The organism is Ruegeria sp. YTSA168, from assembly GCF_059610045.1.
Genome location: NZ_JBXWMW010000004.1, coordinates 1 through 55,716 on the forward strand (window position 1 = coordinate 1; position 55,716 = coordinate 55,716).

59 protein-coding genes and 1 tRNA gene (1 of these 60 only partly in view) are annotated in these 55,716 nt (G+C 56.9%); 28 read left to right on the top strand and 32 right to left on the bottom strand.

Annotated elements, in window-relative coordinates:
* The first annotated feature begins 691 nt into the window (after positions 1-691).
* A complete protein-coding gene (locus AC2FFE_RS09265) occupies positions 692-1,156 on the top strand; it encodes a LysE family translocator (RefSeq protein WP_496821238.1) in 465 nt (154 codons plus the stop codon).
* A gap of 4 nt (positions 1,157-1,160) precedes the next feature.
* A complete protein-coding gene (locus tag AC2FFE_RS09270) occupies positions 1,161-1,460 on the top strand; it encodes a putative quinol monooxygenase (protein ID WP_496821239.1) in 300 nt (99 codons plus the stop codon).
* A gap of 615 nt (positions 1,461-2,075) precedes the next feature.
* Here the strand turns inward: AC2FFE_RS09270 and AC2FFE_RS09275 are convergent.
* Positions 2,076-3,392, bottom strand: coding sequence for an aminotransferase-like domain-containing protein (locus AC2FFE_RS09275; RefSeq protein WP_496820796.1), 1,317 nt, complete (start codon positions 3,390-3,392; stop codon positions 2,076-2,078).
* A gap of 102 nt (positions 3,393-3,494) precedes the next feature.
* Between AC2FFE_RS09275 and AC2FFE_RS09280 the strand changes: the two genes are divergently transcribed.
* The 8 genes from AC2FFE_RS09280 (at position 3,495) to dcsG (ending at position 11,346) form a co-directional block, all read left to right on the top strand.
* The gene (locus AC2FFE_RS09280) at positions 3,495-4,703 is read left to right on the top strand and encodes an MFS transporter (protein ID WP_496846474.1); all 1,209 of its coding nucleotides are present in this window, start codon (positions 3,495-3,497) and stop codon (positions 4,701-4,703) included.
* A 67-nt stretch (positions 4,704-4,770) separates the two neighbouring features.
* On the top strand, positions 4,771-5,640 hold the full coding sequence (locus AC2FFE_RS09285) for a YqcI/YcgG family protein (protein ID WP_496834454.1): 870 nt from the start codon (positions 4,771-4,773) through the stop codon (positions 5,638-5,640).
* 60 nt (positions 5,641-5,700) lie between these two features.
* Complete coding sequence (locus AC2FFE_RS09290) at positions 5,701-6,519, top strand: arginase family protein (protein ID WP_496820800.1); 819 nt, start codon at positions 5,701-5,703, stop codon at positions 6,517-6,519.
* A gap of 29 nt (positions 6,520-6,548) precedes the next feature.
* A complete protein-coding gene (dapF, locus tag AC2FFE_RS09295) occupies positions 6,549-7,373 on the top strand; it encodes a diaminopimelate epimerase (protein WP_496846672.1) in 825 nt (274 codons plus the stop codon).
* Positions 7,360-8,337 carry a cysteine synthase A gene (gene cysK, locus AC2FFE_RS09300; protein ID WP_496820801.1) on the top strand — a complete coding sequence of 326 codons (978 nt, stop codon included), beginning with the start codon at positions 7,360-7,362 and terminating at the stop codon, positions 8,335-8,337. Before dapF ends, cysK begins: the two co-directional genes overlap by 14 nt.
* A 51-nt stretch (positions 8,338-8,388) precedes the next feature.
* Positions 8,389-9,612, top strand: coding sequence for a homoserine O-acetyltransferase MetX (gene metX / locus AC2FFE_RS09305; RefSeq protein WP_496846475.1), 1,224 nt, complete (start codon positions 8,389-8,391; stop codon positions 9,610-9,612).
* A complete protein-coding gene (locus AC2FFE_RS09310; protein ID WP_496846476.1) occupies positions 9,609-10,355 on the top strand; it encodes an SDR family oxidoreductase in 747 nt (248 codons plus the stop codon). Before metX ends, AC2FFE_RS09310 begins: the two co-directional genes overlap by 4 nt.
* 37 nt (positions 10,356-10,392) lie before the next feature.
* Positions 10,393-11,346, top strand: coding sequence for a D-cycloserine synthetase (dcsG, locus tag AC2FFE_RS09315; protein WP_496846477.1), 954 nt, complete (start codon positions 10,393-10,395; stop codon positions 11,344-11,346).
* 379 nt (positions 11,347-11,725) lie between these two features.
* Here dcsG and AC2FFE_RS09320 read toward each other — a convergent pair whose 3' ends face one another.
* Positions 11,726-12,571: a LysR family transcriptional regulator gene (locus AC2FFE_RS09320; protein WP_496846478.1), complete on the bottom strand. Its 846-nt coding sequence runs from the start codon at positions 12,569-12,571 to the stop codon at positions 11,726-11,728.
* An 86-nt stretch (positions 12,572-12,657) separates the two neighbouring features.
* On the opposite strand from AC2FFE_RS09320, the gene AC2FFE_RS09325 reads away from it, so the two are divergent.
* Together AC2FFE_RS09325 and AC2FFE_RS09330 are read left to right on the top strand one after the other, a co-directional pair.
* Positions 12,658-13,125 (top strand): c-type cytochrome, encoded by a 468-nt coding sequence (locus tag AC2FFE_RS09325; RefSeq protein ID WP_496846479.1) that lies wholly within the window; start codon positions 12,658-12,660, stop codon positions 13,123-13,125.
* Between the two features lie 13 nt (positions 13,126-13,138).
* Positions 13,139-14,047 carry a c-type cytochrome gene (locus tag AC2FFE_RS09330; RefSeq protein WP_496846480.1) on the top strand — a complete coding sequence of 303 codons (909 nt, stop codon included), beginning with the start codon at positions 13,139-13,141 and terminating at the stop codon, positions 14,045-14,047.
* Here AC2FFE_RS09330 and AC2FFE_RS09335 read toward each other — a convergent pair.
* The 6 genes from AC2FFE_RS09335 to AC2FFE_RS09360 all read right to left on the bottom strand — a co-directional run bounded on the left by AC2FFE_RS09335 (position 14,024) and on the right by AC2FFE_RS09360 (position 19,483).
* Positions 14,024-14,365, bottom strand: coding sequence for a hypothetical protein (locus tag AC2FFE_RS09335; RefSeq protein ID WP_496846481.1), 342 nt, complete (start codon positions 14,363-14,365; stop codon positions 14,024-14,026). The two genes, AC2FFE_RS09330 and AC2FFE_RS09335, sit on opposite strands and share 24 nt — an antisense overlap.
* 85 nt (positions 14,366-14,450) lie before the next feature.
* On the bottom strand, positions 14,451-15,638 hold the full coding sequence (locus AC2FFE_RS09340) for a tyrosine-type recombinase/integrase (RefSeq protein ID WP_496846482.1): 1,188 nt from the start codon (positions 15,636-15,638) through the stop codon (positions 14,451-14,453).
* A 147-nt stretch (positions 15,639-15,785) separates the two neighbouring features.
* Positions 15,786-15,862: transfer RNA gene (locus AC2FFE_RS09345), tRNA-Arg, on the bottom strand.
* A 64-nt stretch (positions 15,863-15,926) separates the two neighbouring features.
* Positions 15,927-17,309, bottom strand: a complete 1,383-nt coding sequence (locus AC2FFE_RS09350; RefSeq protein ID WP_496846483.1) for a sensor histidine kinase — start codon at positions 17,307-17,309, stop codon at positions 15,927-15,929.
* A 19-nt stretch (positions 17,310-17,328) separates the two neighbouring features.
* The gene (locus tag AC2FFE_RS09355) at positions 17,329-18,747 is read right to left on the bottom strand and encodes a dihydrolipoyl dehydrogenase family protein (protein ID WP_496846484.1); all 1,419 of its coding nucleotides are present in this window, start codon (positions 18,745-18,747) and stop codon (positions 17,329-17,331) included.
* A gap of 4 nt (positions 18,748-18,751) precedes the next feature.
* On the bottom strand, positions 18,752-19,483 hold the full coding sequence (locus AC2FFE_RS09360) for a TVP38/TMEM64 family protein (protein ID WP_496846485.1): 732 nt from the start codon (positions 19,481-19,483) through the stop codon (positions 18,752-18,754).
* A 296-nt stretch (positions 19,484-19,779) separates the two neighbouring features.
* Here AC2FFE_RS09360 and rpmH point away from each other — a divergent pair, with 296 nt between their 5' ends.
* The 13 genes from rpmH (at position 19,780) to AC2FFE_RS09425 (ending at position 30,506) form a co-directional block, all read left to right on the top strand.
* Complete coding sequence (rpmH, locus tag AC2FFE_RS09365; RefSeq protein ID WP_005980833.1) at positions 19,780-19,914, top strand: 50S ribosomal protein L34; 135 nt, start codon at positions 19,780-19,782, stop codon at positions 19,912-19,914.
* A 26-nt stretch (positions 19,915-19,940) separates the two neighbouring features.
* Positions 19,941-20,366 carry a ribonuclease P protein component gene (rnpA, locus tag AC2FFE_RS09370; protein WP_496846486.1) on the top strand — a complete coding sequence of 142 codons (426 nt, stop codon included), beginning with the start codon at positions 19,941-19,943 and terminating at the stop codon, positions 20,364-20,366.
* Entirely contained in the window at positions 20,363-20,608 is a 246-nt protein-coding gene (yidD, locus tag AC2FFE_RS09375) for a membrane protein insertion efficiency factor YidD (protein ID WP_496846487.1), read from the top strand. Before rnpA ends, yidD begins: the two co-directional genes overlap by 4 nt.
* A 57-nt stretch (positions 20,609-20,665) precedes the next feature.
* Positions 20,666-21,559, top strand: a complete 894-nt coding sequence (ttcA, locus tag AC2FFE_RS09380) for a tRNA 2-thiocytidine(32) synthetase TtcA (protein WP_496846488.1) — start codon at positions 20,666-20,668, stop codon at positions 21,557-21,559.
* 64 nt (positions 21,560-21,623) lie between these two features.
* Entirely contained in the window at positions 21,624-23,177 is a 1,554-nt protein-coding gene (locus AC2FFE_RS09385) for a putative bifunctional diguanylate cyclase/phosphodiesterase (protein WP_496819185.1), read from the top strand.
* Between the two features lie 111 nt (positions 23,178-23,288).
* Positions 23,289-25,118: a membrane protein insertase YidC gene (gene yidC, locus AC2FFE_RS09390; protein ID WP_496819184.1), complete on the top strand. Its 1,830-nt coding sequence runs from the start codon at positions 23,289-23,291 to the stop codon at positions 25,116-25,118.
* Positions 25,115-25,852, top strand: coding sequence for an MOSC domain-containing protein (locus AC2FFE_RS09395; protein WP_496819183.1), 738 nt, complete (start codon positions 25,115-25,117; stop codon positions 25,850-25,852). Before yidC ends, AC2FFE_RS09395 begins: the two co-directional genes overlap by 4 nt.
* Positions 25,849-26,502, top strand: coding sequence for a ribosome biogenesis GTP-binding protein YihA/YsxC (yihA, locus tag AC2FFE_RS09400; protein WP_496819182.1), 654 nt, complete (start codon positions 25,849-25,851; stop codon positions 26,500-26,502). Before AC2FFE_RS09395 ends, yihA begins: the two co-directional genes overlap by 4 nt.
* Entirely contained in the window at positions 26,499-26,867 is a 369-nt protein-coding gene (locus AC2FFE_RS09405) for a DUF2946 domain-containing protein (RefSeq protein ID WP_496819181.1), read from the top strand. The genes yihA and AC2FFE_RS09405 overlap by 4 nt, the downstream gene beginning before the upstream one ends.
* A 67-nt stretch (positions 26,868-26,934) precedes the next feature.
* Positions 26,935-28,341 (top strand): PepSY-associated TM helix domain-containing protein, encoded by a 1,407-nt coding sequence (locus tag AC2FFE_RS09410; RefSeq protein ID WP_496819180.1) that lies wholly within the window; start codon positions 26,935-26,937, stop codon positions 28,339-28,341.
* 114 nt (positions 28,342-28,455) lie between these two features.
* Positions 28,456-29,319, top strand: a complete 864-nt coding sequence (gene argB, locus AC2FFE_RS09415) for an acetylglutamate kinase (RefSeq protein WP_496819179.1) — start codon at positions 28,456-28,458, stop codon at positions 29,317-29,319.
* An 18-nt stretch (positions 29,320-29,337) separates the two neighbouring features.
* Positions 29,338-30,012, top strand: a complete 675-nt coding sequence (locus AC2FFE_RS09420; RefSeq protein ID WP_496819178.1) for a ferredoxin — start codon at positions 29,338-29,340, stop codon at positions 30,010-30,012.
* Entirely contained in the window at positions 30,009-30,506 is a 498-nt protein-coding gene (locus AC2FFE_RS09425; protein ID WP_496819177.1) for a SixA phosphatase family protein, read from the top strand. Before AC2FFE_RS09420 ends, AC2FFE_RS09425 begins: the two co-directional genes overlap by 4 nt.
* 46 nt (positions 30,507-30,552) lie before the next feature.
* On the opposite strand, the gene AC2FFE_RS09430 is transcribed toward AC2FFE_RS09425, so the two are convergent.
* From AC2FFE_RS09430 to AC2FFE_RS09460, 7 genes are all read right to left on the bottom strand, one after another.
* Positions 30,553-31,344, bottom strand: coding sequence for an amino acid ABC transporter ATP-binding protein (locus AC2FFE_RS09430; protein ID WP_496819176.1), 792 nt, complete (start codon positions 31,342-31,344; stop codon positions 30,553-30,555).
* Positions 31,345-31,356: 12 nt separating this feature from the next.
* Entirely contained in the window at positions 31,357-32,655 is a 1,299-nt protein-coding gene (locus tag AC2FFE_RS09435; RefSeq protein WP_496819175.1) for an amino acid ABC transporter permease, read from the bottom strand.
* Positions 32,656-32,658: 3 nt separating this feature from the next.
* A complete protein-coding gene (locus AC2FFE_RS09440; protein WP_496846489.1) occupies positions 32,659-33,891 on the bottom strand; it encodes an amino acid ABC transporter permease in 1,233 nt (410 codons plus the stop codon).
* A gap of 122 nt (positions 33,892-34,013) precedes the next feature.
* Complete coding sequence (locus AC2FFE_RS09445; RefSeq protein ID WP_170531599.1) at positions 34,014-35,030, bottom strand: amino acid ABC transporter substrate-binding protein; 1,017 nt, start codon at positions 35,028-35,030, stop codon at positions 34,014-34,016.
* A gap of 207 nt (positions 35,031-35,237) precedes the next feature.
* Complete coding sequence (locus AC2FFE_RS09450; RefSeq protein ID WP_496846490.1) at positions 35,238-35,945, bottom strand: ATP12 family chaperone protein; 708 nt, start codon at positions 35,943-35,945, stop codon at positions 35,238-35,240.
* Positions 35,946-35,948: 3 nt separating this feature from the next.
* Positions 35,949-36,620: an HAD-IA family hydrolase gene (locus AC2FFE_RS09455; protein ID WP_496846491.1), complete on the bottom strand. Its 672-nt coding sequence runs from the start codon at positions 36,618-36,620 to the stop codon at positions 35,949-35,951.
* Entirely contained in the window at positions 36,617-37,660 is a 1,044-nt protein-coding gene (locus AC2FFE_RS09460; protein WP_496846492.1) for an RluA family pseudouridine synthase, read from the bottom strand. The genes AC2FFE_RS09455 and AC2FFE_RS09460 overlap by 4 nt, the downstream gene beginning before the upstream one ends.
* A gap of 199 nt (positions 37,661-37,859) precedes the next feature.
* Here AC2FFE_RS09460 and AC2FFE_RS09465 point away from each other — a divergent pair, with 199 nt between their 5' ends.
* On the top strand, positions 37,860-38,900 hold the full coding sequence (locus AC2FFE_RS09465; RefSeq protein ID WP_496846493.1) for a serine hydrolase domain-containing protein: 1,041 nt from the start codon (positions 37,860-37,862) through the stop codon (positions 38,898-38,900).
* Positions 38,901-38,908: 8 nt separating this feature from the next.
* On the opposite strand, the gene AC2FFE_RS09470 is transcribed toward AC2FFE_RS09465, so the two are convergent.
* The 11 genes from AC2FFE_RS09470 to AC2FFE_RS09520 all read right to left on the bottom strand — a co-directional run bounded on the left by AC2FFE_RS09470 (position 38,909) and on the right by AC2FFE_RS09520 (position 50,716).
* Complete coding sequence (locus tag AC2FFE_RS09470) at positions 38,909-40,222, bottom strand: replication-associated recombination protein A (protein WP_496846494.1); 1,314 nt, start codon at positions 40,220-40,222, stop codon at positions 38,909-38,911.
* A gap of 4 nt (positions 40,223-40,226) precedes the next feature.
* A complete protein-coding gene (locus AC2FFE_RS09475) occupies positions 40,227-41,612 on the bottom strand; it encodes a trypsin-like peptidase domain-containing protein (protein WP_496846495.1) in 1,386 nt (461 codons plus the stop codon).
* Positions 41,613-41,754: 142 nt separating this feature from the next.
* Positions 41,755-42,174, bottom strand: a complete 420-nt coding sequence (rplQ, locus tag AC2FFE_RS09480; RefSeq protein WP_496819167.1) for a 50S ribosomal protein L17 — start codon at positions 42,172-42,174, stop codon at positions 41,755-41,757.
* A gap of 130 nt (positions 42,175-42,304) precedes the next feature.
* Entirely contained in the window at positions 42,305-43,321 is a 1,017-nt protein-coding gene (locus tag AC2FFE_RS09485) for a DNA-directed RNA polymerase subunit alpha (RefSeq protein WP_010437127.1), read from the bottom strand.
* Between the two features lie 114 nt (positions 43,322-43,435).
* Positions 43,436-43,825: a 30S ribosomal protein S11 gene (gene rpsK, locus AC2FFE_RS09490; RefSeq protein WP_008757289.1), complete on the bottom strand. Its 390-nt coding sequence runs from the start codon at positions 43,823-43,825 to the stop codon at positions 43,436-43,438.
* A 15-nt stretch (positions 43,826-43,840) separates the two neighbouring features.
* The gene (gene rpsM, locus AC2FFE_RS09495; RefSeq protein ID WP_170377641.1) at positions 43,841-44,209 is read right to left on the bottom strand and encodes a 30S ribosomal protein S13; all 369 of its coding nucleotides are present in this window, start codon (positions 44,207-44,209) and stop codon (positions 43,841-43,843) included.
* Between the two features lie 569 nt (positions 44,210-44,778).
* Positions 44,779-45,354, bottom strand: coding sequence for an adenylate kinase (locus tag AC2FFE_RS09500; RefSeq protein WP_480545392.1), 576 nt, complete (start codon positions 45,352-45,354; stop codon positions 44,779-44,781).
* Complete coding sequence (gene secY, locus AC2FFE_RS09505) at positions 45,351-46,715, bottom strand: preprotein translocase subunit SecY (protein ID WP_496819166.1); 1,365 nt, start codon at positions 46,713-46,715, stop codon at positions 45,351-45,353. The genes AC2FFE_RS09500 and secY overlap by 4 nt, the downstream gene beginning before the upstream one ends.
* A 109-nt stretch (positions 46,716-46,824) precedes the next feature.
* Positions 46,825-47,298, bottom strand: coding sequence for a 50S ribosomal protein L15 (gene rplO / locus AC2FFE_RS09510; protein WP_496819165.1), 474 nt, complete (start codon positions 47,296-47,298; stop codon positions 46,825-46,827).
* Between the two features lie 202 nt (positions 47,299-47,500).
* On the bottom strand, positions 47,501-47,716 hold the full coding sequence (locus tag AC2FFE_RS09515; RefSeq protein WP_496819164.1) for a DUF1127 domain-containing protein: 216 nt from the start codon (positions 47,714-47,716) through the stop codon (positions 47,501-47,503).
* A gap of 717 nt (positions 47,717-48,433) precedes the next feature.
* Positions 48,434-50,716 carry an adenosylcobalamin-dependent ribonucleoside-diphosphate reductase gene (locus tag AC2FFE_RS09520; protein ID WP_496846496.1) on the bottom strand — a complete coding sequence of 761 codons (2,283 nt, stop codon included), beginning with the start codon at positions 50,714-50,716 and terminating at the stop codon, positions 48,434-48,436.
* A gap of 128 nt (positions 50,717-50,844) precedes the next feature.
* Here AC2FFE_RS09520 and AC2FFE_RS09525 point away from each other — a divergent pair, with 128 nt between their 5' ends.
* Positions 50,845-51,276, top strand: a complete 432-nt coding sequence (locus AC2FFE_RS09525; protein WP_496819161.1) for a DUF1489 family protein — start codon at positions 50,845-50,847, stop codon at positions 51,274-51,276.
* Here AC2FFE_RS09525 and hisG read toward each other — a convergent pair whose 3' ends face one another.
* The 3 genes from hisG to hisS are packed head-to-tail and all read right to left on the bottom strand — an operon-like array spanning position 51,277 to position 54,542.
* The gene (hisG, locus tag AC2FFE_RS09530; protein WP_496846497.1) at positions 51,277-51,966 is read right to left on the bottom strand and encodes an ATP phosphoribosyltransferase; all 690 of its coding nucleotides are present in this window, start codon (positions 51,964-51,966) and stop codon (positions 51,277-51,279) included.
* Positions 51,963-53,051 (bottom strand): ATP phosphoribosyltransferase regulatory subunit, encoded by a 1,089-nt coding sequence (locus AC2FFE_RS09535; protein WP_496846498.1) that lies wholly within the window; start codon positions 53,049-53,051, stop codon positions 51,963-51,965. Before AC2FFE_RS09535 ends, hisG begins: the two co-directional genes overlap by 4 nt.
* A gap of 3 nt (positions 53,052-53,054) precedes the next feature.
* Positions 53,055-54,542 (bottom strand): histidine--tRNA ligase, encoded by a 1,488-nt coding sequence (gene hisS / locus AC2FFE_RS09540; protein ID WP_496846499.1) that lies wholly within the window; start codon positions 54,540-54,542, stop codon positions 53,055-53,057.
* Between the two features lie 125 nt (positions 54,543-54,667).
* On the opposite strand from hisS, the gene AC2FFE_RS09545 reads away from it, so the two are divergent.
* The gene (locus AC2FFE_RS09545; RefSeq protein WP_496819157.1) at positions 54,668-54,862 is read left to right on the top strand and encodes a SlyX family protein; all 195 of its coding nucleotides are present in this window, start codon (positions 54,668-54,670) and stop codon (positions 54,860-54,862) included.
* A gap of 4 nt (positions 54,863-54,866) precedes the next feature.
* Here AC2FFE_RS09545 and AC2FFE_RS09550 read toward each other — a convergent pair whose 3' ends face one another.
* The 3 genes from AC2FFE_RS09550 to dnaE form a co-directional block, all read right to left on the bottom strand.
* Positions 54,867-55,235: a hypothetical protein gene (locus AC2FFE_RS09550; protein ID WP_496846500.1), complete on the bottom strand. Its 369-nt coding sequence runs from the start codon at positions 55,233-55,235 to the stop codon at positions 54,867-54,869.
* A gap of 5 nt (positions 55,236-55,240) precedes the next feature.
* Complete coding sequence (locus tag AC2FFE_RS09555; RefSeq protein WP_496819155.1) at positions 55,241-55,453, bottom strand: YMGG-like glycine zipper-containing protein; 213 nt, start codon at positions 55,451-55,453, stop codon at positions 55,241-55,243.
* Between the two features lie 83 nt (positions 55,454-55,536).
* Positions 55,537-55,716, bottom strand: partial view of a DNA polymerase III subunit alpha gene (dnaE, locus tag AC2FFE_RS09560; RefSeq protein WP_496846501.1) — the end only. 3,321 nt of this gene lie beyond the right edge of the window; 180 of the gene's 3,501 nt are visible here — the last part of the coding sequence; the start codon falls outside the window, past its right edge — the gene reads right to left on this strand; the stop codon is at positions 55,537-55,539.

The window sequence follows — 55,716 nt, forward strand, 5'->3', positions numbered from 1 at the left end:
TCCTTCCTAGCAGTGATAGACAACTGCATTATGGCGCATTGCGACGCCGGTGGAGCAGGAGCCATCCACCCCATCCGGTTTAGGATGCATTGCTGCCATTGAAGCCAAGCCCTTTGTCTGCACTGGGCAGTTTGCTCGACTAAGCAAAATCTGCTGTCTGCGCATTTCCGTCATTGAGGCATCGAGCAGCATCGATCAAAATGGGCTCACAACGGCCTAATACTCACGCGGCAAAGCCAGCGCGGCAGGCAGGTTCAGACCCGTCATCGGACCTTCACCCCAAGCCCTTGATATCGCGATCTGTCTTTGGATGAGCAACCGTTAGCAAATCAGGAGCTACAGTTCACACGCCTGGCGGCGAAATCTGACTGCGCGCCCAAATCACCGATGCTGCGCGGAGTATGAATGGCTGCTATCGCGATCTACCGTTATTGGCTGATCAACAAATGCTTGCGGAAAATCGTGGCGCAGAACATAGTGCGAACATTATTATTCTTCAGCGAGGCTACATTTAACGGAAAACATCTCCCCCTACCTGCCGGGCATCCTGCTTTCTTACGGCGCATTTTTGATGGCGATTGCAAGCCCCGGTCCAAACGTCCTCGCTGTGATCGGAACCTCTATGGCGGTGAACCGTCCTTCTGGCATGGCACTTGCCATGGGTGTTGCGACAGGCACTCTCACGTGAGCGGTGCTTACCGCAATCGGGCTATCAGCCCTGCTTGCTACCTACGCTTCGGCTATTCTCATCATCAAAGTATTTGGCGGTCTTTATTTGCTCTGGTTAGCGTACAAGGCGTTTCGGTCAGCGGCATTTGCCCACGATATTGACACCACAGAGCTTGCAGGCGGCCGACGCACCGCCTGGGGCTACGCAAGGCGTGGATATATCATCCAAATGACGAACCCGAAAGCTGCATTGGCGTGGATCGCGATTATCTCGCTCGGCCTTGCTCCCGGTGCATCGCTGTGGGTCGCTGGCGCGATTGTGGGCGGCACGTTTGTCTTGTCAGTGGTGATCCACCTTCTCTATGCGGTGGCTTTTTCAACCCCGATGATGGTGCGCGTTTACGGGCGCGCGCGCCGCTTCATCCAAGGTGCGCTTGGCGCATTCTTCGGCCTCGCAGGTCTTCGATTGCTGACGGATCGGGGTTGAACGGATGGGAGCCTACGACGACAATTCAGCGGCCCGAAACCTCAATACAGGTTTCGCGGTGATGGTGCGGATCACGGCCAAGGAAGCGGAAGCTGACGCCGTAGCTGAAATCCTCCAGAATTTGGCCGGACCATCAAACGCGGAACCGGGCATGAAGTTCTTCATGCCCTACAGATCACCTGATGATCCTTCGCAGTTCTTTGTTTATGAGCTTTACGAAGATGCCTCTGGGTGGGACGCGCACAACGCTTCGCCGCATTTTCTCGCAGCCGTTGATGATCTAGTCGCAAAGGCTGCACACTGAGAACGTATTCCTTTTGCACCCTTCGTGACATAAGGCCGTTCTTTCGAGAGGAAATCGGGCTGGTTTAGTTGCTCGCAACAGATAGCAGCCGTTCGAGCTGATGCAGCGAAATGGCGCTTCTTGCGCGTCTCGGTTATCCGAACGGCGTGCGGCGAAAGCACGGTCTCGGGGGCGGCCATAACAACCCCTATGAATGACCGAATCGACGACAGGCGCTGCGTTGCAACAACACATGTGCCGCGACTGCAAACAAATGCTGCGTCAGCAAAGCGCGAAAAATGAATGACGGAAAAGTCCGCAAAGCACTCATTCAAGCCTGTTGCAGCGAAAGACTGCGTTGAGCCCTCACTGTGAATTTGATTTTCTCGCTGCAAGTGCAAACAGCGCAGATTTTGCCGCGTGCGCTTCAATTTGAGCACGGTAATGCGGCGTAGCGAGCGGCCATTCGTGCCGGGCGCAGCGAATTTTCATCAGGCAATGAGTAAAGCGCGGTACTTAGTGAACTATTACCGCGGTCGCGCCAGCGTCCGATTATTGGGCTACCGAGCGACAGGCGGAAGGTTTGATGTTGTGATGTTCAATTGTTACCCGACTGAGCCAAAGTTCACTATGGAACTAAGCCATGTCTACAACTCTGCAGATACTCTCTAAACTTAGCGTTAGACCTTCCTCGCTGATTCCCCCAAAGGCCAGACGTAGTGCATTATCCGTGCCGGGTGGCACTGCATATGGCTCTGCCGAGGAAACTGCGACACCCCTTTCCGCCAGCATAGATACGATCGGATCAGCCCGCTTTCGTTTCGGTAAACGCACCCAAGTGAAGCTAGCGTTTCGATGTGAACAGATACCGTATCCGTTCAAATACTCATGGCAAAGCCGCTGCCCTCTGGCACCGGCCTCCCTACGCCTGTTCTCAAATTCCAAGATTGAGCCATCTTCGATCCAGTGCGTAACCAATGCGGTAATAACAGCCGGTGTGTTCCAAGTTGTTGCCCGGATCGCCATCGTCACAGCTCCAGCCAAGTCCGGAGGCACCACTATGTACCCGAGTCGCAGGCCCGTCGCCAAAACCTTGGACACACCGCCAATGTAAACGGACCGCTCCGGCGCAAGTTGAAGAAAACTTGGCGGCGGGTCAGTTTCAAGAAAATCGTAGGCTCCGTCTTCTATTACCAATAAGTCAAAGTGTCGGGCGACAGCGACAATTTCCCGGCGCGTTTTCTCGTCCATCACCGATCCTAGTGGATTGTGAACGGTAGGGGTGAGATAGACCGCGCGGACTGATTTGGTTTTGCAAAGACGAAGCAAGGATTCCGGATTCATGCTTCCTTCGCTCTCAGCAACTGAGTGTAGCGAAAGGTCCCGTAAACCGACTACTGCGCGAAACCCCGGATAAGTTAGCTGGTCAGTTGCAACGATGTCGCCTCGCTTTAGGAGACCCAGGGCGACAATCGAAAGTCCGTGTTGGGCGCCGGATGTGATGAACAAGTTCTCTGCATCGATCTCTCCAACTCTGTTTGAGAGATAAGCAGCGATGGTCCGCCGCTCACTCAACACCCCGCCATGTGGTTGATAGCGCAGAACAGAATTTAGGTCTCCGCGTCTGGCGAGCCAACGCAAACCGGACCGCAGGACGTCCCCGTCACCGGGATCGGCTGGCATGTTGAACACCAGGTCAATCGGCGGCGCATCCTCAAACTGTTCGATTCCAAGGGTGAGCGGTAATTCCGGGTTTCTGACGAACATGCCACGTCCGCCTTCCCCTACAATGAAGCCCCTTTGCTTCAGTGTTTTGTACGCACGCGTTGCTGTCGCTAAAGCCACTCCGTTTTGCTCTGCAAAGGCCCTGTGTGTTGGCAGGCGCGTTCCAGGGGGGATTTCACCGGATTTGATCTGCGCTACCAATTTTTCTGCTAGGTCCAGATAAACCATGTTTGGCCTCAGCACTTTTCCGCTGTCCTTAGTACAATGCAATAATTGTGATAACGGCGGTTCCGTGTCAACCTCAGGTTTAGTTTTCTGAAGGATGTCACCATGCGAGAGACCATTAGCCACGCGATTCTCGCGTTCGCGTTGTTTACCACAACCTATGCAGTAAATCTGCAAGCTCCGCTGTATTCTGTATATGCGGAGAACAGCGGTGTTGGGGCAACCGCGGTCACGATTGGCTTCGCCGCGTATGTAGCAGGTTTGATGCCCACGCTGATCTTGCTCGGCGGCATGTCAGACCGAATTGGTCGCAGGTCACCAGTGGCGATGGCGCTAGCCTTGGGCGTCGGCGGAACGGCACTGTTGGTTGTCGCTCCTACGTGGCCCTCCTTGGTATTTGCCCGTTTTGTTCTGGGGGTTTCCACAGGATTCGCTACCACAGCCGGGACGGCATACATGGCTGAGCTATTCAGTCAAGATCGTACGAGACAAGCCACATTGCTGGTAACGTCCGCCACCTCATTGGGTTTTGGGGGCGGCGCGCTGGCAACTGGTCTCAGCCTCGCCCAGTGGGGTCCAAGCATTATGCCTGTCAGCTTTGTCGCTCTATTCCTTGTTGCCCCAATTTTGGCGCTGGTAGTGCTTGCTCTACCCAAAGCAGACAACCCGCAAAAAGTGGCCATGCTGCGTTTGCCTGTCTTTCCTGAAAGAACATGGCAATACGGAATGGCGCTGGCGCTTGCCTGGTCTACCACCGGTATGACCATTGCAGTTGTTCCGCTGCAACTTCATACGCAGGGACTCGGGGCATATACTGGGTTGGTCATATTCCTGGCCATCTTCGTTGGGTTTCTGTCGCAGCCGCTGGCCCGTAGGTTGACGAACATAAGCGCATTGCGAGTTGGATTTATTCTCGTGCCGCTCGGCTTTCTCATGGTGTTGGTTGGCGTCGGGCTCCAGGAAATCTGGCTGGTTCTTGCAGGAACGGCGATCACAAGTTCGGCTAGCTATGGATTTACATATCTGTCGAGCCTATCGGAGTTTGCAATCCGCGCGCCGGAAAACCGCGCACGCGCCGCTGCCGGGTTGTTTGTCTATGCGTATGTTGGGTTTTCGCTGCCAACGATTGCAAGTGGCGCCATGGCCGATAAGTTTGGCCTTCTCACAGCAATGTCGGTTTTTGCCTCGCTGCTCGTCGCCGTAACAATTGCGGTTGGATGGTTAGGCAGATCGACCGGCCGTACCGAACCCGCAAACCTAACCGAAGAGCCAACATTCCGCGGCGAGTCGGCACCGGCGGTCAAATCAGGCTAAAGCCGCGAATACGTTGTCGCAGGTCAGGGTAAATCGCACCCATTTCATCAAGGGAAAATTTGAAGCCATGACAACAGATGTTAATGATTTATTGAGCACTGAACAGCGTGTCACAACGAGTGTCACAGTATTGCAATCGCAACCTTACGTTGCGGCAACTGCGCAGGGATGGCACAGGGAAGCCTACGACGACGTTTACGACCGCCTGGCCAACGAAAACGGATTTCCGTGTGTGTTTTCAAAGAACGCGATCCGTAAGGGCCTGCTGAAGTTTATCTTTGTCGAAGGAAATGGCCTGGAAGATATGAAACGTTTGGCAAAGGGGCTCATGGCCTTTGTCGAGGTGAGTTCAGATTGGAATGGCGAGTTAAACACGGCCTATCCACTGGTCGTTGCGTTTTCAGAAAACGCTATCTCGGCCCGCAGCGTCGAAGAATATCACGCCTTTGGATGGCGAACGCTCCTACGCCTTCATTCATTGGACAATCAACCTTGGCCCCAGGATGTACCGTCTGACCCCGGCTCGACGGCTTGGTCGATGTGCTTTAGCGGGATGCCAATTTTTTGCAATATGAGCAATCCAGCTCACCAAAGGCGGGCGAGCCGAAATTTAGGGAAACATTTCAAATTGGTCATTAATCCGCGCGAGCGGTTTGACAAAGTTGCAGGCGATACCCCTGCCGGTCGAAGAGCCCGGGCGAACATCCGCGAACGAATTCTTACTTACGATGGTCAGCCACACTGTCCTCAACTTGGGTCCTATGGGGAAGATAGCCTCGAGTGGTGGCAGTACAGCCTCACCGACAAAAACGAGATCCGTACAGATAGATGCCCCTTCAAATCGACCCGATCGCCCAGCATCACCCAGAAATGCCCACATACCGGTGAACATTTGGCCCCTGGACGAGCTGGAGAGAAAGGAACTGAAACAACCTAACGTCGATTGAACTCGCCTGATTCAGAAATTCCAACCTGATCCCAAAAGGACACACTAGATATGTTCGAACTCATAGTTTCCCAAGGAAGAATAGCAGATCGCAAAGAACGCACAATCGAGGGCGCATTGCAGACCGCGAGAATGCTGGAAGAAGCCCTTGGACTCAAAGGGAAGTATTTCGGAACGCCTGAGCCTGCGAAAACTGACGACTGGACGCTCAGCCTTCCAGAGGCAGAACAGACTTTGGTCTGCCTGCAGGCCGCCATCGCGGACAGCATCGAAGCAAGCCGAACACCTATCATGGTCGCCAATACTTGCTCGGCCAGTCTTGGCTCGCTGCCAACCCTTGCTGAGCGATATCCGGAAGCCATACTGCTTTGGGTCGATGCACACGGCGATTTCAACACGCCGGATACGACAGGCTCTGGATATTTGGGTGGTATGGTGCTGGCCGGGGCTTGTGGTCTTTGGGACAGTGGGCACGGAAAAGGGCTACGCCCTGATCAGGTGATTTTGGTCGGCGCACGCGACATCGACCCCGAAGAGCTCGCGCATCTGCGTAGGTCCGGTGTCCGAATTTTGCCGCCCGAAGAGGCGACGCCTGACGCCGTACGCGAGGCCGTGGGAAAAGCACCAGTCTGGATTCATGTTGATTGGGATGTAATGGAGCCCGGCCACATACCTGCCGATTACAGTGTACCGCACGGGTTTCTGCCGAAACAATTGCGCGAGATTTTCCAGGCGATTCCCTCTGGTCAACTTGTCGGCTTGGAACTTGCAGAGTTCCACGCACCGCTTTCGGAATCCGAGAGTCGCGCACCGTTGAAGCACATCCTGAGCATAATCGAGCCTTTGCTTGAGCCGGAGGTAGTCGTTTGACCGGGCTTGAGCACATCCCATTCACCAAGATGCACGGTGCCGGCAACGACTTTGTCGTTCTTGATCTGCGGGGACGTTCGGAGCCAACGCCCGAATTATGTGCGGCAATGTCCGATCGAAACACCGGGATCGGGTGCGACCTCGTGCTAGGGATTGAGCCGCCACGTTCACCTCGCGCATTGGTCTCGTTCCGTATCTGGACCTCTGACGGGCAAACTTCACGGCAATGCGGAAATGGTGCCAGATGCATCGCTGCATGGGCTCAAAGGACCGGGCTCACCGCTTCTGATGCTTTCGAACTTGATAGCCCGTCCGGGCCACTCGAAATCATGTCGCTCGGTCGCGATACATACTCTGTCAAGTTGGCACCGCCGTCTTTCGATCCGGACGTACTACCCCTTCACGGCTTTAAGAAACAAAGCCCTCCCTATTCACTCGAAACACCTGAGGGCAATGTCATTCGCTTTGGCACAGTGTCCATGGGCAATCCACATGCCGTGATCGAGGTTCAGGACATAAAGGGTGCACCCGTCAAAACAGTCGGACGGCTGCTTCAGAAGATACCTGAACTGCCAGAAACCATCTGTGTCGGTTTCGTAGAAATTGTTGATCCAGATCACTTGCGGTTGCGTGTCTTCGAATTTGGCGCAGGGGAAACCCTCGCATGTGGAAGCGGTGCCTGCGCTGCTGCGTCGTACCTGATGCAGCAAGGCCGGGTCGGTCGAGATGTCTCAGTTTCGATGCCTGGTGGGACGCTTCAGATATCTTGGCCTGACAATCATCAGGCACCAATCACAATGACAGGCCCTGCAGCCTTTGTTTTTGAAGGAGAATTCGCTTATGCCACTATTTGATAGCATTCTAGATACCATTGGCCGGACGCCGATTGTAAAGCTGCACCGAATCCCACCAGAGCATGTAGACATCTACGTCAAGGTGGAGTCTTTCAATCCAGGCGGTTCGGTGAAAGACCGGCTTGCGCTCGCCGTAGTCCTCGATGCTGAATCAAAAGGTCTACTGAAACCAGGCGACACAATCGTCGAATGCACGTCCGGCAACGTGGGCATAGCGCTGGCTATGGTGGCGGCAGCTCGTGGCTACAAATTCGTCGCTGTAATGTCGAATACCTATTCACTCGAAAGGCGCAAGCTGATCAGAGCATACGGCGGCAAGGTGCTGCTTTTTCCTGGTGAATTGGGCAGCAGTGGAGGCAACAAAATCGCTGATGACCTGGCGGACAAGCACGGGTGGTTCCGGGCACGGCAATTCGATAACCCTGCAAATCCAGCCTACCATCGTGAAACGACCGCAACCGAAATTCTGAGTGATTTCGCAGGAAAACGTCTCGATTATTTCGTAACCGGCTTTGGTACCAGCGGAACATTGACCGGTGTTGGTCAAATGATGAAACGTGCTCGACCAGATGTGCAAGTAGTTTGCGCGGAACCAGAGAACGCCGCGGTTCTGGCTGGAAAGTCGTGGAATCTGCATGAAATTCAAGGGTGGGCGCCAAACTTCGTACCAAGCGTCATGGACCAGACCGTCATCGACCACCTTCAACCCATAAACGAAACAGTCGGACGCGACACAGCTCGTCGGCTGGCTGCTGAAGAAGGCATCTTTGTTGGCATTTCAGCTGGGGCAACGCTCGCGACGGCTCTTGAGGTCGCCCATACCGCTCCGCGTGGTTCTGTTTTGTTGGCCATGCTGCCGGATACAGGTGAACGTTATCTATCCACATTCCTCATGGAAGATGTGAGCGAAGGGTCGGATGACGAGTGGCTCGATTCACTGGACCGCGAGTTGGAAACAGCCTGATCTATACACCTCACGCTCACGCGTTCTCGTCAGAGAAGGAGGACATATGCAATGCTGGAACAGCCATTGACCAAGCTACCCACCCATTCCAGTCGTGAATTTATCCCGCCTGGCAGTCGCTTCTTGTCGTTACCTGAGGAGTTTCCCATGAGACGCGGAGGGTGTCTCATGGGAGGTATCCTAGCCTATGAAACTTGGGGGACACTTTCGCGGGGGCGCGACAACGCAATTCTCATACTGACGGGATTGTCACCGGATGCGCACGCCGCCTCTTCGCCCACGAATCGGGAAGCCGGCTGGTGGGAACGTATGGTTGGTCCTGGCAAAGCCATCGACACCGACACATGGTTTGTAATCTGTGTCAACTCGTTGGGAAGTTGTAAGGGCTCTACCGGTCCAGCATCTCTTGTTCCCGACAATACTCGCACGTACAGACTTGATTTCCCTCAACTCAGCATCGAAGACATTGCAGATGCGGCAGCGTTTGCCGTGCGCGCCCTTGAAATCGAGACCTTGGCATGTGTGATTGGTTGTTCAATGGGCGGGATGAGTGCACTATCTCTGATTTCTCGTCATCCGGGTCTCGCTCGTACTCATATTAGTGTTTCGAGCGCCGCGCATGCATCTCCGTTCGCGTTAGCCGTGCGTTCGCTCCAGCGACAGGCTATCCAAGACGATCCAAACTGGCGGTCTGGACAGTACAGCAACGAGAGTTACCCGCTTGCGGGCATGTCGATTGCTCGAAAACTTGGGCTTATCACCTATCGGTCTGCGACTGAGTGGCAAGCGCGATTTGGCCGAAATGTGACCGCAAGTGGTTCGGCCAGCCAACGAGGTGGAATGCAATGTCGCCCAGAGTTCGCCGTCGAGAGTTATCTTGAATTCCATGCAAGGAGATTCCTGCGGGGGTTTGATCCGAATTCCTATCTGTACTTGAGCCAGTGCATTGATCTGTTTGATATTGCAGACCAAGCGAAAGGGTGTGCCGACAGAGCTTTGTCACAACTCACACTGGAACGCGCTTTGGTCCTGGGCACGGATACAGATATTCTATTTCCATTGTATCAACAACGCCAGATCGCCGATGGCTTACGCGCCGCTGACGCAAGAACCCAATTTACTGAATTGGATAGCCATCAGGGCCACGACGCCTTCCTCGTCGATATTCCGTCATTCGGGGCACCAATCGCTAGCTTCCTTTCCGATCTCGGGCGAAAGCCTCCGGTCGTTCGCGCAGCACCAATTGTGGCAGCAAGGGAGGAATTCGTCCTATGAAAAAAGATGCTGGAAAGATTGCTCTGGTGACCGGAGCCAACCGTGGAATAGGATTCGAAATTGCGCGTCAGATCGCACAATCAGGTGCTCACGTTCTGCTGTCCGGTAGAAGCTTTGAGCACGCCAATATTGCGGCTCATATGCTTTGCGGCGAAAAACTGATTGCCACTCCAATCCAGTTGGACGTGACCAACCCAGAATCGGTTAGTCACGCAGCGGAATGGATTGCCAGCACCTTTGGTCGGCTCGATATATTGGTCAACAACGCAGCCATAAGAATTGAGGACTATGGTATCGCGCCATCTGTACAACCCATGTGGAAGTGGCGGGAGACGTTCGAAACTAACCTCTTCGGCGTAGTTGAAGTTACACAAGCTCTGCTCTCACTGATCCGAAACAGCGAAGCAGGGCGCATTGTCAATGTGTCTAGCCTATTAGGTTCAGTTGGAACCCATAGCGATCGCAGCTCTTATGCCTATAGTGACATGTTCAAGTCATTGCCTGCTTACAGTGCGTCGAAATGCGGGGTCAATTCCTGGACCGCGCATCTTGCATACGAGCTGCGGGATACGCCGATCAAAGTGAATGCCGTTCACCCAGGTTACACCAAAACCGACATGAACGATGGGCTAGGTGATCTGGAGATACCCGAAGGAGCCCGTACTAGCGTCCAAATGGCGCTGCTTGGATCGGATGGACCTTCCGGATCATATGTCCATCTCGACCGGATTATTCCGTGGTGAACACCCCCCGCATTCTCAGTCAATAAGGTTTGAAAAAATGAAGCATGTTGCTCTCGTCACCGATTCAGAAAGTTTGCCAATCGACTTCGATATGGACTTGCTGATTGATGCCTGCGTTGCTCAAGGAGTACAGCCCGAAATAGTTGAATGGACTGATCCCAGCGTTCCCTGGGGAAAGTGTGATGCCGTTCTGCTACGCTCGCCTTGGAGCTACACCAAACATCTCAAGAGATTTCGAGATTGGTGCGCTCACGTAGATGCGCAGACTCATCTCATCAATCCTCTGGCAGTAATCAGTTGGGGTTTGGACAAAACGTACTTGAAAGACCTCGAAGCGCTCGATGTCCCTATAGTGCCGACAGAAATCTTGCCTCCAAATGCGAAGATCGGTGACCGCCTCCAATCCTTCCTGGAAGATCACCCGGAATGCAATGAACTTGTCATAAAGCCAACAGTTGGCGCTTATTCCCAGAACGTTGGTCGCTTCTCGCGCCAAAACATCGAAGCTGCCATACGGCATGCCGAAACGCTTTTTGCAACCGGCCACAGCGTCATCATTCAACCATACCTCACGTCGATTGATGAGCTCGGCGAAACGGACATGATCTTTTTCGACGGCCACTACAGTCATGCTATCCGAAAAGCGGCACTTTTAATGCCCGACGGCACAGTAAATGTTCCAAGCACTGACATGCGCTCAGCGCGGGCAGCTTCTCCAGATGAACGGGAAGTAGGAATTAGTGCGCTAAAGGCAGTGACCAAGATATTCGGATTGGATTCACCGCTACTTTATGCTCGCGTTGATTTAGTCGAGGACCAAAACGGTGCTCCTGTTGTTCTTGAACTGGAGATATCAGAACCCTCCCTTAGCTTACAGTTTGCACCTGGAAGCCCGGATCGTTTCGCAAAAGCAATTGCGAATAGACTAGTTTCTATCGATACTGCAGGTGCAGATATCCAACAGCTTAAACAAGGAGTCGGCTCCGGCTGATAACAATCCAGTACCCAATCGACCGTAACACCCTATTCTGCTTTTAGCCCGCCTAACGACGGGCGGGGTATGGCATCCCCGGGACCCCGCGGTTCCTCTCAGCAATGACAGCTATAGTGAGTTAGGCTGCAATGCAGCATATAGACTGCAGCGCATACCAATGAATGCTGCGTCAGCAAAGTGGCCAAACGTCAATGTCGGCAAAGTCCGCACACCTGCCATTGATCGATATTCCCCGAATGTCCGCAACGCGGACATTGCTGCCACCCGCATTTTTCTCCAAAGGACCGCAGTAACCCCAAAGCGGACATTTCCGACTGGGATTTGCAAATTTGGAAAGTCAAAAATGTAAGAACTCGAATGTTTCTGTTGCATGAAATCACTTAGCTAGCGCTTCTGAAATGCGTTCAACCAACGCCTTCTGAACAACGGCAAACCTTGGAGTTTGGGCGATTTCTTCTAGCGTCGCGACCCATAGTGGAACCTCGATCTTAGGATTCACGTCCTTCGACCGTTTAAGGCGGGTATCCACGTCGCCAAAAAATGACGGCAGAAAGGTTTTGCCCACTCCTGAGGCGGCCATCTGCTGTAGCACCAGAAAACTGTCTGCTCCGTTGGTCATTTCGTCTGAGTCCACATTCTCCGCTAGCCATTTAGCTGGGAGTGAACGGCTCAACGCTCCGTCAAGCCTCATCCACTTGCGGTTGGGGCAACCATCGTCAAAGACGCCAAATGACAGCGTTCCCGCGCGCTGCCCGATCAGCCCTTCCCCTAGCTTTATCGATGGGCGCACAGCAATGTCTGCTGTCAGTCGGGAAAGATCATGGTGGCTGTTCTGGCTTAGCAGAGTCAGTTTCAAACCTGGGTAAAGGACTGAGATCTCGTTTATGATGCGAGGGAGAACAACCTGACAAAGACTATCGGTCGATGTAACGCGCACCTGACCCATTGGGGAACGATTTGCTCCGACAACCGCCCGCTCCACCGAAAGCACCGCTTCTTCAACGCTTTCCATGGCCAAAAAGATTGCACTGGCTTCGGGCAGAACCGAATACCCTGACGGGCTTTTCTGAAAAATCCGGCAGCCATTGCGCTCTTCGAATGCGGCCACCCTGCGCAAGACTGTAGCATGCGTGACGCCCATGGCCGTCGCCGCCGCGTTCAACGAACCGTATTTGCTTACGGCTAGCGCGTATCGAATATCATCCCAGTTATCGTTGTTCATAAATTAACAAGTGACGATCAATAACAAACAATTACAAGAAAATTCGTTCAAGCTAACATTCGGAGCATTGAACAGGGAGACACATCATGATGAAGAAGTTCTCAATCTGCGCGGCAGGTCTTTTTTCATTGGCCGCCATTGGCACAGCAATCGCCCACGAAAGTGAAAACCCGGCTGTGAAAGCGCGAACCTCAATCATGCAGCTCTATGCCTTCAATCTTGGTACACTTGGCGGCATGGCCAAAGGCGAGGTGGATTATGAGGCCGAGGCCGCAACACGGGCTGCAAACAACCTTGTTGTGCTAACGCAGATCGACCAATCCGCTATGTGGCCCCAGGGATCTGACAATGTGTCCGATCCGTCCACCCGAGCGCTGCCGGCAATCTGGGAAAACTTCCCTGACGTTGGTGTGAAAGGGCAGGCTATGGCAGATGCCGCTGTTGCGATGCAGGCTGCGGCTGGCCAAGATGTTGATGCCCTGAAAGCGGCTATGGGCAATCTGGGTGGAAGCTGTTCGGCATGTCACAAAGCGTACAGAGCACCGAAAGACTAATTGGTAGATAGCTGTGAAGCGGTTTTTCCTTTTCACCGCTTTCGTTGCACTCTTGGTTGGGTTAGCCGGTTTGGTGCTGACCCGACCACAAAGAATGGATCAATCTAAACTCGACGGTTTGCACCCGGATCTCACCAGAGGTGAAATCGTGTTTCACGCCGCAGGATGCGCATCCTGTCATTCAGCGGCGGATGCGGTTGGTGCGGACAAGCTCATGCTCTCCGGTGGTCGCCGGTTTGAGACGGAATTCGGCACGTTCATTGCCCCCAACATTTCCAGTGACCCAGAACTTGGTATTGGGTCTTGGTCTGCCCTGGACCTGGCCAATGCTCTGATCCATGGAACGGGACCCGAAGGGCAGCACTATTTTCCAGCATTCCCCTATACATCTTACGCCAATATGTCGGAGGACGACGTCGTTTCGCTCCATGCATTCCTTGGCACCCTGCCAGCGTCCGAAGCCGAAAGCCTCTCGCATGAGGTAGGTTTTCCGTTCAACGTTCGGCGCGGATTGGGTGGATGGAAGCTCCTGTTCATGTCGCCAGGTTGGGTGGTCGAAGGTGATCTGACCGACCAACAACGGCATGGCCGGTACTTGGTGGAGGCTCTTGGTCACTGCGCCGAATGCCATACGCCACGCAACGGCTTAGGGGGTATGCAACACAATCTCTGGTTGACGGGAGCGCCAAGCCCCAGCGGAAAGGGACGTATCCCCGGCCTAACCTCAGATCAGCTTGATTGGTCCGAGGCCGACATTGCCGAATACCTGAAATCTGGCTTCACGCCGGACTATGACAGCGCTGGTGGTGAGATGGTGGAGGTCATCGAGAACACGTCACGCCTCACGGATGAGGACCGTTTCGCGATTGCCGCCTATCTCAAAGCTGTTCCTGTTTCGTCAACGGGGCTTCCATCCGAGTAACAGTCCTTTGTCGCCATGCTGCGGGGACCAGATGCTGTTCCTGCCGGACCGGGCCTGGGTCGCCTTGGTCGTCAACCGCCACTCATGGGCCCGACGGTGATACCAGTTGCCTTCCTGCTCCAGTACAAGGAAGCCTTTGTCCTGCAGATCATCGAAAGCACGCTGAACAGTGGCCTTACCTAGGCCTAGAATCTCTGCCGCCTCATTCATCGACACAAACACCTTGCCGTTGTTGCTGCCATTGAAGCGGGTGTGAAGCTCCAGCCAGAGCTTCACTGCAGGTCCGGACAATGCCCGCCACGCCGGGGACTTGATCATCGCGTAACAGCCTAGTAGCCCAGTCTTGAGACATTTCGCGAACTTCTGCCCAGTCGTGGTGATTTATGGGGCAAAACACGTTGAGTCATTCCTTCTTTTTTTTAGATCCGCAAACAAACTTGCTCCAATTAAGGCTCAACTCCCTCCGCCGTTCCAACAAATCCGACCGTGCATAAGCCCGCTCCACGTCAGACCCAATCTGATGGGCCAAAGCCGCCTCAGTCAGTTCACGCGGTGCGTTTGCCGCCTCCGCCGCCCAGTCCCGAAACGAACTGCGGAAGCCATGCACGGTGACTCCATCCTGCCGCATCCGGCGCAGCAGCATCAGCATGGACATGTTCGACAAGGGCTGATGCCGCTTTTGACCCTCAAACACATAGTCAGAGGCCAGCGCCCGCAGCGGCTCCAGAATTACCAGCATTTCGTCGGTGAGAGGCACGCGATGGAACTGACCGCCTTTCATACGCTCCGCAGGTATGGTCCACAGGCGCGCATCGACATCCACCTCGGGCCATTTCATCTCCAGCACCTCTGAGGTCCGGCAGGCAGTCAGAATGGTGAATTGCAACGCCTTGGCAGCCATGGCTGAGCGGGTCTGCAACTCGGCATAGAGCGCGGGCACCTCCTGCCACGGCATCGCGTCATGGTGCTGCACCCTGGCTTTGACGGAAGGCAGTACTTTGCCTTCGCGGATCGCAGTCACCGGGTTCTCGCCCGAGCGGAACCCCTTGGACTTTGCCACGTCGAGTACTGTCTTGATCCGCTGCGACAGTCGCTTTGCGGTTTCGTGTTTCTCGGTCCAGATGGGGGACAGGCACATCAGCACTTCGGGCTGATCAATGCTGTCGACTGGCATGCGCCCGATCTTTGGGAACGCATAGTCGCGCAAAGTGTTGAGCCACTGCTGACCATGCTTGGCATTCTTCCATATTGGCAGGCGGTCGATATGGACCTGACGGCTGAGCTCTTCGAATGTCGGGATTTCGCGCAGGGCGTTGAAGCGCGGGTTCAAACCGACCTTCGCCATCCGCCTGTATTCCAGTGCCCTTTCGCGCGCTTGGTTTAGTGTGACAACATCAGCGCCGCCTAAACCGAAATCCGTGCGCAGTGGTGCCCCCTTTCGGTTCTTCTGTCCTTTGACCGTTACGCGCACAATCCAGCGGCGCGCACCAGAGGGATCAACTACAAGATACAGTCCAGAACCGTCGCCATGCCGACCCGGACCAAGATTCTCTACTAGCTTCTTTGTCAGCTTCCCGCTGAGCGCAGCCATGAAAATACCACAAAATATACCACTCAATGAAAGTATACTTGTGTTATCGGGTAAAATCCAATGAAACCCACCAGCGCTGCTGCAGCCATAAAACTCTAGGGTTTAAACGACCTAGTGTGTCTCTCAAAATTTAGGAGCATCACCAAGTGGCGGACCGAGGAGGATTCGAACCCCCGACCCCTTGATTCGTAGTCAAGTACTCTATCCAGCTGAGCTATCGGTCCGCGTTGGTGAGGCGCTATGTAGACCCGGTGCGGTGGACGTGCAAGTCGATTCTGTAAAAATTCCTCAAAAAGTCTCGTCGCCGCGTGGAAGCCTTATTTCAAAGGTTGTTCCATCGGGTCCGGTGTCTTTCAGCACCAGATCGCCGCCATGGCCGCGCACCAACTCCCATGAAATCGCCAGACCCAGACCGGACCCGCCTTTGCGCACACCGCCCTGGAACGGGGTGAACAGATTCTCGCGCGCTTTGGGCGGCAGGCCGGGGCCGGTATCACGGATTTCAATCGACCAGGTACGATCAAGCTCAAACCCGGCGATGACAATCCGACCTGGTCTACCAAAGGCAACCAGCGCTTGGCGCGCGTTGCGGACAAGATTCATGATGACCCGATACAATTGTTCCGCATCAGCCCGTGCGATCAGATCCTCCGGGACCTCATTCGCAATCTCAACGCAGGCATCGGCCACCGCCAGCTGCTCACTTGCAGCCACATCGGCGGCGATATCGCGAACATTTACCATGGTCAGGGTTGGTGCGGGCTCTTCCGCACGCCCAAAAGCCAAAGTGCCTTCGCACAGGGAAACGGCGCGGGTGATCGAATTGACCAGCTTGGGCGCCATGCGTTTGACCAACGGATCATCGCTCGCCTCAATCCGGTCGGTAAAAAGCTGTGCAGAAGTCAGGATATTGCGCAGATCATGGCTGACCTTGGCCACAGCCCCGCCCAGTTGCGCCAACCGCTCGCGCTGTTTCAACGCCTGTGTCAGGTCGGTTTGCAACATCTGTAGGGCTTCTTCCGCCTCGCGCAGTTCGGTCACCTTCGAGCTGGGCGAGATTATGCCGCGCGCATCCTCGGGCGCACTGGCATAACGCTGCATATAGCCGACAACCCCCTTGATCGGGCGGACGAGGACAACGCGGACCGCCAGAAACAACAAAGATGCGGTGATGATCGAAATCACGAAGGACAGGCCGAGAATGCGAAGACCATAGTCGATCATCGCCATCCGCAAAGGCGCACTGTCAATAGTCACCTCGATCAACAAACCGGCCCTTTTGACCGGCTCCCCAATCACGCGGATAACTTCATTCTCGGCGGTGAATATACGGGCCATCGCGTCACGGATCAGCATCCAGGGGCCTGCATCCCGTAGATCATATGTATTGCTGATCTGTTCCGGGATGGCGGATGACAGCATCAATTGCCGTACTTCATCCCGCCGAAGCACGACATTGTAGACGCCCGCGTTTTCCAGCAGTTCGGCCTCAAGTTCGTCAGCAAGCATGTCATCTGCCAACAACGCCAGAGAGGCGATCTGCGCGCGCTCCAGTCGGTTTAGCAGAAAGTCTTCCCGAAAGCGCGCAATCGACGGGACAAAGATCAGGATCTCAGCCAGCATCACGAAGACCGTCGTCAAGATCAGGAAACGGCCCGACAGCGAGTTCAATTGACGCTCCTTCTTTGGGTCAGGGAATCCAGCGCTGGACGAACCTGACCACTCGTTTAACTGTCTGATTCTCAAACAGCCTCGGCGAGAAATAAGCACCCGCGACGCGTTTGTTAAGCTCTCCGATCGTCGGATAGGGCGAAACCATCGCGGCGATCTGACCCATCTTGAGGTTATTGGCCAGCGCCAGAGACCACAAGTTGATCAACTCTCCGGCCTGATGCCCCACGATAGTTGCGCCAACCGGGCGGCCTTTGACGACCATCACCTTGATGAAACCCCTGGTCTTTCGTTCAGAAATTGCGCGGTCATTGTGGTGATAGTCAAACCGGGCAATTTCCATCGCCTCACCATGTTGTTCGCGGGCCTGCGCCTCGGTCAAACCGACCTGAGCGAGTTCCGGGTCGGTATAGGTTGCCCAAGGAATATGCGCCGTTTTGGCTTTTGAGGGCAGTCCGAATAAAGCTGACCGAATAATGATGCCAGCATGATACCCCGCAACATGGGTGAACTGCAGCCCACCTGCAACATCGCCTATGGCATAAACCTTGCGGTTGGTCGTACGCAATGCGTCGTCGACCTTGATGCCAGTGCGTGTTCGGTCGATGCCTGCAGCCTCAAGGTTCAAACGATCCACATTCGCCTTGCGCCCGGCGGCCATCAACAGATGGGTGCCAGAAACGATATCGCCGCTCTCGGTCACAACTTCGATCTTGCCGTCCTCACCACGTATCTGAGCGACCATGGCTTGCTCGCGGATATCGACGCCTTCCGCCTTCAGGGTGTCCACAACTACAGCCGCGGCCTCGGGGTCATCTTTGCCCAGCGCCTTCGTGCCTTCGATCACTGTGATTTTACACCCCAACCGAATATGCGCTTGCGCCATTTCCATGCCTATGGGGCCGCCACCGATAATCAGTAGATGGTCCGGTTGGTCGCGCAGATCGAAAATGGTTTCGTTGGTATAAAACGGCACCTTGTCCAAACCGGGGATCGGAGGGATCAACGGAGATGACCCGGTCGCAATCACGACCCGGCGCGCAGTAATCACAGTGTCCCCGGCCTGCACCTCGGTTGGCGACAGGAAGGCGCCAAACTCTCGGATGACTGTCACGCCAAAGCCCTCGAACCGCTCCTGACTGTCCATCGGCTCGATCTGAGCGATCACATCATGGACATGATCTTTCGCTGCACCATAGTCGACCTGAGGCGTAACATCCGCCACGCCAAACGGCGAGGCGTGCGCCTGCCCATAAGCCGTTTTGCCGCTCGCGATCAGCGCCTTTGATGGGACGCAGCCAAAGTTCAGGCAGTCGCCCCCCATCTTGTGGCCTTCCAATAGGACCACATCGGCCCCCATCTGTGCAGCCCCTGCGGCAACCGACAATCCGCCCGATCCGGCCCCGATCACCAGGATATCCGTCTTCACTTTCTTCATGCGTTCAGGCGTCCTTTTTGCCGCGCAGGGCTTTGATCACGATGGGCAGAGCTGCCAACACGCAAAGACCGATGATGGGGCCGATCACGAACGGCTCCCACAGCAGGGACACATCAGGCGTTTCACCCCGATCGAACACACCGCCCAGCCCGACGCCGATCCACGTGTAAACAATCCCACCCGGAATAATCCCCAGCGCTGTGGTGATCAGGAAGTTACGGAACTTCACTCCGACCAGTGCGGGCACCAGATTGGCGACAAAGAAGGGAACGACCGGGACCAACCGCAGCAAGAACAGCACCGAGATCTCATTCTCGCGCAGCCTGTCTTTAAGCTTTTTGACCGTGCCTTCCGAGGATTCCAGCCGCACGGTCAGCGATTCACCCAAACCCCAACGGGCGGCCAGGAAAATCGCCGATGCGCCAATGGTTGCCGCAAAAACATTGAATACCGTTCCCGCGAACAGGCCAAACAGGAAGCCACCAGTCATCGAAGCCACGGCTGCACCGGGCAAGGAGAAGGCCACAATCACTATGTAGATTGCGATGAAGGCACCGGCCATGGCCCAGTAATTTGCGTCCCGCCAGGCCAGAAGGGCCTCACGATTATCGCGCAGGGTCTCAAAGCTCAGGTAATCGCCAAGCGTGAAGAACCCGAGCGCTGCGACCGCAAGGATCACCAGCAGTGGGATATGTCGCGCAACGCCGCTGCGCGGTGGCTGGGTTGTTTCACTCATGGGTGCGTCCGGCTTGGTCTGTTTCATTCTGACCCCAACATGCGTTGCCCGACCGCGAAACGACAGGTCCCTCACGCGGCCTTGAACTATGTGGCAGGGAATGTGAGGGTTTCGGGCGCAAAACCCGGAATCTGAAACCTTTTCGACGGCCCGGTTACAGAATTGTTGCAAAAGGTGTCAAAACCCCCGTCTTGGGGTTTGACTTACCCCCCGCTTAGCAGTAGAGGACGGGCTTCGAACACTAGGGCCAGGCGAATCCGCGCCGCACCCGACCGCTATAGATTGGAGACGGAGCGATGAAACGCACCTATCAGCCTTCGAACCTGGTTCGCAAACGCCGCCATGGTTTCCGCGCGCGCATGGCCACCAAGGCCGGCCGTAAAATCCTGAACGCGCGCCGCGCACGTGGCCGCAAGTCGCTGAGCGCGTAAACCGCTCGACCTGTCAGGTTATGAACATGACGCCGCCGGAGGCCCCTGAGGTTGGTAAGAACCACCCCCGGGAGAAGCCCCCGGCGGTTTCTGTTTGCGCGCCAGTATCTTTGACGGTTCTTAAGAACCGGCCAGATTTTCTGAAAGCTGCCCGCGCGCGCAGGCAAGGGACATCTTCGATGATGGTGCAGGCCCGCAAGCGCGCGCACGATGAAGCACCAGGTATTCGTGTTGGGTTCACCTGTTCCAAGAAAGTGGGCAACGCAGTCGCCCGCAACCGCGCCAAACGGCGCTTGCGCGAAGCAGCGCGTGCCATTCTTCCTACCCGAGGTCATGATGGCTGGGATTATGTATTGATCGGACGTGCCGAGGTCACCGGGGCCTGCCCCTATGATTCTCTGCTGAACGATCTGAAATACGCGCTGCGAAAAATCCACGGCACGGGCAAATGACCTTTCTGGCTCAAATCGTCGCCCTGCCCGTCCGGGCGTATCGGTTGATCTTTAGCCCCTGGGTTGGGTTCAACTGCCGCTATCAACCCACCTGCTCGGCCTACGCACTGGAAGCACTTGAGAAGCATGGGGCGATAAAGGGGGCATGGCTTGCCGCGCGCAGAATCGGGCGGTGCCATCCCTGGGGGGGTGACGGGTACGATCCGGTTCCAGAATGCCAGACGTGTAAAGACAAAACCTGATGCTCAAAACCCGGCATTTATCTTGCCGGGGTGACTCAAACTCTTTAGGGCAGGCCCATGTTTGACGAAGCAGATGATATCCACCCGCTATTCGCTGGCGCGCCCTCGACTACCGAGTTCAAGAAGCTGCGCAAACGTATCGTACGCCAGACCCGCGAGGCCATCGAACATTACGGGATGGTGGATCCCTCTGCCCATGACAAGGACGGCAAGCCCCCCCGATGGCTGGTTTGCCTGTCCGGGGGGAAGGACAGCTATACCCTGCTTGCCGTTCTCTATGAGCTAAAGTGGCGTGGCCTGCTGCCTGTCGATCTGCTGGCCTGCAATCTGGATCAGGGGCAACCCGGTTTTCCCGCCACCGTCCTTCCTGAGTTCCTGAAGCGCATGGATGTACCCCACCGGATCGAATATCAGGACACCTACTCGATCGTAGTGGACAAAGTCCCACAAGGTCGCACCTATTGTGCACTGTGTTCTCGCCTGCGTCGCGGTAACCTGTATCGTATCGCACGCGAAGAGGGGTGTTCAGCCGTTGTGCTGGGCCATCACCGAGACGATATTCTGGAAACCTTCTTCATGAACCTGTTCCATGGCGGTCGTCTGGCCACGATGCCGCCCAAGCTGGTCAATGAAGAGGGCGATCTGTTCGTCTTTCGCCCACTGGCCCATGTGGCCGAAATCGATTGCGAGAAATTTGCCAATGCCATGCGCTACCCGATCATTCCCTGCGATCTGTGCGGAAGTCAGGACGGGTTGCAACGCCAGCAGGTCAAACAGATTCTGGATCAGTGGGAAAAGAACAGCCCCGGTCGGCGGCAGGTCATGTTCCGCGCGCTGACCAACGCCCGACCATCACACCTGCTGGACCCGAAACTGTTCGATTTCGCAGGGCTTTCTTTGGAACCAGGCAAAAAACCTGAAAATTCAGGCGAAATTCCGCACCTGCGTTAACGGCTGACTCAGATTGGTTTCATACGGTCAGGGCCTGTGATCACTTCTCAGGGCCTGGAAACCGATGCGGAACCTACCTTCTTTTGACCGTCTGGCGCGCAACCTTGCGTCGCTGCTGAATTCCTCATCCGCCCTTGCCTTCATTCCTGCGCTCAGCCTTGGTGCGTTCTGGATCGGGGGTGAACGCGCGCTTGTCGCCGCAGCTTTGGGTCTGCCGTTGATCGTCGCGGCAGCGGGCCGATTTGGGTCAAAGGCGGGTGGAAAGTTTGGGACAGATCAGGCAGGTGGTCTTCTCACCAACGACCGCTTCGATACAGAGTTGGAGGCGGTGTTTCATGCCTCACAGCAAAGCGGCGAAGTATCCGCCTGTATTGTCATTGCACTGGATGACTATACTCAAATTCTCGATCTGCACGGCCAGGCGGCAACAAGCCTTATATCCGAACAGGTTTGCAACCGCATCCTGACGGTCATCCGCAGCCAGGACTTTGTAACCCGGTTAGCCGGCAACAGGATTCTGATTGCCCTGCGTCCGGCGCAACAACTGGATTTAGAGGCCTGCATACAAATGGCGGGGCGCATCCAGTCGGCCATAGAAGATCCGATACCGCTGAACGGCACCGGTATATATGTCTCATGCTCCATCGGGTTCTGCCTCAGCTCAGGCGAACCTGACGGGACCCCGGAAATGTGGAAGGACGCCGCCAACAATGCACTGGTCGAGGCGCAGCAAAATGGCCCATCCACGATTCGCGCCTATTCGTCAGATACGCGCCGCCGCTCTCGCATTCGCACCAATCTGAAGAAAGAGTTCGCGGCCGCCCTCAACAGTGGGGAAATCCGCCCGTGGTTTCAGCCGCAGATCTCCACCGATACCGGCAGGGTCACCGGGTTTGAAGCACTGGCAAGATGGGAGCATCCACAAAAAGGCGTATTGGGCCCGCATGTGTTTCTGCCCTTTGCCGAGCAGGCCGAGATGATGGAGCGGTTCGGCCAAACCATCCGTCATCATGCCTTCAAAGCCATGCGAGATTGGGATCGGGCCGGAGTTGTCGTGCCGCGGATCGGCATAAACTTTTCATCTGATGAATTGCGAGACCCCGGCCTGATCGACCGCCTGAAATGGGAGATGGATCAATTCGACCTCACTCCGGACAGGCTGGCGGTCGAAATCCTGGAAACCGTTTTTTCGCGTAGGCCCGATGACGTGATCACGCGAAACGTCACCGGTATGGCCGCGCTTGGATGCTGCATTGATCTGGACGATTTTGGCACCGGGCATGCTTCAATTGCGTCGATCAAACGGTTTCAGGTCTCTCGGATCAAGATCGACCGGTCCTTTGTGGCCAAATCTGATCAGGACCCAAGCCAGCAACAGCTTGCGAGTGCGATCCTAACCATGGCGGAACGTCTGAAAGTTGAAACCCTGGCCGAAGGGGTGGAAACCCCTGGCGAACATGCGCTGATGGCGCAGCTTGGTTGCAACCATGTTCAGGGATTTGGCATTGGAAAACCGATGCCCTTTGAAAAAACCCTGGATTGGATTGCTGCGCATCGCAACAAGGTCAACGGTGTTCCGAAGATTGGCCGGCAAACGGGATCACAAGGCGGATTTTAAGCCCAATATGGGTGATCCGTGACGAATTGACAGCCGATTCCGCTTGACCTTTGGGCCTGCACTCTGTTGAACCCTGCGGGTGTCTTTCACTGCTCAAGGTGGCTGTCCCAGATGGACGATCAGAATAAGAACCTCATCCTCGCAACCGCGCTCAGCTTTCTGGTGATCCTGGTCTGGTTCGTCCTGTTCCCCCCGCCGGAGCCCAGCACAGTGACCGAGGATGCCGAAATCGCGGCAATAGGTGAGGCCGAGATTCAAACGCCCAGCGCAACCGCAAGTGGAACCGTGGGCGAAGCTACCGCCGCCGCCGAAGAAACGCTACCCGAAGAACAGGCCCCGCGCGTGGAAATCGACACGCCCCGCCTGAAAGGCAGCCTGTCACTGTCGGGCGGACGTATCGATGAGCTGTTCCTGAAAGATTACAAGGTCTCGATCGAAGAAGACGCACCGATTGTTGAACTGCTATCACCGGTTGGATCAAACTCTGCCTATTACGCCCTTTACGGCTGGGCACCCGGTACGGGCGTTTCGGGCGAAGACGTCCCCGGCCCCAACACGCTGTGGGCTCTGGAACAGGGTGAAACCCTGAGCCCGGACAGCCCCGTGACGCTCGCGTGGGAGAACGGCAATGGGTTGACCTTCCGCCGCACCATCTCGGTCGATGACAACTACATGTTCTCGGTGACCCAATCCGTTGAAAACGCCACCGCATCCGAGGTCAGCATGGCCCCTTATGGCATTCTGGCGCGTCACGGCATTGGCGAGGATGGCGATCTGCCTGGCTTGAAAAACTTCTTTATCCTGCATGAAGGGGCCATGGTCATGGCCGATGGCGTGCTGGATGAGATCGACTACGGCGATGTGCGTGATTTCGACATCGACCCGAACGAGCGCGCGCAGGCCGAAGTCTTTCAGGTGAAAGAGGGTGGCTGGGTTGGTTTCACAGATCACTATTGGATGACAACCCTGATCCCTGCCGAAGGCGCGACGTTCAAGGCCGCCGCAAAATACGACGCTCGGCGCAAAATCTACCAAACCGAGACAGTGCTGCCGACCATCACAGTCGCCTCAGGCGCGACCGAACAGACCACGACGCGGCTGTTTGCTGGCGCGAAAGAGTGGGAAACCATTCGCGAATACCAAGCCGAAGGCGTGCAGAAATTCATCGAAAGCATCGATTGGGGTTGGTTTGCTTTCCTGACCAAACCAATCTTCTGGTTGCTGCACAACATCAACGCGCAGATCGGCAACATGGGCTGGTCGATTATCGGCCTGACGCTGATCATCAAGGCCATCCTGTTCCCACTGGCGTTCAAATCCTATGTCTCGATGGCCAAGATGAAGGAATTGCAGCCGCAGATGGAGGCCCTGAAAGAGGCCGCTGGCGATGACCGCCAGAAGATGCAGCAGGGCATGATGGAACTGTACAAGAAGGAAAAGGTGAACCCGGCTGCGGGCTGTCTGCCGATCCTGATGCAGATCCCGATCTTCTTCTCGCTGTACAAGGTGATCTTTGTCACCATCGAACTGCGCCAAGCCCCATGGTTTGGCCCGTTCCAAGACCTCAGCGCGCCGGACCCGACCTCGATCTACAATTTCTTCGGCTTGCTGCCTTGGGCCGCACCTGCGCCCGAGACCTTCCTGGCACTGATCTTCATCGGCATCCTGCCCTTGCTGTTGGGTATCTCGATGTGGATGCAGCAGAAGCTGAACCCGGCACCAACCGACCCGACGCAGGCGATGATCTTTGCCTGGATGCCCTGGGTCTTCATGTTCATGCTGGGCGGGTTTGCCAGCGGTCTGGTCGTCTACTGGATTGCGAACAACACCATCACCTTCACGCAGCAATATCTGATCATGCGCAGCCAGGGATATTCACCGGATGTGTTCGGCAATATCAAATCGGGCTTCAAGCGCACACCAAAGACGGATGACAAATGAACGGCACCGTAACCTGCATATGGCGACACCCCATCAAAAGCCATGGGCGGGAGAGCCTGAGTGACGTGACATTGATCCCCGGGCAGACCATGCCCGGGGATCGCGTTTGGGCGGTCGCGCATGAGGCTTCGAAAGCTGATGGATCAAAATGGGTACCCTGCGCCAATTTCAGCCGCGGATCCAAAGCGCCCAACTTGATGGCGATATCGGCACGTCTTGAGGGGGATACCCTCACCCTCAGCCATCCCGACAGGCCCGATCTGCGCTTTGATCCGGAGAATGAACAGGACGTGTTTCTGGACTGGGTGAAGCCTTTGATGCCTGCCGACCGAGCCGCTTCGGCACGGATCATTCGTGTGCCCGGTCGCGGCATGACAGACAGTGACTTCCCGTCGATCAGCCTGTGCAACATGGCCTCGCACCGTGCGGTTGCGCAGAAGCTGGGTCAGGATTTGTCTATCGCGCGCTGGCGCGGCAATATCTGGTTCGATGGTCTGCCCCTGTGGGAAGAATTCGACTGGCTGGGCAAGGACGTTCAGATCGGCGAGGCTGTCTTGCATGTGCGCGAACGGATTGTGCGTTGTATGGCAACCACAGCCAACCCTGAAACCGGTGTACGGGATGCAGACACGCTGGGCGCATTGAACAGCTGGGATCATCAAGATTTCGGTGTTTATGCCGAGGTGGTCAAAGGCGGCAAGATCAGCCTGGACGACAAGGTGCAGGTGCTATGACCACCCTGCCCTTCCCACTGGCTGATGACCCAGATGAGATTTCGCTGGAACGTGGGCGCAAGCTGTTTGCAGGCCCGTCGGAATTCATCAAAGGGGTCGTGGCCATGAACGGCCTGCCTGCCCCGGACAGGCTGGAGGTTTGCTTTGCCGGGCGATCCAATGTCGGTAAATCCAGCCTGATCAATGCGCTGACCGGAACCAAAGGTCTGGCGCGTGCCTCAAACACCCCCGGCCGCACGCAAGAGATCAACTTTTTCACCCAAGGCCCCGAACGGTATCTGGTCGACCTTCCCGGTTACGGCTACGCAAACGCGCCGGTCAAAGTGGTTGAGAAATGGCAGCGGCTGCTCAAGCAGTACCTGAGCGGGCGGCAAACCCTGCGTCGGGCCTTTGTTCTGATCGATTCACGCCACGGCGTAAAACCTGTAGATGATGAGATCATGAAACTGCTGGACACCAGCGCAGTGACCTTTCAATGCGTAATGACCAAGGCCGATAAGGTCAAAGCAAATGACCGGGCAAAAGTGCTGGACCAAGTCCGCGCGGCCCTGTCGAAACATCCTGCAGCCTACCCGGAGATCGTGCTGACCTCGTCCGAAAAGGGTGACGGTATCCCGATACTCCGATCCATCATTGCGCATCTCGAATGACCCTGATCCTGCGTTCCATAAGCGTTCTGACCCTGCTTGCACTGCTGACCACCGGTGCCATCCCGCAGGGTTGGATGCCTACGCAGGGCAATGACGGCAAAATCCTGCTGGTGCTCTGCACCGGCGAAGGCACGGTCGCGCAATGGGTCGATCTGGACGCGGATGAGCCACTCCATGACGATGAAGACACCCGGATCATGTGCCCCTTCGCGGGACTGACAGCCGATGCTGATTTCTCTGGGTTCTCGGTCATACTTCCCGCGGATTTCCATATCCAATCCCGTTGGGATCAGTCCGACTTTAGCCATCGCAGCGCGGGTTTCTACACGCGCTATGACGCCCGCGGACCGCCCCAAATCTCCTAAAACAGCAAACACCTACTAAACCTGCATGTTGCCCATGCAGGGTATGTCTGCATATGGAGATTCTCTAATGGCGATGGATAGCCAAAATCCGGGTACACCCCCCCCGGCGCAGAATAGTGCTGCGCAAAAATTCTACTTTGCCGCCTGGCGGTGGCACTTCTACGCAGGGATTTTCGTGATCCCGTTCCTCATCATATTGGCCGTGACCGGCTTGATGATGATGTTCATCACCCAGTTCGATGGGCGTGATGGCGAAAAAATCGGCGTTACGGTTGACGGTGACGCCTTGTCCGTTTCGCAACAGGCTCAGATCGCTCTGCACCAAGTACCCGGTCAGGTCGTGGAATGGATCGGTCCCAAGGCCGAAGATCTGGCCACTGTGTTCCGCGTTAAAACCGAGGCCGGGAATCGTATGGTCGCCGTCGACCCCTACGCTGGTCAGGTGATCGAGATCTGGGATCGGCGTGCGGGTTGGTACGATCTGGCGGACAACATCCACTCGACCCTTTTGATCGGCACCACGGGTGACCGTATCCTGGAAATTGCTGCGGGTCTGAGTTTGGTTCTGGTCTTTACCGGCCTCTATTTGTGGTGGCCCCGTGGTAATGCGCTAGCCGCGTTCATCCCAAACCTGAAGGCGCGCGGCCGTGCGCTGTGGAAATCGCTACATGCCGTTGTCGGCTTCTGGATGTCGCTGCTGCTGATCGTTTTCCTGATCTCTGGCCTGTCCTGGGCCGGGGTCTGGGGCGGCATGATTGTCCAACCCTGGAGCAGTTTCCCCGCCGAGAAATGGGACAACGTTCCGCTGTCAGACGAAACCCACGCCAGCATGAACCATGGGCACCAGAACGATGTCCCTTGGGTGTTAGAACAGACACCAATGCCTGCCTCGGGTTCGGATGTGGGGATCACTGGCGTGCCCGAGGGTGCAAGCGTCGATATCGACGCATTGGTCGAACTCGGCACTGCTCTGGGCATGGCCGGACGGTTCCGTGTGGCCTATCCCAGCGGGGAAGCGGGGGTTTGGACCTTGAACCGCGACAGCATGAGCAGCGACTCGACCGATCCGGTGCACGATCGAACCGTGCATGTGGATCAGTACACAGGCAAAATCCTGGCCGATGTGCGATATGCGGATTATTCGCTGATGGGCAAGGCCATGGCTGTTGGAATCCCACTGCATATGGGGCTGATGGGCATGTGGAACTTTGTCCTGAACCTGATGTTCTGTCTGTCGGTGATCTTTGTCTGCGTCTCGGGCGTAGTGATGTGGGTCAAACGGCGACCGCAAAAGGCCGGGCGTCTGGCGGCACCTCCGATGCCAGCAGAACTGCCCCTTTGGAAAGGTGCGGTTCTGATCGGGTTGTTCACGGCCATGGCTTTCCCACTGGTGGGTTTGACCTTGCTGGTTGTTCTCGCCTTTGACCTGCTCATCCTCAGCAACATTCCCGCGATGAAACGCGCGATGAGCTGACCTGAACAGAGGCCGCGCCAATCCGGCGCGGCCTCAGATTTCAGCAATTGCCCGGTATGGTCTTGGCAGTCCGGTCCAAACGCCCTAACAGGGTGGATCAGAGGACTGACAGCCATGAAGACACGAGACATGAACCGGGACTGGATCGCCACTGCTGCAACCCTGAACAGCGCCTTGCCGTATCTGCAGCGCTATGACGGCGCCATCGTCGTCATCAAGTTGGGCGGGCACGCTATGGGCAGTGACGAGGCGATGGACAGCTTTGCCCGAGACGTGGTTCTGATGCGTCAGGTCGGTGTGAACCCGGTCGTCGTGCATGGCGGCGGGCCAATGATCAACGCGATGCTGGAACAGTTGGATATCCAATCGGACTTCGTGAACGGCAAACGCGTTACGGACAAAGCCACCGTTGAGGTGGTTGAGATGGTCCTGTCCGGCCTGGTCAACAAACGCATCGTGCAGGCGATCAACCGTCAGGGCGGCACCGCAGTGGGCCTGTCTGGCAAGGACGCCAATCTGATGACCTGCGAGCAGACAGATGCTTCTCTGGGATATGTCGGTACGCCGTCCGAGATGAACCCGAAGGTCCTGCATGACCTATTCTCGCACGATGTGATCCCAGTCATCGCGCCGCTGGGCGCTGGTACGGACGGAGAGACATTCAACGTCAATGGCGACACAGCTGCCGGGGCCATCGCCTCGGCCCTGAAAGCGGATCGCCTGTTGCTGCTGACAGACGTGTCTGGCGTTAAAAACGCGGCCGGAGACGTGGTGACCGAGCTGAAGGCAGGGCAAATCCGCGAAATGACCCGCGAAGGCACGATCGCAGGTGGTATGATCCCCAAAACCGAAACGGCGCTAGACGCTTTGCACAGCGGCGTTCGTGCGGTGGTCATTCTGGACGGGCGCGCGCCCAATGCGGTGCTGCTCGAGCTGTTCACCGAACACGGCGCCGGGTCTTTGATCCGGCCTGATTGATCTGAGCGCGGAGGCGATATGACAGACCAGGCAGACTCCGCAGAGATCACATATGAACGCGTTGAACAGGCGGCGCAGCAGGTCGGCCTGATTGTCATGGGCGCGCTGCATCCGCACCTGACCGACGCTAAGCAGCTTGAAGGCGGAACGTTGATCTTGCTGGGTGCAGGGCCGCAATTTTGGCTCACGCTCAAAGCGGCGCCTGAGTGGCAAGGTCTCGATCCGGTAGACAATTGGTCTTTGCGCGTTGTCGGACAGTTGGCGCAACAGATGCAGGCACAGGCACATTTTCCATTCGGTGGCCCACCCTATGCTCCTTTCATCGATTGGGCGCTTAAATCCGGGCGAACCTTCGGTAGCCCTGTTGGCGCCTTGGTTCATGACACTATGGGCATGATGATCTCATTTCGGGGCGCGCTGCATTTTGTGCAGGAGTTTGAAATCCCCAAAGCCGAAGGGGCATCTCCTTGCACCACCTGCCCCGCGCCTTGCACACGAACTTGCCCGGTGGGGGCCTTGAACGATCAAAGTTTTTATAATGTGGATGCCTGCCACCGGCACCTTTCCACGCCCGAAGGCCAGACCTGTATGACAGGTGGATGTCTTGCGCGGTTGGCCTGCCCGGTCAGCGCATGCTCTGGGCGCGACCCGGAACAATCCGCCCATCATATGAGGGCATTTCACCCGTCATGACCTGCACCTTGATCCTGACCCGCCATGCAAAATCCAGCTGGGATAGCCCCATGCTGCCAGATCACGACCGGCCCTTGAACAAGCGCGGGTGCAAATCCGCACCGGCGGTCGCCGAATGGCTGCGCAGCAATGGCTGGCTGCCGGATGAGGTGCTCTGTTCCACCGCAGCCCGTACGCGTGAAACCTGGGATCGGATGGGGCTGCAAGCCGAGAAGGTGCGTTTCCTGCGCACGCTCTATCACGCGAGCCCGGAGGATATGCTAGACGTGCTATCCGGGGCCACCGAGCCCACCGTTCTGATGCTGGGGCACAATCCCGGCATTGCAGACTTCGCCAACCGTATTGTTCGCCAGCCACCGGATCACCCGCGATTCTACGACTACCCAACCTGTGCGACGACTGTGATCCGCTTTGAAAGCGATGACTGGGCGCAAGTGAATTGGAACAGCGGGTTGGTTCTGGGCTTTACGATCCCGCGCGAGCTTCTGGCATGAAAAAAGGCGGGGCTAAACCCCGCCTTTTCTGTTCGTTTCTCCGGGATCAGTGCCCCAGAATCTGGCTCAGGAACAGCTTGGTCCGTTCGCTTTGTGGATTGTTGAAGAACTCTTCCGGTTCGTTCTGTTCCACGATCTGCCCCGCATCCATAAAGATCACGCGGTTGGCAACCTGACGGGCAAAACCCATCTCGTGGGTCACACAGAGCATGGTCATTCCTTCCTCGGCCAGCTCGATCATGGTGTCGAGCACCTCTTTGATCATTTCAGGGTCCAGCGCCGATGTCGGTTCGTCGAACAACATGATCCGGGGCATCATGCACAGGCTTCGTGCAATCGCCACACGCTGCTGCTGACCCCCGGACAGCTGACCGGGATACTTATCCGCCTGTTCAGGGATTTTCACCTTTTCCAGGAAGTGCATCGCGCGCTCTTCCGCCTCTTTCTTGGGCGTCTTGCGCACCCAGATCGGGGCCAGCGTGCAGTTTTCCAAAATGGTCAGATGCGGGAACAGGTTGAAGTGCTGGAATACCATGCCAACTTCGGACCGGATCTTGTCGATGTTCTTGAGGTCATTCGACAACTCGATCCCATCTACAACAATTGTGCCCTGCTGGTGTTCCTCCAGCGCGTTCAGGCAGCGGATCAGGGTGGATTTGCCCGAGCCTGATGGGCCCGCGATAACAATCCGCTCGCCTTGATTGACGGTCAGATTGATGTCGCGCAGCACGTGAAAGGACCCGTACCACTTGTTCATCTGGTTGATTTCGATGGCGACCTCGTCGCTCACCTGCATTTTGGAGCGGTCGATTTCGCGTTCTATTGCAAGTTCAGACATGTGTTGAACTCCTTAACGATGATCTGTGGCAAGGCGACGCTCGAGCCACTGAGAATATTGAGAAATGCCGTAACAGACGACGAAGAACAGAAGCGCGGCAAAGCCCAGAAGCTCCCAATAGACGCCGTTCCATTCGGTCGACGCCAGGATAGGACCCCGGATCATGCCCACCAGATCGAACATCGAGATGACCGAAACCAGCGTAGTATCCTTGAACAGGCCAACGGCCACGTTCACGATACCAGGGATCGAGATCTTCAGAGCCTGAGGCAGGATGATCAGACGCATCGCCTGAGGGTAATCCAAGCCCAAACTGTCCGCTGCCTCGTACTGTCCACGTGGAAGCGCTGCCAGACCGCCGCGGATCACCTCGGCGATATAGGCGGCTGAGAACATGGTGATCATGATCACAACGCGCAGGAACAGGTCGACCGTGCTGTCAGGCGGGAAGAAATAGGCCAGCATCACCGAAGCCACAAACAGTAGCGTGATCAGAGGCACGCCACGGATGAATTCGATGAAGATGACACAGACCCACTTGATCAGCGGCATGTCGGACTGACGGCCCAATGCCAAGGCAATACCCAGAGGCACCGACAGGGACACACAGGTCACGCCCAGCATCATGTTCAGCATGAAGCCGCCCAGATCACGACTGGGCACATAGGGCAGCCAGGCATCCTCTGACGCCCCTTCGGGGATCAGAGCCGCGCCCACGTTCCAGACGACCAACGCGACAACGATGGCGCCAAAGAAGCCGGCGGCAAAGCTGTTCTTGCCGAACTTCTGAAACACGGCACCAGCAGCTACACAGCCCACCAGAGCCACCAACGGCGCCAGGATTGTGCCACCCCAGATCAGCCAGAAGGCAATGAAGGGATAGAGGCCGGTAAAGATCAGCATCTTGCGGGGCAGATCGAAGAACAGCACCGGTGCGAAGGCAACCAGCATCAGCACAAAGGCCAGATTTGGGCGCCAATAGGCTTCCGCAGGGTATTTGAACCCATAGATCAGCTGCGGCCAGCGTTCCGTCAGAACCGCGAAACACGCCCCTGTCTTGCCCGCCAAAATCTCCCGACACTCGGCCAAAGAATTGGCATTCCAGACCCCATTCAGGATCCACGGCAGGGTGTTTTTCAGCAGGATATAGATCAGGATCAGCGACAGAACTGTCAGGACAGTGTTTGCAACACCCGAGAACAAGTTATCCCGCAGCCATTTCACCACACCGGTCTGGTTTGCAGGCGGTGGCGAGGGCGGAATGGTCCCATCAGCCACGAATGCGATCGGATTTGTTGATTGATCGGCCATGGCTCAGCGCTCCTTCAACTTGACGGATGCGTTGTAGATGTTCATCACCATTGAGATCAGCAGCGAGGCTGTCAGGTAGAACAGCATCAGCAGCAGAACACACTCGATCGCGCGACCTGTCTGGTTCAGCGTGATACCACCCAATGTTGCGGTGATATCAGCGTAACCTACGGCAATCGCCAGCGACGAGTTCTTGGTGATGTTGAGGTACTGCGAGATCAGCGGCGGGATAATCACCCGCAAGGCCTGAGGCAGAACCACAAGGTTCATGATCCGACCCGGACGCAGACCCAGCGCCGCTGCGGCCTCGGTCTGACCTTTGTTGATCGCCTGAATACCTGCCCGCACGTTTTCCGCGATGAAGGCACCGGTGTAGATCGACAAGGCAAACCATAGGGCGATCAAGGGGCCGCCAACTTTGATGCCGCCGCTAAAGTTAAAGCCCTTTAGCTCGGGAATGTTCCAGGTCAGGCCCATCAGAACCATCAAAACCACAAGTGGTCCGAACCACACAGCCAGCTTCACAAGTAACGTCTGAGGGCGTTCACCTGTTTGTTCCTGCTTCAAAGCCGCGCGTTTTTCGATCTCACGTGATGCAAACCACGAACCGACAAGGCCCGCGATCACCAGAACCCAGCTTAGCAATGTCGAGCCAAACAGCGCATTTGCGAATTCTGGCCGTGGAACATAGACACCCCGGTTGGTAAAGGCAAACGCGTCAAACAGCATCGTCGACGTTGGATCTTCACCCCGGAAGGCACGTGGCCCCGGCAGCACGGCTGTCATGATGGTGAAAATGATAATGATCCAGATCAGAACCGGAATGTTCCGGAAGATCTCGACATAAACCGCCATCAACTTTGAGACGAGCCAGTTGTTGGACAGGCGCAAAACACCTGCGATCACACCGAAAACCGTGGCAGTGATACAGGCCAGAAATGCAACCAGCAGCGTGTTCAGAATCCCGACTACAGCAGCACGGCCATGCGAGGCCTGGCTGTCATATTCGATCAGTCGCTGGTTGATGTCATATCCGGCGGCATCGCCAAGGAATGTGTATGAGATGTTGAGCCCTGCGGCCCGAAGGTTCTGGATCAGGTTGTTGCCCAGATACCAAATGGATAGCGCAATAGCGATGGCCGCAATCACCTGGAATGTCAGTGATCTGTAGCGGGTATCGTTAATGAGCATCGACAACCGAAAATCAGCTTTCGGTGGGTCAGTCATAGTCGACATATATGGAATCCCCGTAGCTTGCGGACTTTTAACCCCGGCGAGGTATTCCCCGCTCTGTAGCATCCGCAGCAGTTATGAAAGAAAAGGGCGCAGGTTGCCCCGCGCCCTTTCCCGTGGATGTCTTAGCGGAACGGCGGCGAGTACAGCAGGCCGCCTTCGGTCCACTGTGCGTTCAGGCCGCGTGCCAGACCAATCGGGGTTTCTTCACCGATGTTCTTGGCAAACACTTCGCCGTAGTTACCATCCGCTTTGATGGCGCGCATGGCCCACTGAGCGTCCAGGCCCAGCATCTCGCCCAGCGTACCTTCGGTACCCAGCAGGCGGTTCACTTCCGGATTGTCGGTGCCAGCTGCCAGCTCGTCGATATTCGCCGAGGTCACGCCCAGCTCTTCAGCCGAAACCAGCGCGTTCAGGGTCCAGCGGACAACGTCGCCCCACTCGTGATCGCCATGGCGGACCAGTGGGCCCAGCGGCTCTTTCGAGATGATTTCGGGCAGCAGAACGTGGTCACCAGGGTTTTCAAACGTGGCGCGGGTTGCGGCCAGGCCCGAAGCGTCGGTGGTGTAAACGTCACATGCGCCAGCCAGATACTGCTGCTGCGCTTCCGCGTTGGTTTCGATCGGAACCGGCTCGTAGCTGATGTTGTTGGCACGGAAGAAATCGGCCAGGTTCAGCTCGGTTGTGGTGCCAGTCTGGATGCAGACGGTCGCGCCGTCCAGTTCCTTGGCTGAGGTCACGCCCAATGCCTTTGGAACCATGAAGCCCTGACCATCATAGTAGTTCACGCCGGTGAATTCGAATTTCAGGTCAACGTCGCGGCTGAAGGTCCATGTGGTGTTACGGGCCAGCATGTCGATCTCACCCGATGCAAGCGCGGTAAAGCGCGTCTTGCCAGTGGTCGGCACGAACTCGACAGCGCTGGCATCGCCCAGAACTGCGGCTGCAACCGCACGGCACAGCGAGACGTCAAAGCCTTTCCATTCGCCATTCGCATCTGGTGCCGCAAAGCCAACCAGACCGGTGGTCACACCACAGTTCAGAGTACCGCGCGCCTTGACGTCATCGATAGTACCCGCCACTGCAGCGCTTGCGGCCAGACCGGCAACTGTTGCCGCGCCCAAGATTACGGATTTTTTCATTTTTACCTCTTCCTGATTTTCCGCCCCTTTTCGGGACGGCTCTATCCGGCAAAGTGGATGCCGGTAAGGTTACCCCAAAGGTGTCTCCCCTTTAGTGGGCACGAGTTTGGTCGCATTCATAAACAAACGTCAAGTGCCCGATCATGGAAATCGATTTATCACACCCTACGGCAGCGTTAACACGGCCAGTTTTTTAGCCGAGAGCGATCAAAACGATAGATCAAAGAAGGATTTAGCATGCAGAAAGGCCGCTTTCTTGGTCTCGGCTGTGGCGTGGGCCTCGTCATCTTGGCCCCATTGTTCGATCTGCCAGTCTTCGTCCAGGCGCGAAATGCGCCAAATCTGATCCGGTTCGCGCCAATTCAAGGCTGCTGCAAAGCCCAGAATCAACGACCCCGACAGACTCACCAGATCATGGAACGCGGCCAATTGAAACGCATCCATCCCATGAACCCGTTCCCGCAGCCGCGCCAGCGCGTCTTCGGATTGCGGTTTGTGCAAAACCCCCGACACAGGAACCAACCGGGCCGACAGGGTTTCAGCGGCCCAATCCAGGGCCGGGTCCCATTCGACCGCTTGACGGTCTTGCAGCGCCTGAGGATGCGTTGCGCGATAGCAGAGCAGATCGGAATCGCCATAATCGGACAACATGTCTGCAACTTCGCCATGCTGGGCTCGAACCTTGTCGATGGCGGCATTGGCCGAGCGCGTGTAAGGCATGGTGGCGGGATCCACCTCATTCTCTTGCGCGTCCCATTCGGCGGCAACTTCCTTGGCCATCGCCTCTGTGGGCAGGATCAACGCCTGTTTAGCTGGGGTTTTGACCCGGCGACCATCCAACTCGACCGTGTGGCCACCTTCGGTTTTGACCACCGCGCTCCGCGTCCAAAAGCGTTTCGGTTTCCAATCGCTCATATGTCAGTTCCAGATATGGGCCAGCGCGTCAGGCAACTGGTCAAAGGTTTCAATCACGCAGGCAGCTGCGTTCAACGCAGATCGATCATGGTAACCCCAATCGACACCGATCCCGGTCACACCCGCCGCTGCGGCCATATCCATGTCATAGCTGGTATCCCCGATCATCACGGCATTCACGGCCTCAACCCCGGTTTCAGCCAATGCGGTCTGCACCATTGAAGGGTGCGGTTTCGACGGGTGATGATCGGCCACCTGTCGGGTGACGAAGTACCCTTCGAGCCCATGAGCCTCAATCAACGCGTCCAGGCCCCGTTGCGACTTGCCCGTGGCCACGCCCAGCAGGATGTCCGGCACCGCATGCAGGGCCTCGATCGCCGCGCGCGCACCGGGATAAAGCGGTGAGCTTGCCGCCCCAAGGTTCAAGCGATATGCGTGGAAGGCCTGCTTGTAGCCATCGACCAATTGCTCCCGCACCACATCGGACTGATCCGGCGCAAGCTGCGCAATCGCCTGTGGCAGCGACAAGCCCACAATCGACAGGATCGCCTCACGCGACGGGGCTGCGACCGAAGCGGCGTGAAAACTTGTGGTCATGCAATGAACAATGCTGCCCTGACTGTCGACCAGCGTACCATCGACATCGAACAGAACCAGCCGCAAGGGTGAGGTCATTGCAGTTCCTCAAACGGGTCATCCGAGGCCAGGTCCTCGGTCCAGCCGAACGTGTCCCAGCTGTGTTTCATATGCTCGGGCAGAGGCGCTTCGATTGTGATCGGCTTTCGCGTCACTGGATGCTGGAACGACGCGCTGCGGGCGTGCAGATGAAGTTTCTTGCTGATAATCCCGCCCAGCTGCGCGCCCCAGCCATCGCCGAGGTTTTCCTGACCAGATCCGCCGTATTTGCCATCTCCGATGATCGGATGCCCGATCGCCGCCATATGCGCGCGCAGTTGATGGGTCCGACCTGTAATTGGCTCCATCGCCACCCAGGCGGCACGACCTGCTACCCGGTAGAGCGTGGCATAAAGCGTATGGGCACGTTTCGCACCGGGCGTGCTGTCGATGTCACCCATATGGACGGGGATCATCTTCTCACCCTCGCCCTGCTTGCCATGACCTGAAGCTTTGACCAGACCTGTCTTGATCTCACCCAGATAAGGCGTCGGCACGCCAGCGACCAAAGCCCAGTAAATTTTGCGCGTATCACGATGACGGAATGCGGCAGTCAGGCCCTTGGCAGCCTCGCGCGTGCGGGCCATCAGCAAGACACCAGAAGTGTCCTTGTCCAACCGGTGTACCAGACGTGGGTTTTCGTCATAGCCAAAGCGCAAAGCCTCGGAGAGGCTGTCCACATGGCGCGTCTGACCGCTGCCACCCTGGACCGGCAGGCCGTGCGGCTTGTTCAGCGCCAGCACGTGATCGTCGCGGTAGATCACGCAGGATTGGATCATCTTTGCATCTGCATCGGACACACGCCGTTTCACCTCTACCGGTTTGTGATCCGCATCAGGCAAAGGCGGCACGCGCACGACCTGCCCAGCCTCCAGCCGAGTCGAGGCCTTGGCGCGGCTGCCATCCACGCGCAGTTCACCCTTGCGGCACATCTTTTCGATGCGCCCCTGGCTGACATGCGGAAACAGACGGCGCAGCCATCGGTCGACCCGTTGGTCTCCGTCACCCTCTGCGATTGTAATCATCTGAACGCCGCTCATGCTCGTATTCCCATTTCCGGGTTCAGCTGCAGGAACATCTCCGTCGCGCCAGCCAAAGCCTTGTGTAAAAGCGAAATCAACATGGGCGGTCTGTCGCGCGGGTGGGCATGGATGTCAAGTTTCCGCAACACCGGGACTTGTCCAAGCTGACCAACCAACCCAGCTATGATCCATAGATGTTTCACAAAGGGTTTTTGTTTTGACTTTATTATATCACCTGGTTTTCGCCAGTACCCTGGCCGCAACCGTCGCCTCTGCCGGTGAGATCGAGGACTCTCTGCAAACAGCCTTTGACGCCGGAAAGCTGACCGGCCTGCACGGCGTGCTGGTTCAGCAGCGCGGGGGCACACTGGCAGAGATCTACTTTTCCGGCGTAGATGAACGTTGGGGCAGCCCGTTGGGCAAACGTGACTTCGGGCCGGAGGAATTGCATGATCTGCGGTCCGTGAGCAAAAGCATCGTCAGCCTGTTATACGGCATCGCGCTGGATCAGGGCCTGGTTCCACCGCCCGATGCGCCCCTTCTGGCGCAATTCCCTGAACATGCCGATCTGGGCAGCCCGGAACGCGACGCCATCACCATCCGGGACGTGCTGACCATGCGGATGGGACAGGAGTGGAATGAGAGCCTGCCCTACAGCGACCCCAGAAACTCGGAGATCGCGATGGAACGTTCAGACGACCGGATACGCTATGTCCTATCACGCCCCGTGGTCGCACCCCCCGGCACACAATGGACTTATTCCGGCGGCAGTACAGCCCTTTTGGGCGCATTGATCGCACGCGGCAGCGGTATGGATTTCGTTCAATTCGCAGAGGCCAACCTGTTTACGCCGCTTGGCATCACACAGGTGGATTGGGTGCGCCGCTTTGATGGCACGCCCTCGGCGGCCTCGGGCCTGCGACTAAGCGCGCGCGATTTGGCTCGGATCGGCGAGATGCTGATCGATGGCGGGCAGTACAATGGCAAGCAGATTGTGTCCGAAGACTGGCTGACACAAAGCTTCGCTGCCCATGCCGATACGGGTGATCTGCGCTATGGCTATCAATGGTGGCTGGCCCCTCAGGGAAACCCGCCCAACTGGATCGCAGGTTTCGGTAACGGAGGGCAGCGGCTGAACGTCGTGCCGAACGAAGGCATTGTGGTCGTAATTCAGGCCGGAAATTACAATCAGCCAGACGCCTGGAACGTGCCGGTGGCCGTGATAACACAACACATCCTGCCCAATTTGGAACGATAAAGCCCCGCTCAGCTGTTCCGCTGCGCCCGAAGCTTGGCGAAATAATCCAGCCGCTTCTTCAACTCACGCTCGAACCCGCGTTCGACGGGTTGATAGAGCGGTTCTCGCTCCACGCCGTCGGGAAAGTAGTTCTGACCAGAAAACCCATCCTCGGCGTCGTGGTCATAGGCGTAGCCCGCACCATATCCCTGATCCTTCATCAGCGAGGTCGGCGCGTTCAGGATGTGTTTGGGCGGCGGTGTGCTGCCCGTCTTCTTGGCCAATCGCATCGCCGCCTTATAGCCCACATAGGCCCCGTTCGATTTCGGTGCGAGCGCCAGATAGACCAGCGCCTGTGCCAAGGCCAGTTCCCCTTCGGGTGAGCCGAGCCGTTCGTAGGTTTCCCAGGATTGCAGACAAACTGCCTGTGCCTGCGGATCGGCCAGCCCGATATCTTCGACCGCCATCCGGGTGATACGGCGTGCCAAAAAGCGCGGGTCTTCACCCCCGGCCAACATCCGGGCAAACCAGTAAAGTGCGGCATCCGGGTCCGAACCCCGCACGGATTTATGCAGCGCTGAAATCAGGTTGTAGTGCTCATCGCCCGACTTGTCGTATTTCGCCGCCCGGCGCATCAGGCGCGTCGACAGCGCATCCGGGTCCAGCGGCGCATCCACCGTCCAGGCCCCCACCTGTTCGATCAAGTTCAACAGAGCCCGCCCGTCCCCATCTGCCATCTCCTGCAACGCATCCCGCGCGGCGGGAGTCAAAGGCAGCGCTTTGCCAAGTTCCTTTTCCGCGCGCTGTGTCAACCGTTCCAGATCAGCCAGTCCCAGCCGTTCAAGCACCAGCACCTGAGACCGGCTGAGCACGGCAGCATTCAGTTCGAATGAGGGATTCTCGGTCGTTGCCCCAACCAACAGGATCGTGCCGTCTTCCATATGCGGCAGAAACCCGTCCTGTTGGGCCTTGTTGAACCGATGGATCTCATCAACGAACAACAGGGTGCCCTGTCCGTTTTGGCGTCGGATCTTTGCAGACTCAAACACCTTTTTCAGGTCCGGAACACCTGTGAAAATCGCGCTGATCTGGACAAAATGCAGATCGGTTTCCTGCGCCAGCAAGCGGGCAATGGTTGTCTTGCCAACACCAGGTGGCCCCCAGAAGATCAGACTGGACAGGCTGCCAGAGGCCAGCATCACCCCAAGGGGCGCCTCCGGCCCAAGCACCTGTTCCTGACCGATGACCTCGGCCAGTGTCTGCGGCCGCAGCCTGTCTGCAAGCGGACGGTGCTTGGCCGACGCGGGGTCAGGGCCGCCACCGGTATCGAACAGATCACTCATGACCTCATAGCCTGAACCGCAAAGACAACGAGCGCCCATCACGCTCAAGCGTCATTTGCACCCGGCGCCCGGGATTGGTCAGGGCGCGAACCGCATCGCGCGGGCGCTCAATCCTGTCACCGTTGATCTCCCCCAAGATGTCCCCTGCGCGCAAACCCGCACGCGCACCATATGGGCCGGGGTCAACTACAACGACCCCGGTTTGCGACATGCGCAGGCCCAGATCAGAGGCCACTGCGGGATTGACCCGTGCAATCGTCAATTCGGGCAGCACGGTATCATCATTCAGAGTGGTCTCTTCCGCTTCCGGTATTTCCGGCGCTTGGATCAGGGCAACTTCGACTTCGGCGCTCTCGTCGCCGCGCAACCGGGTCAGGATTGACGTCCCGCCAACGCCCGCAACGGACATGCGGTACTTCATTTCAGCAGGAGAGTTCACCTCGTCCCCGTCCACATGGGTCACGACATCGCCAACCCTCAATCCAGATTCTGCCAAAGGACTGAGCTCATGCAGGTTTGAGATCACGACACCCGATGGGACGGCCAGACCCAGCGACTCGGCGATATCAGCGCTCATATGCTGGCCGGTGATCCCCGCCCATGGGCTGATGAAACTGTCATTGCCCGCCTGTGCCTGCCGAAGAAACTCGGCCACCAAATTCGCCGGAATGGCAAAGCCGATCCCGTTAGACCCACCCGACCGGGTCAAAATCGAGGTATTGATTCCGATCAGTTCGCCATTCACATCAATCAGCGCACCGCCGGAATTGCCGGGATTAATCGCCGCATCGGTTTGAATGAAGTAACCCCGCGCGTTGCCCGTGGCCGTTCCCGTACGTGCCAGCCCTGAGATGATGCCCGAAGAAACAGTCTGTCCGACCCCGAACGGGTTACCAATGGCCAGCGCAAGCTCACCCACCTCAACCTGATCGGAATCGCGCAAACTCAGGTGGGGTAAATCGGAAGCCTCTTCAAGTCGCAGGATCGCGATGTCGCTTTCCTCATGCCCAAGAACAACAGATGCTGAAAACTCCCGCCGGTCAGTTGTGACCACACGAATTTCTGTCGCCGAGCCTACCACATGGAAGTTCGACACAACATAGCCGTCGCCAGATAGGATTACGCCGGAACCCAGAGAGTTCTGCACGCGCGGCTGCGGTTCACCGAAGCCACCGCCGAAGAAATCCTGAAAGAACGGGTCCGAGAACAAGGAATTGGTACGTCCCTGTCGGATGATCTTGGCATAGATGTTCACCACCGCCGGCGCCGCCTGTTTCACAACCGGCGCAAAGCCGAGGCTGATTTCAGCCCGCGATTGTGGAACCTGTGTTTCGGCACTGGCAAAGGATGCCGATAGAATGGACAAAGCTAGTACTGTCGCACGAAGCATTCCGACCTCAACCTTCAGAGACCTGTAGGATATGCGGCCAAGCAGCAGCTATTGCAAGCACAGCACCCGCGACGGCCCTTAAGAAAAATAAAAACCCCCGCGTCCGGGACGCAGGGGTTTCACAATCAGCCGACGGGTCGACTTATTCTTCTGCAGCCTCTTCGGCAGCAACGCGGGCTTTGTCAGCCGCGCCTTTGGCATCGAGGTCACGATCAACAAATTCGATGATCGCCATCGGAGCCATGTCGCCATAACGGAAGCCCGCTTTGAGGATGCGGACATAACCGCCCTGACGCTCGGCATAACGAGGGCCCAGAACTTCGAACAGCTTCGCGACGTCTTTGTCTTCTTTCAGCTGTGCTGCGGCCTGACGACGGGCGTGCAGGTCGCCGCGCTTACCCAGAGTGACCAGCTTTTCGATGATCGGGCGCAGTTCTTTTGCCTTGGGCAGCGTTGTTTTGATTTGCTCATGTTCGATGAGCGAGCCAGCCATGTTTGCAAACAGAGCCTTGCGGTGCTCATGAGTACGGTTCAGGCGGCGGTAACCACGTGCGTGACGCATTTTCTAGTTCCTTCTTCAGCTTTTGCTTTGTCTGGCCGGCGATGCGTGTCACCGGCTCTCCTTGGGGCGGAAGTGCCCATATGGTCCCCGGATAGTCCCAATTTCGGGCCGGGCATTTGGGAAGACGCGCTTAGAACGCGTCTTCGAATTTCTTCGCCAGATCTTCGATGTTGTCGGGCGGCCAATCCTCGACATCCATGCCGAGGTGCAGACCCATGCCGGACAGCACTTCCTTGATCTCATTCAGCGACTTGCGGCCGAAGTTCGGAGTGCGTAGCATCTCGGCTTCGGTCTTCTGGATCAGGTCGCCGATGTAAACGATATTGTCGTTCTTCAGGCAGTTTGCCGAACGGACCGACAGTTCCAGTTCGTCCACTTTCTTCAGCAGCAGCGGGTTGAACTCCAGACCATCGTCCTCGTCCTGGCGGCCAGCCGATTCCGGCTCATCGAAGTTGACGAAGATCGACAGCTGATCCTGCAGAATGCGCGCAGCAAAGGCCAGCGCGTCTTCCGGCGTGATCGAACCGTCAGTGTCAATCTTCAGCGTCAGCTTGTCATAGTCCAGAACCTGACCTTCACGGGTCGGCTGAACGTCATAGGCAACCTTTTTGACCGGTGAATAGATCGCATCGATCGGGATCAGGCCGATAGGCGCATCTTCGGGCTTGTTCTTCTCAGCCGAAACGTACCCTTTGCCGGTGTTGACGGTCAGTTCCATGAACAGGTCGGCGCCATCGTCCAGGTGGCAGATGACGTGATCGCGGTTCAGAACTTCAATGCCAGCGCTTTCGCTGATGTCGCCAGCGGTGACAACTGCGGGGCCTTTGGCATTGATCGACAGGCGCTTGGGCCCTTCGACTTCCATGCGCAGCGACACGCCTTTGAGGTTCAGGATGATGTCGGTGACGTCCTCACGCACACCGGCAACCGAGCTGAACTCGTGCAGGACATTGTCGATTTGAACGCTGGTGATGGCCGCGCCTTGCAGCGAGCTCATCAGGACGCGGCGCAGCGCGTTGCCCAGGGTCAGACCAAAGCCACGTTCCAGCGGCTCGGCAACCAGGGTTGCCTGACGCGCAGGGTCGTTGCCCGGCTTGCCGTCAAGCTGGGTCGGCTTGATCAATTCTGCCCAATTCTTGTGGATCATGTAATCCCTCCATTCCTGTCCGCGCCCCATGACCAACAAGGTGCAGACGCCCGAGGTTCAAAATGACGTGCTGGGGCCGCGCAAAAACGCAGCCCCAGCTGAATTCAAAATCGCTTAGACGCGGCGACGCTTCGGCGGGCGGCAGCCGTTGTGAGCAATCGGGGTCACGTCACGAATCGACGTGATGTTGAAGCCCACTGCAGCCAGCGCACGCAGAGCAGATTCACGACCCGAACCGGGGCCCTGAACTTCGACTTCCAGCGTCTTGACGCCATGTTCCTGCGCCTTCTTGCCTGCATCTTCTGCAGCCATCTGAGCAGCGTAGGGTGTCGATTTCCGCGATCCTTTGAACCCCATGGTACCGGCAGACGACCATGAAATGGCGTTGCCCTGTACGTCCGAGATCAGGATCTTGGTGTTGTTGAAGGTCGAGTTCACATGGGCAACGCCCGATGCGATGTTCTTGCGCTCTTTGCGCTTAACGCGAGTCTTGTCACGTGCCATCAGTCAGACCCTCCCTTATTTCTTCTTACCAGCAATGGCCTTTGCGGGGCCTTTGCGGGTACGAGCATTGGTGTGGGTACGCTGACCGCGAACCGGCAGGTTGCGACGGTGACGCAGACCGCGATAGCAGCCCAGGTCCATCAGGCGTTTGACGTTCATCTGAACTTCACGACGCAGGTCACCTTCGACGGTGAAGTTTTCGTCGATGAATTCGCGGATTTTCAGAACTTCGGCGTCGGACAGTTCGTTGACGCGACGGGTTGCTTCAATGCCCACGGCTTCGCAGATCGCTTTGGCCGAGGTGTTGCCGATACCGGTGATATATGTGAGGGCGATAGGTACCCGCTTTGCAGTCGGGATGTTTACGCCGGCAATACGTGCCACGTGTCACTTTCCTTTTTTGTTGCGGTTCCGTAGCTCCAGAACCTTTTTTCACAACACTTGACCGTGGCAGTGAGGCCAGAGGGTCCAGCATTTATACGAGGTGGTCGGGGCAATTGGGACGAATCCCGCATGCGGTCTTGATTCCCTTTAGGGATGGGGGTCGATATGGGCTTTTGGCGCCGGCGTCAAGGATATTTGATCACTTCACTTGTCTTCAAGTCCTTCAATGTCAAACTTTGTGCCTTTAGCTTGAAAAATCCTCAGCCCATGCTGCGAAAACTCGGCTTCAATTTCTAGCTTCTTTTCCTCAAAGGGTCTCTAAATAGTTCGAACGACGGACCAGAGGACGACGAGAAATACGCCCAAAAAAACAAATGACACAAGCGAAAGATCACTAAAGGTATGAGGTGCAGCAAACCACTCGAAAAATAGCATAGCCGCTGGAAAGAACACGAGAAAGCCGACCAAAAGTACAAACGCACAAATGCGAAGTTCGAGCCGGAGGAGATTGCCGTACCTTGCGACTGAAATAGTCAGCGTCTCAGGTACGGCAATAGATTCGCGTCGGCTCAACCCAGAACGGCCTCGATCGAAGCGGTAACGTCACCAATGTCCGCCAGACCATCCACCGGGCGCAAATCACCCTTGGCGTGATAGTAGCCAATCAACGGAGCGGTCTTTTTGTAGTATTCCATCAGGCGGATGCGTACGCTGTCTTCGTTGTCATCTGCACGAACAGGCTGACCAGCGGCGCGGGCTTCTTCGGCGCGGTTGACGATGCGCTGCACCAGTGTTTCGTCATCTACTTGAAGCTCGATCACGAAATCCAGTGTCTCGCCCTTCTCGGCCAGCAAGGCGCCCAATGCATCTGCTTGCGCCAGGGTCCGGGGAAAGCCGTCGAAGATAAAACCACCTTCGGCACCCTGCTCCAGCTTTTCGCGGATCAGGCCGATCACGATCTCATCGGTGACCAGTTCGCCCTTGTCCATCACTTCGGCTACGCGTTTGCCCATTTCGGTGCCGCTGCTTTTGGCTTCGCGCAGCATATCACCGGTGCTCAGCTGAACCATGCCGCGTGTATTGACCAGATGGGAGGCTTGCGTCCCTTTACCCGCCCCGGGGGGGCCAAGAAGAATAATGTTCATCGACGAGAGGGTCCCTTCCTACCGCGTTTCTTGTTTTTACCGCGCAATTGGGACTTTTCGATAAGACCTTCGTATTGGTGCGCGAGAAGATGGCTCTGCACTTGTTGGATGGTATCCATGGTCACAGAGACGATAATCAGAACCGAAGTGCCGCCAAAATAGAACGGGATGGCGAACTGGTTCCGCAGAATCTCAGGCAGCAGACAAACCGCTGCCAGATAGGCCGAACCCAGAACCAGCACGCGGTTGACCACGTATTCCAGATATTCGGCTGTCTTTTTGCCCGGGCGGATACCCGGCACAAATCCGTTTTGCTTCTTCAGGTTGTCCGCCACATCATCCGGTTTGAACGACACGTTGAACGTGTAGAAATAGGCGAAGAACACGATCATCGCTGCAAAGAACAGCAGATAGAGCGGCTGACCCGGGCCAAAATTGGCCAGCAACCACGACATGATCGGCCCGTTGGTCGCCCCGGCCGAGAAGGTCGAGATGGTGACCGGCAGCAGCAGCAGTGAGCTTGCGAAGATGGCCGGGATCACGCCCGCCGGGTTGACCTTGACCGGAAGGTGGCTGGATCCGCCCTCATACACTTTCATACCGGCCTGGCGGCGCGGGTACTGAATGTGGATCTTGCGCAAGGCGCGTTCCATGAACACGACAAAGGTGATCACGGCGATCACCATGACAATCACGCCAACGATAACAGCAGGGCTGATTGCGCCCGAACGGCCAGAGGCAAAGAACTGCGCCAGGGCAGCGGGAACTTCGGCAATGATCCCGACGAAGATGATCAGAGAGATACCGTTGCCGATACCCCGCGCGGTGATCTGTTCGCCCAGCCACATCAGGAACATGGTGCCGCCAACCAAAGTGATCATGGTCGACATGCGGAAGAACAGCCCCGGATCGGTCGCCAGATCGCCCGATTCCAACGAAACGGCCAGGCCATAAGCCTGAACGGTGGCCAGCGCCACGGTGCCGAAACGGGTGTATTGGTTGATCTTCTTGCGGCCCTGCTCGCCCTCTTTCTTGAGTTGCTCAAGCGCAGGAACCATGGATGTCAGCAGCTGCACGATGATCGAGGCCGAGATGTAAGGCATGATGCCGAGGGCAAAGATACCCATTCGACCCAGCGCCCCGCCGGTGAACATCGAAACCATACCACCGATGCCCTGCCCCGCCTGTTCCATGAACTCGCGCAGCGCTTGTCCGTCGATTCCCGGCACCGGAATGAAGGTGCCCAGGCGATAGACAATCAACAAACCCAGCGTGAACAGGATGCGGTTGCGCAGATCGGTGGCTTTACCCAAAGCAGCCCAGCTTGTGTTGGCTGCCATTTGTTCTGCTGCTGATACCATAAATCGGTCTCTCTTATGCAAACGCCGCCCGGAACCGTTTTCCGGCTCGGACGGCGTCTTGGAAAACTCTGACGTCTATGTAAGCGGGTCTGGGCCCGCTCACAAGCGCTTACTCTGCCGCAGCAGCTTTTGTGACTTTCAGTGAACCGCCCGCTTTTTCAACCGCCTCGATGGCGGTTTTCGAAGCACCGGTCACTTCCAGGTCCACTTTGGCGGTGATTTCACCTTTGGCCAGAACGCGCACGCCATCCAGTTTGCGGCGAACCAAGCCGGAGGCAACCAGCGCGTCTTCGGTGATCGCGGCTTTGGCGTCCAGCTTCTTGGCGTCGATGAATTTCTGGATCAGGCCCAGATTGATAACAGCAAAGGCCTTGCGGTTCGGCTTGTTAAAGCCACGCTTGGGCAGGCGCTGATACAGTGGCATCTGGCCGCCTTCGTAGCCATTGATGGCCACACCCGAACGGGATTTCTGGCCTTTGATACCACGGCCACCCATTTTACCTTTGCCGGAACCCGGACCACGGCCAACGCGAGTGCGTTTCGGGTTTGCGCCGGGGTTATCGCGCAATTCATTCAGTTTCATTTCGCTTCTCCTAAGCCGGATGTGACCCCCGAAGCGTGATGGGCCAACCACGGCATTTCTTGGTTTTGATTCTCGTGGATGGAAATCCACCGGAGCGCTCTACAGCGTTGCGGCCTTTGATGCAAGGTTTGTTATCAGTTGGGGCGCAATGCAAAAGAGGCGCCCGAATGGCGCCTCTTTCACTGTGAGTGGTGGGGTGTTGTTAGGAGCAGTACGCGTGCTCGCGCGCGATATCCGCGATGTCGCAACGACGGACGCCAATATCGTCCAGCTCACGGTTGGTGAGACGCTGCAGCTCAGAGTAAGTGCGCTGATATTCCGCCGCGCGTGCGCGGGCCGCTCGAACGCGCTCAACCAGGTTCGCGAAACGGGCGCTCAGGTTGAAGCCGCCATGTGTAAGTGTAGCTGTATGTGCCATATCTCTATTCCTTTCTGTGCCGAGGCGTATTCCCCGGTTGTTTCCATGAGTTCCTTTGTGGATAAGGATCAGATAGGAGCGTTCGATATCGCTAACAACGTGCGTTTTGGTCTAGCCGGTATGCAAAAGCGGAATGGCAAAACAGGAGTTTGCGCGCCAAGCTACATGCGATGAATGTCCACTTTACGGACGAATACTGCCGTTGCGATCGCCGCTTCAAGTGCGAAATGCTATGAATTTTGGGTGAGCCAGCAGTTCGCAATTCAGAAACTGATAGATGTTCCGCACATTGCAAATGAATGCAGTCGGTGGCTATTCGGGGAATGGGGCCATCGAAAGAAATCGACGCTCAGCGAGGCGCAAGAACGGTTTGATGTGCCTGAATTGGTGATCATAGCGCGGGCGCTCGATGTTCCTGCGGAACACTTTTTCGATGTAGTCATTAAGGCTGTGCCACCTGGTGAACGGCTTTAATACCCTGATTTAAATCAATTATATCGAACATCACAAATGGTTATTGCTGCTTCGGGTGTGACCAAAGCATGACTTTCAGGACCCCCCCTAAACCCCATACTCAAAATAGAGACGGCTTCCCCCGAAAGAATCGTTGTGAAGCCGCTCAATGTACAAGCTATGTGTAGATAATGGGCCCAAGCTAGAACGAAATGGGCAAACTATAGGTCATTTCACACCACAAAAAGCTACATCATCATGTGGCTAACCACATTTGGAATGCCCGCAACTCCTGCAGGTCATGCAGCCCTCAATCATCACCATGTCATACTGCCCGCATGAAGGGCAGGCTTTGCTGCGTGGGGCGTCCATATTGACGACCTGCGCCTGGGGGTCGGATTTCAGGCCCATCCCCTCGCCTTCCAGAAAGCCGATGTTGATCATGTGCTGTTCGATGACACCGCCAATGGCGGCCAAAATCGAAGGGATATACTTGCCTCTCACCCAAGCGCCGCCGCGCGGATCGAAGACGGCCTTTAACTCTTCCACAACGAATGACACATCCCCACCCCGGCGGAACACTGCTGAGATCATTCGGGTCAGTGCCAGTGTCCAGGCATAGTGCTCCATATTCTTCGAGTTGATGAACACCTCGAAGGGGCGGCGCCGGCCGCCAATTACGATGTCGTTAATCGTCAGATAGATCGCGTGTTCGCTGTCAGGCCATTTCAGCTTGTAGGTCGACCCTTCCAGAGATTGCGGGCGGTCCAACGGTTCGGACATGTAGATCACATCGCCGCCGTCCATCTCATGTGGTGCACTGGCGCTTTCACCCGGTGCAGTGTCTTGGCTTTCGGAAACGGTCAGAACTGACCCAGTTACGTCGTTGGGCCGATAGGTGGTACAGCCTTTGCAACCCTGATCCCAAGCCTGCATATAGACGTCCTTGAACGCGTCAAAGCTGATATCTTCGGGGCAGTTGATCGTCTTGGAAATCGAACTGTCGATCCATTTCTGCGCCGCCGCCTGCACCTTGACATGGTCGGAGGGCGGCAATGTCTGGGCATTGACAAAATAGTCCGGCAACTCCGCATCACCAAACTTGTCGCGCCACATCTGGACGGCGTAGTCGACCACTTCTTCCTCGGTGCGCGAACCATCTTTCTGCAGCACCTTGCGGGTGTAGGCATAGGCAAAGACCGGTTCGATCCCTGACGACACGTTGCCAGCGTAAAGAGAAATCGTCCCCGTCGGTGCGATCGAGGTCAGCAGCGCGTTACGGATACCATGTTCGCGGATCGCCTCACGTACGTCTTCATCCATCTGCTGCATCGTGCCACTGGCCAGATATTTCTCGGCGTCAAACAAGGGGAACGCCCCTTTCTCCTTCGCCAAGTCGACCGACGCCAGATACGCGGCGCGGGCGATGGCGTGCAGCCAGCGCTCGGTCTGGCGCGCCGCCTCGTCGGACCCATAGCGCAGCCCCAACATCAGAAGCGCATCGGCCAGCCCGGTGACGCCCAATCCGATGCGGCGTTTATCCCGCGCTTCGGCCTCTTGTTCGACCAGAGGGAATTTCGATGCATCCACTACGTTGTCCATCATGCGGACAGCGGTCGCTACAAGCTCCTGTAGCGCGGCTTCGTCCAGATGCGCTGCGTCCTCAAACGGCTCCGCCACCAATCGGGCCAGATTGATCGAACCCAGCAGGCAAGCCCCATACGGCGGCAAGGGCTGTTCGCCACAAGGATTGGTGGCCGCGATGGTTTCGACGTAGCTTAGGTTATTGGCCTGATTGATCCTGTCTATAAAAATGACGCCGGGCTCGGCATAGTCATATGTGGCCTGCATGATCTTGTTCCACAGATCACGCGCCTGCACAGTATGATAGACCTTCCCATCGAACACCAACTCCCACGGGCCATCGGCCTTGACGGCTTCCATGAAGGGATCAGTCACCAGAACGGACATGTTGAACATGCGCAAGCGCGCGGGGTCAGATTTGGCGGTGATGAAGTGTTCAATATCCGGGTGATCACACCGCATGGTGGCCATCATCGCCCCACGGCGTGAGCCTGCGGACATGATGGTCCGGCACATGGCATCCCAAACATCCATGAATGAAAGCGGGCCAGAGGCATCCGCAGCCACCCCATGCACATCCGCGCCGCGGGGACGAATGGTCGAGAAATCATAGCCGATCCCCCCACCCTGCTGCATGGTCAGGGCCGCCTCCCGTAGCATGTCGAAGATACCACCCATGCTGTCCGGGATCGTGCCCATGACGAAACAGTTGAACAGGGTTACCTGACGCGCGGTGCCTGCGCCTGCGGTGATGCGACCGGCGGGCAGATATTTGAAATCCTCCAACGCATCGTAGAACTTGCTTTCCCACTGCGCCGGGTCTTTTTCCACCCGCGCCAGATCGCGGGCGATGCGCCGCCAACTGTCTTCAACGGTCTGGTCGATGGGCGTGCCATCCGCTTGTTTGAAACGGTATTTCATATCCCAGATTTGCTCGGCGATGGGGGCAGCAAAGCGGCTCATTGGTGATTCCCTATCTGAAAGAGACGTAAACACTACCCTAAATCACACCGCTGCCACAACACCTTGATGACAACACTCAGCAAGCTACAATATAAGGACAAGCCTCGGGACGACTCTGTGGGAAAGCTGTGGATAAATACATCAACCTCATCAAACTTTCAGTCGGGTCAGACAGCGTGGACACGTTGCAGGCGTGGCAGGACAGTCGCAAACCGCTGTATGAGGATGGCTGCCCGCGCCATGTCACCCGCATGTGGCCCAAGCGCGAAGCCGAAATCCTGAATGGCGGATCCATCTACTGGGTCATCAAGGGTATCGTCCAATGCCGCCAGCGCATCCTTCGGCTGGACGAGGTGCGCGGCGAGGATGGTATCCGACGCTGCGCCATAGTGCTGGACCCCGAGGTACATCGCACCCAAAACGCACTGAAACGCCCGTTTCAGGGGTGGCGCTATCTCAAACCCGAAGATACACCCGCCGACCTGCCAAAGAACCGCGCGCTGGAAGACGCCCTGCCAGATGATCTGAACCGCGCACTGGCTGAAATCGGCGTTCTGTAGCTACTGCAACCGCTCCAGCAATTCAGTCAGAACCGCTTTGTCTGCCGTATCAAGCGAAGCCACTCGACTGCGCCACAATGTGGCCTGCGATTGCAGGATCAGCCCATCTGACAGAACCTTAAGGTGGTTGGCTCGCAGTGTTTCTCCGGTAGACGTTATATCGGCAATTGCCTCGGCAGTTTCGTTCATCACCGTACCTTCGGTCGCGCCCTGGCTGTCGACCAGAGTGTAATCCGCAACACCCGCATCTGTCAGAAACTCGCGCACCAGCCGGTGAAATTTGGTGGCGATCCGCAACCGGTGGCCATGCACCTTGCGGAATGCGGCGGCCGCTGCATCCAGATCGTCCAACGTATCCACATCGACCCAGCACGCCGGGGTCGCAATAATCAGGTCCGCCCGACCAAAGCCCAGCGCTGAAATCTCGGCAACCTGCTGTTCCCAGCGCGGTAGCTTTTCCTGCACCAGATCGTTGCCGGTCACGCCCAGATGAATACGGCCAGAGGCCAGTTCGCGCGGGATTTCTCCGGCCGAGAGCAGGATCAACGACACTCCATCTACCCCGTCAACCGTTCCCGCATATTCCCGATCCGATCCGCTGCGTGACAGGGTAATGCCGCGCTTTTCGAACCACGAAAATGTCTTGTCCATCAACCGGCCCTTCGAGGGTACGCCCAGCTTTACAGTCATTGCGCGGCCTCCTCGATTTCCAGCATCAGGTCGGGTCGGATCACGCCGCCAATTGCGGGGATTTCAGACCCGTCACCCAATTGCCGTGTCAGCGCATCATAGCGCCCGCCCGTGGCAATCGGCGGCAGATCGGGTCGGCCCTCGGCATAGAAGCCAAAAACAAACCCATCGTAATACTCCATCGAGGTCCGGCCATAGGACGCCTCAAAATCCAACCGCTCGACATCCACGCCGCGCGCCTGCAACGCAGCAACCCGCGCTTCAAGTCGGTCCAGCGCCGAGGTGATTTGCGGCAGATCGACCGCCACATCCCGCAGCTGTTCCAGCGCAAAGGGCATCGTCTCGCGCACATTCAGCAGAGTTTCCAGCCCAACCAATTCATTGTCAGAAATCGGCGGCGCATCACGATCCTCGCGCAGGGCTTCGATCCGTTCGGCAATCTCGGGCGCGCGCCGTTTTCCGATCATCGGAAAATCAAATGCCATCGGGTCAGCAGAGTCCAACAGCGCATCGCGCCCTTCGGGCCCACGCTTGCGACCCGCATACCGATCCAGCAGCACCCGGAACCGGCGTGGCCGCCACAGATGGCGCATCAACGCGGCCTTTCGGCGGTCTGTTGTGCGCAACCCTTCGACAGCGGCGATCAGAATTCCAATATCCCCAGTCGCCGCGCGCAGAGGCAGCCCGCGCAATTGCAAAGCGATAAGCGAGAACACTTCGGCATCCGCCCCGGCCGGATCGTCGCGGTCAAACACCTCATAGCCGACCTGAATGTATTCGTTAGATCGGTCCGGGTCATGCTCCTGCCTGCGGAACACTTCGCCCGAATAGGTATAGCGCGCAGGCTCGGCCCCGTCGCGCATGTGCATTTGCACCACCGGCAAGGTAAAGTCCGGGCGCAACATCTGCTCGCCCCGCAAAGCATCCGAAGTGATGTAAGCGCGGCCGCGAATATCCTCGCCATAGAGGTCCAGCAACGTGTCTGCCGGCTGCAACAAAGGCGTATCCACCACCTGAGCGCCCGCAGCCTCAAAACGGACACGCATCATCGCGGCGCGGGCCTGTATCTGGGAACGGTTGGGCATGGGTCAGTCCTGACTGTCCAGAATTTCACGCACTTTGGCGACCAGATCATTGCGCGGCACTTCAAACTGGCTGGGTCGTTCCTTCCATTCCTCAAGCGTAGCGCTTTCGGCAATCTTGGCGCCCAGGTTCAGGTCCTTGATCTGAACGATCCCGTTGGCCTTTTCGTCACCGCCTTCGATCACTGCTATCGGAGAGTTCCGCTTGTCCGCATATTTCAGTTGATTGCCGAAATTCTTTGGGTTGCCCAGATAAACTTCAGCCCGGATACCCGCATTGCGCAGTTCGGCCACCATCGCCTGATAATCAGCCATGCGATCACGGTCCATGACTGTGACGACCACCGGACCTGTGGCTTGTGCGCTCAGGCGACCTTTTTCGCGCAGGGCGGCCAGCAGGCGATCAACGCCGATGGAGATGCCGGTCGCAGGCACTTCCTGCCCGGTGAATCGCTTGACCAGATCGTCATAGCGCCCTCCGCCAGCAACAGACCCAAACTGTCGCTTGCGGCCTTTCTCGTCGAAAATCTCGAAGGTTAGTTCTGCCTCGTAAACCGGACCGGTGTAGTAGCCGAGACCACGCACAACCGATGGGTCGATCTCAATCCGGTCAGACCCATAGCCGCCTGCATCCAGCAGCGCACCGATCTGCTCCAGTTCTATAATGCCGTCGGCGCCGATCTTGCTGTCGCCCACGGCGGCACGCAAGTTGGCCAGCGTACCGGCCGTATCACCAGCTTTGGACGTCAGGAAGGCAATGACCGGCTCGGCCTGATCTTCGCTGAGACCGACACCATCAATGAACGCACCAGAGGCATCCAGACGCCCTTTGGTCAGCAGCTCGCGGACACCGGCCTCTCCCACCTTGTCGAACTTGTCGATGGTGCGCAGGACATTGTCGCGGGCGGCAGCATCTTCGCCCAATCCCATCGCCTCCAGCACACCGTTCAGGACTTTGCGATTGTTCACGCGTACCAGATAGTCACCGCGCGGAATGCCGACGGTTTCCAGCGCATCCGACAGCATCGCGCAGATCTCGGCATCCGCAGCCATCGACGCCGTGCCAACTGTATCCGCATCACACTGATAAAACTGACGATACCGTCCCGGCCCAGGCTTCTCGTTCCGCCAGACCGGCCCCATCGCGTAACGTCGGTACGGCGTCGACAGGTCGTTGCGGTGCTGCGCATAGACACGTGCCAGAGGCGCGGTCAGGTCATAGCGCAAGGCCATCCAGTCGCCATTACCACCTTCGTCAAACTCCTGCCAAGCGAAGACGCCCTCGTTCGGGCGATCCACGTCAGGCAGGAACTTGCCCAGCGCTTCTACTGTCTCAACCGCACTGCTTTCCAAGGCGTCGAACCCGTAACGATGATACACGCCCGCAATCGTCCGCAGCATCTCGGTACGCTGCGTGACTTCCTTGCCGAAATAGTCACGGAACCCTTTTGGCGTTACGGCCTTGGGGCGGGGCTGTTTCTTGGGCTTGGCCATGTGGGGCGTCCTTGGGGCATAGTGTTCCGCGCGCGGTCTATCCCATGGTCTGTTTCGGGGCAAGGCGGGGTTTCTCTGGCCAGGGCGTCACAGGGTCGCTATGAGACGCCTGTAAGGAGAACCCAATGCAGCATCTGGAAGAACAGATCGCCCATCTGACCCGCACGGTGGAAGAGTTAAACTCGGTCGTCACAAGCCAGCAGAGCGAGATCGACCGCCTGACCCGGCGTGTTGAGATGCTGTTACAGCGCGAGGCCGAACGTGCGCAGGAAGGGTCCGGCGGGGTTGTCTTTGGAGACGAACGCCCGCCGCATTATTGATACATCAAAGGCCCAGCGTCGATCTGACGGCGTCGTCCACGACCCCGCCCAGTAGCGCGTCTTTATCCTCGGCGCAGCCCGCTCTCAAAGCGGCGATGAACGTCTCACGCAGCTGAGCTTTGTCTTCGTCTGAGCCCGCATGCTCAGTGATGTCGATCTGACGGTTGTAGATCGACAGCGCTGTCATCTTTTCGACGACCCCGTAGATAAACGTCTCATCGCCATCAGCCTCTTCCACCACCGTGGCGCAGGTGTGATACATGAGCGGCAGCGCATCCTGCACCATCTGTTCAGCTGCTTCGTCAGCATGGGCCAGACCTGGCAGAGCCATGCAAAAGCAGGCCAATACGGGTTTCAAGGTGTTCACACGCATCACACTCATTTCCAGTTATGTCCGATGAAGGCCCCGGCCACGCCACCAATAGCCGCACCCTTGCCATCGCCCAGCAGCGCGCCGACCCCAGCGCCGATCAAGGCGCCTTCGATGGTGTTCTTTTTCTTCTTGTCGTCCGCCATCCCAGCCGACGCCAGCGCAAGGGACGCCACAGCCGCTAGTGCAAGGGATCGTATCATCACAGCCGATATCTTCATAAGGAAACCCTCCTGCGTAATTCCAGAACCAATCTGCAAATCAGCCTAGCGGGGCGGGTCTGGTCTGGCAACAAAAGCCGGGGTTAGAACTCCTCGACCGACATGACGCCTTCCAGCGACTTGATCGCGCCTTTGATCTGCGGGTTAATCGGAAAAACCTGCCCCAAATCCATCTCAACTTCGCCCGGAAGGCCGGGATCCATCAGGCATAGTTGAATAGGCCCGCGTGCGGCGCCCTTGGCAGCGCTGGCCGCGTCATCCAA

What these genes read in the sequence shown, in the direction of transcription:
- AC2FFE_RS09270 (WP_496821239.1), top strand. Translation starts at nt 1,161, where the DNA reads ATGGGAGCCTACGACGACAATTCAGCGGCCCGAAACCTCAATACAGGT.
- AC2FFE_RS09275 (WP_496820796.1), bottom strand. Translation starts at nt 3,392, where the DNA reads ATGGTTTATCTGGACCTAGCAGAAAAATTGGTAGCGCAGATCAAATCC.
- AC2FFE_RS09280 (WP_496846474.1), top strand. Translation starts at nt 3,495, where the DNA reads ATGCGAGAGACCATTAGCCACGCGATTCTCGCGTTCGCGTTGTTTACC.
- AC2FFE_RS09285 (WP_496834454.1), top strand. Translation starts at nt 4,771, where the DNA reads ATGACAACAGATGTTAATGATTTATTGAGCACTGAACAGCGTGTCACA.
- AC2FFE_RS09290 (WP_496820800.1), top strand. Translation starts at nt 5,701, where the DNA reads ATGTTCGAACTCATAGTTTCCCAAGGAAGAATAGCAGATCGCAAAGAA.
- dapF (WP_496846672.1), top strand. Translation starts at nt 6,549, where the DNA reads ATGCACGGTGCCGGCAACGACTTTGTCGTTCTTGATCTGCGGGGACGT.
- cysK (WP_496820801.1), top strand. Translation starts at nt 7,360, where the DNA reads ATGCCACTATTTGATAGCATTCTAGATACCATTGGCCGGACGCCGATT.
- metX (WP_496846475.1), top strand. Translation starts at nt 8,389, where the DNA reads ATGCTGGAACAGCCATTGACCAAGCTACCCACCCATTCCAGTCGTGAA.
- AC2FFE_RS09310 (WP_496846476.1), top strand. Translation starts at nt 9,609, where the DNA reads ATGAAAAAAGATGCTGGAAAGATTGCTCTGGTGACCGGAGCCAACCGT.
- dcsG (WP_496846477.1), top strand. Translation starts at nt 10,393, where the DNA reads ATGAAGCATGTTGCTCTCGTCACCGATTCAGAAAGTTTGCCAATCGAC.
- AC2FFE_RS09320 (WP_496846478.1), bottom strand. Translation starts at nt 12,571, where the DNA reads ATGAACAACGATAACTGGGATGATATTCGATACGCGCTAGCCGTAAGC.
- AC2FFE_RS09325 (WP_496846479.1), top strand. Translation starts at nt 12,658, where the DNA reads ATGATGAAGAAGTTCTCAATCTGCGCGGCAGGTCTTTTTTCATTGGCC.
- AC2FFE_RS09335 (WP_496846481.1), bottom strand. Translation starts at nt 14,365, where the DNA reads ATGATCAAGTCCCCGGCGTGGCGGGCATTGTCCGGACCTGCAGTGAAG.
- AC2FFE_RS09340 (WP_496846482.1), bottom strand. Translation starts at nt 15,638, where the DNA reads ATGGCTGCGCTCAGCGGGAAGCTGACAAAGAAGCTAGTAGAGAATCTT.
- AC2FFE_RS09355 (WP_496846484.1), bottom strand. Translation starts at nt 18,747, where the DNA reads ATGAAGAAAGTGAAGACGGATATCCTGGTGATCGGGGCCGGATCGGGC.
- AC2FFE_RS09360 (WP_496846485.1), bottom strand. Translation starts at nt 19,483, where the DNA reads ATGAGTGAAACAACCCAGCCACCGCGCAGCGGCGTTGCGCGACATATC.
- rpmH (WP_005980833.1), top strand. Translation starts at nt 19,780, where the DNA reads ATGAAACGCACCTATCAGCCTTCGAACCTGGTTCGCAAACGCCGCCAT.
- rnpA (WP_496846486.1), top strand. Translation starts at nt 19,941, where the DNA reads ATGACGCCGCCGGAGGCCCCTGAGGTTGGTAAGAACCACCCCCGGGAG.
- yidD (WP_496846487.1), top strand. Translation starts at nt 20,363, where the DNA reads ATGACCTTTCTGGCTCAAATCGTCGCCCTGCCCGTCCGGGCGTATCGG.
- ttcA (WP_496846488.1), top strand. Translation starts at nt 20,666, where the DNA reads ATGTTTGACGAAGCAGATGATATCCACCCGCTATTCGCTGGCGCGCCC.
- AC2FFE_RS09385 (WP_496819185.1), top strand. Translation starts at nt 21,624, where the DNA reads ATGCGGAACCTACCTTCTTTTGACCGTCTGGCGCGCAACCTTGCGTCG.
- yidC (WP_496819184.1), top strand. Translation starts at nt 23,289, where the DNA reads ATGGACGATCAGAATAAGAACCTCATCCTCGCAACCGCGCTCAGCTTT.
- AC2FFE_RS09395 (WP_496819183.1), top strand. Translation starts at nt 25,115, where the DNA reads ATGAACGGCACCGTAACCTGCATATGGCGACACCCCATCAAAAGCCAT.
- yihA (WP_496819182.1), top strand. Translation starts at nt 25,849, where the DNA reads ATGACCACCCTGCCCTTCCCACTGGCTGATGACCCAGATGAGATTTCG.
- AC2FFE_RS09405 (WP_496819181.1), top strand. Translation starts at nt 26,499, where the DNA reads ATGACCCTGATCCTGCGTTCCATAAGCGTTCTGACCCTGCTTGCACTG.
- AC2FFE_RS09410 (WP_496819180.1), top strand. Translation starts at nt 26,935, where the DNA reads ATGGCGATGGATAGCCAAAATCCGGGTACACCCCCCCCGGCGCAGAAT.
- argB (WP_496819179.1), top strand. Translation starts at nt 28,456, where the DNA reads ATGAAGACACGAGACATGAACCGGGACTGGATCGCCACTGCTGCAACC.
- AC2FFE_RS09420 (WP_496819178.1), top strand. Translation starts at nt 29,338, where the DNA reads ATGACAGACCAGGCAGACTCCGCAGAGATCACATATGAACGCGTTGAA.
- AC2FFE_RS09425 (WP_496819177.1), top strand. Translation starts at nt 30,009, where the DNA reads ATGACCTGCACCTTGATCCTGACCCGCCATGCAAAATCCAGCTGGGAT.
- AC2FFE_RS09430 (WP_496819176.1), bottom strand. Translation starts at nt 31,344, where the DNA reads ATGTCTGAACTTGCAATAGAACGCGAAATCGACCGCTCCAAAATGCAG.
- AC2FFE_RS09435 (WP_496819175.1), bottom strand. Translation starts at nt 32,655, where the DNA reads ATGGCCGATCAATCAACAAATCCGATCGCATTCGTGGCTGATGGGACC.
- AC2FFE_RS09440 (WP_496846489.1), bottom strand. Translation starts at nt 33,891, where the DNA reads ATGTCGACTATGACTGACCCACCGAAAGCTGATTTTCGGTTGTCGATG.
- AC2FFE_RS09445 (WP_170531599.1), bottom strand. Translation starts at nt 35,030, where the DNA reads ATGAAAAAATCCGTAATCTTGGGCGCGGCAACAGTTGCCGGTCTGGCC.
- AC2FFE_RS09450 (WP_496846490.1), bottom strand. Translation starts at nt 35,945, where the DNA reads ATGAGCGATTGGAAACCGAAACGCTTTTGGACGCGGAGCGCGGTGGTC.
- AC2FFE_RS09455 (WP_496846491.1), bottom strand. Translation starts at nt 36,620, where the DNA reads ATGACCTCACCCTTGCGGCTGGTTCTGTTCGATGTCGATGGTACGCTG.
- AC2FFE_RS09460 (WP_496846492.1), bottom strand. Translation starts at nt 37,660, where the DNA reads ATGAGCGGCGTTCAGATGATTACAATCGCAGAGGGTGACGGAGACCAA.
- AC2FFE_RS09470 (WP_496846494.1), bottom strand. Translation starts at nt 40,222, where the DNA reads ATGAGTGATCTGTTCGATACCGGTGGCGGCCCTGACCCCGCGTCGGCC.
- AC2FFE_RS09475 (WP_496846495.1), bottom strand. Translation starts at nt 41,612, where the DNA reads ATGCTTCGTGCGACAGTACTAGCTTTGTCCATTCTATCGGCATCCTTT.
- rplQ (WP_496819167.1), bottom strand. Translation starts at nt 42,174, where the DNA reads ATGCGTCACGCACGTGGTTACCGCCGCCTGAACCGTACTCATGAGCAC.
- AC2FFE_RS09485 (WP_010437127.1), bottom strand. Translation starts at nt 43,321, where the DNA reads ATGATCCACAAGAATTGGGCAGAATTGATCAAGCCGACCCAGCTTGAC.
- rpsK (WP_008757289.1), bottom strand. Translation starts at nt 43,825, where the DNA reads ATGGCACGTGACAAGACTCGCGTTAAGCGCAAAGAGCGCAAGAACATC.
- AC2FFE_RS09500 (WP_480545392.1), bottom strand. Translation starts at nt 45,354, where the DNA reads ATGAACATTATTCTTCTTGGCCCCCCCGGGGCGGGTAAAGGGACGCAA.
- secY (WP_496819166.1), bottom strand. Translation starts at nt 46,715, where the DNA reads ATGGTATCAGCAGCAGAACAAATGGCAGCCAACACAAGCTGGGCTGCT.
- rplO (WP_496819165.1), bottom strand. Translation starts at nt 47,298, where the DNA reads ATGAAACTGAATGAATTGCGCGATAACCCCGGCGCAAACCCGAAACGC.
- AC2FFE_RS09515 (WP_496819164.1), bottom strand. Translation starts at nt 47,716, where the DNA reads ATGGCACATACAGCTACACTTACACATGGCGGCTTCAACCTGAGCGCC.
- AC2FFE_RS09520 (WP_496846496.1), bottom strand. Translation starts at nt 50,716, where the DNA reads ATGAGCCGCTTTGCTGCCCCCATCGCCGAGCAAATCTGGGATATGAAA.
- hisG (WP_496846497.1), bottom strand. Translation starts at nt 51,966, where the DNA reads ATGACTGTAAAGCTGGGCGTACCCTCGAAGGGCCGGTTGATGGACAAG.
- AC2FFE_RS09535 (WP_496846498.1), bottom strand. Translation starts at nt 53,051, where the DNA reads ATGCCCAACCGTTCCCAGATACAGGCCCGCGCCGCGATGATGCGTGTC.
- hisS (WP_496846499.1), bottom strand. Translation starts at nt 54,542, where the DNA reads ATGGCCAAGCCCAAGAAACAGCCCCGCCCCAAGGCCGTAACGCCAAAA.
- AC2FFE_RS09545 (WP_496819157.1), top strand. Translation starts at nt 54,668, where the DNA reads ATGCAGCATCTGGAAGAACAGATCGCCCATCTGACCCGCACGGTGGAA.
- AC2FFE_RS09550 (WP_496846500.1), bottom strand. Translation starts at nt 55,235, where the DNA reads ATGCGTGTGAACACCTTGAAACCCGTATTGGCCTGCTTTTGCATGGCT.
- AC2FFE_RS09555 (WP_496819155.1), bottom strand. Translation starts at nt 55,453, where the DNA reads ATGAAGATATCGGCTGTGATGATACGATCCCTTGCACTAGCGGCTGTG.